This is a genomic window from Streptomyces sp. NRRL WC-3605, from assembly GCF_001509795.1.
GTDB classification, from domain to species: Bacteria; Actinomycetota; Actinomycetes; order Streptomycetales; family Streptomycetaceae; genus Streptomyces; species Streptomyces viridochromogenes.
This window is the reverse complement of the sequence record NZ_LLZN01000042.1, coordinates 110,617-168,287: the sequence shown is the minus strand read 5'-3', so window position 1 is coordinate 168,287 and position 57,671 is coordinate 110,617. Positions and strand designations below refer to the sequence as shown.

The window sequence follows — 57,671 nt, the reverse complement described above, 5'->3', positions numbered from 1 at the left end:
GGCGACCGTGAACGGCAGCGGTCCGGATGTGCAGTTGGCGAGGACCACGGCCGCCACGTCGTCGTCCATGCTCAGGGTGAGGCAGGCCAGAAACCCCGGCAGGGACCCCGTGTGCCCGACGAGCGTCCTGCCGTCCTGATGCCGGGTCTCCAGGCCGAGGCCGTACGCGTAGCCGCTCGCCACGTCCGCCGTCTCGTGCGAGGCCGCGGGCGTCCTCATCTCCCGCAGAGTCTCGGCGCTCAGGACCCGTTCGTCCCCGTGGGCCAGGAAGGCGGCGAACCGTGCCAGGTCGGCGGTCGTCGACCACAGCTGACCCGCGGGAGCCATCCTGCCCAGGTCCTCCGCCGGTTCGGGAAGCATGACATCGGCCCAGGGGTGCACGGCCCAGCCGCCCGCGTGCGGGGCCTGGGGCCGGGTGGTGGTGCGCGAGAGGCCGAGAGGTTCGAGCACCTCGCCGCTCAGGACGTCCTCCCAGGGCGCCTTGCGCAGCTTCTCGACCAGCGCGCCCAGCACGGTGTAGCCGGGGTTCGAGTAATGAAACCTGCGCCCCGTCGGATGCAGGAACGGCTGCTCACCCAGGACATCCGCGAGCTCGGGCCGCAGCGCCCCGGAGGTCCGCTCCCACCAGGGCGCGGGCGACTCGGCCGCCAGCCCGCTGCTGTGCGCCAGCAGTTGGGCGATCGTGGCCTCCCCCGCGCCGGTACCCGGCAGATGCTTCTCCAGTGGGTCACCGAGGTCGAGCAGGCCCTCGTCCCGCAGACGCAGCACGAGCACGGCCGTGAACGTCTTGGTGATCGAGCCGATCCTGTACTGCACGTTCTCGTCCGGCCCGTGCCCGTCGACGGAGGTACGCGAGCCGTGCCACACCGCCCGGCCACCCCGCACGACCGCCGCGACCAACGAGGGCGCCCGCCCTTCGGCCTGCGCCACGGAGATCCGATGCACCAACGCACGCCGCGTGGCGGGCAACAGCTCTTCCTGAGATGTCGTCATACCCCCAGTCCACCCCGCCGACCACGCATAGGTCGAGCCCATTCCGGCCCGGGCCGGGATCGGCCGCTGTGCCCGTCAGGTCTGGGCCATGTCCACGAAGCGGGAGTAGTGGCCCTGGAAGGCGACGGTGATCGTCGCCGTCGGGCCGTTACGGTGCTTGCCCACGATGATGTCGGCCTCGCCGGCGCGGGGCGACTCCTTCTCGTAGGCGTCCTCGCGGTGCAGCAGGATGACCATGTCGGCGTCCTGCTCGATGGAGCCGGACTCACGCAGGTCGGACACCATCGGCTTCTTGTCGGTGCGCTGCTCGGGACCACGGTTGAGCTGCGAGAGGGCGATGACCGGGACCTCGAGCTCCTTGGCGAGCAGCTTGAGGTTACGGGACATGTCCGAGACCTCCTGCTGACGGCTCTCGGAGCGCTTGGAGCCACCGGACTGCATCAGCTGGAGATAGTCGATGATCACGAGCTTGATGTCGTTGCGCTGCTTCAGGCGACGGCACTTCGCGCGGATCTCCATCATCGACAGGTTCGGAGAGTCGTCGATGTAGAGCGGGGCCGCCGAGACCTCGGGCATCCGCCGGGCCAGCCGGGTCCAGTCCTCGTCCGTCATCGTGCCGGAGCGCATGTGGTGGAGGGCCACGCGGGCTTCGGCCGAGAGCAGACGCATCGCGATCTCGTTGCGCCCCATCTCCAGGGAGAAGATGACGCTCGCCAGGTTGTGCTTGATGGAGGCCGCACGGGCGAAGTCGAGCGCGAGCGTGGACTTACCCATGGCCGGGCGGGCAGCGATGACGACCATCTGGCCCGGGTGGAGGCCGTTGGTGAGCGAGTCGAGGTCGGTGAATCCCGTGGGGACACCGGTCATCTCGCCGGTGCGGGAGCCGATCGCCTCGATCTCGTCGAGGGCGCCCTCCATGATGTCGCCGAGCGGCAGGTAGTCCTCGCTGGTGCGCTGCTCGGTGACGGCGTAGATCTCCGCCTGGGCGCGGTTGACGATCTCGTCGACGTCGTCGTCGGCCGCGTATCCCATCTGCGTGATGCGGGTGCCCGCCTCGACCAGACGGCGCAGGACGGCCCGCTCGTGGACGATCTCCGCGTAGTACTCGGCGTTCGCCGCCGTCGGCACCGTCTGCACGAGCGTGTGCAGATAGGCCGCACCGCCGACCTTGTTGATCTCACCGCGCTTGGTGAGCTCCGCCGCGATGGTGATCGGGTCGGCCGGCTCGCCCTTCGCATAGACGTCGAGGATCGCCTGGAAGATCGTCTCGTGTGCCGGCTTGTAGAAGTCGTGGCCCTTGATGACCTCGACCACGTCGGCGATGGCGTCCTTCGACAGCAGCATGCCGCCGAGGACGGACTGCTCGGCGTCGAGATCCTGGGGCGGGACCCGCTCGAAGGTGGCTCCTCCGCCGTCCCACTCCCCGCTGTCTCTGCCCCGGTCATGCTGCTCGTCACGGCCACGGATGCTGTCGCCGCGGCGACGGGAGGCGGGAAGACGATCACTGGGACCGCTGTCGGCCCACGGGTCGTCCAAGGGCTCGGAAATACTCACCGAGCCACCTCCTCCCGTCCGCCGAGCGGACCTCGCATGCCCTCAGTTCTACGGCACGCCTCTGACAATCGAGAGCGCCACCTCCGGTTGTGTCACGTCGGATTTCGCGGCGGTTTTCCAGCCGTCTGACGGAGTAGGCGCCGGACCACGGTAGAGGTGCGAGGGGCGTCAGCCAATCTGGTTATCCACAGGCCATGTGGACGACGGCCCAGATGCTGTGGAGAACTCCGTGAAACCTGTGCACGACACGGTGGACAGCCCTGTGAACAAGACTGCGACCTTCCCCACACCACACCCCTGACCTGCCCATTTGCCGTCCACCGGCTGTGCAGAAGAAAAAGTTTCCCGGTCGGGCCAAGTTCCCTTCGAACGGTGCGCGACGACTCACAGCACCAGACGGTCAGTAAGGGGTGCTAGGAGATTGCATCACTTACCTGTGGACGATTACATTGATGGCCATGACACAGGCCCCCGCGTCTCCCAAGGCTGCCCGCCGGCAGCACGATCGCGAGATCGTCGCCCTGGCCGTCCCAGCCTTCGGCGCACTGGTCGCCGAGCCCCTTTTCGTCATGGCCGACAGTGCGATCGTCGGCCATCTCGGCACTGCACAGCTCGCCGGACTCGGCGTCGCCTCGGCCCTCCTCATGACCGCCGTCAGCGTCTTCGTCTTTCTGGCCTACGCCACCACGGCGGCGGTCGCCCGCCGGGTCGGCGCCGGTGATCTGCCGTCGGCCATACGCCAGGGCATGGACGGCATCTGGCTCGCCCTCCTCCTGGGGGCCCTCGTCGTCGCGGTCGTCCTGCCCACTGCACCGTTCCTCGTCGACCTCTTCGGTGCCTCCGACACCGCCGCCCCGTACGCGACCACCTATCTGCGCATCTCGGCGCTCGGCATCCCCGCGATGCTGGTCGTCCTCGCCGCCACCGGAGTGCTGCGCGGACTCCAGGACACCCGTACCCCTCTCTATGTGGCCGTCGGCGGCTTCATCGCGAACGCCGTGCTCAATGTCGGCCTCGTCTACGGCGCCGACCTCGGCATCGCTGGTTCGGCCTGGGGTACCGTCCTGGCGCAGTGCGGGATGGCCGCCGTCTACCTCCTGGTCGTCATTCGCGGAGCCCGTGCACACGGGGCCTCCCTGCGCCCGGACACGGCAGGCATCCGCGCCTCCGCCCAGGCCGGCGTGCCCCTGCTGGTCCGCACGCTGTCGCTGCGGGCCATCCTGATGATCGCGACGGCCGTCGCCGCCCGGCTGGGAGACGCCGATGTCGCGGCCCACCAGATCATCCTGTCCCTGTGGAGCCTGCTCGCCTTCGCGCTCGACGCCATCGCCATTGCGGGGCAGGCGATCATCGGGCGGTACCTCGGTGCCGACGACGCCGAAGGCGCCCGGGCCGTATGCCGCCGCATGGTCGAGTGGGGGATCGCCTCCGGCATCGGCCTCGGACTGCTCGTGGTGGCCGCCCGCCCGCTGTTCCTGCCCTTGTTCACCAGTGACGGCGCCGTCCAGGACACCGCGCTGCCCGCACTGCTCATGGTGGCGCTCTCCCAGCCGATCTGCGGCGTGGTCTTCGTCCTGGACGGTGTCCTGATGGGAGCCGGCGACGGCCCTTATCTCGCCTGGGCGATGGTGGCCACGCTGGCCGTGTTCGCCCCCGTGGCTCTGCTGATCCCCGTCATCGGCGGCGGCCTGACCGGAATCTGGGCAGCGATGACGCTGATGATGACGGTCCGGATGCTGACGCTCTGGCTGCGGGCTCGCTCCGGCCGCTGGATCGTCACGGGAGCGACGCGCTGACGGTTTCACGTGAAACGACGTGTTTCTCGAACCCCCGGCGTCCCAGCTGAGCCGCGAGGGGCAAGGCATGACGAAGGCCGACGCACGAAGAAGGGGCCGCACCCTGCTGGGTGCGGCCCCCTCCCTCAGCTCATCAAGCCGAGTGCGGCGATCAGGCCGCGACGACCTCGACGCTGACCTTGGCGGCCACCTCGGGGTGCAGACGCACGGACGTCTCGTGGGCGCCCAGGGTCTTGATCGGCGTGCCGAGCTCGATGCGGCGCTTGTCGACCTCGGGGCCACCGGCAGCCTTGATCGCCGAAGCGACGTCGGCCGGGGTGACGGAGCCGAAGAGCCGACCGGCGTCGCCGGAGCGGACGGCCAGGCGGACCTTGACACCCTCGAGCTGGGCCTTCACAGCGTTGGCCTGCTCGATGGTCTGGATCTCGTGGATCTTGCGAGCACGACGGATCTGCTCGACGTCCTTCTCGCCACCCTTGGTCCAGCGGATAGCGAACTTCCGCGGGATCAGGTAGTTGCGAGCGTAACCGTCCTTGACGTCGACGACGTCGCCCGCGGCACCGAGGCCGGAGACCTCGTGGGTGAGGATGATCTTCATGTTTCGGTCACCCTTCCCTTATCGCGCGGTGGACGTGTAGGGCAGCAGCGCCATCTCACGGCTGTTCTTCACGGCCGTGGCGACGTCACGCTGGTGCTGCGTGCAGTTGCCGGTCACGCGGCGGGCACGGATCTTGCCGCGGTCGGAAATGAACTTCCGCAGCATGTTCGTGTCCTTGTAGTCCACGTACGTGACCTTGTCCTTGCAGAAAGCGCAGACCTTCTTCTTCGGCTTGCGCACAGGCGGCTTCGCCATGGTGTATCTCCTGTGTGATCAAGAAGTGTGGGGTACGGCCCACCCCTGGACCCGAAGGTCTAGAAGGGGGGCTCGTCCGAGTAGCCGCCGCCACCGCCGCTGCCGCCGGAGTTTCCACCCCAGCCGCCGCCGCCCTGGTTGCCACCGGCGGGAGCGCCGGTCGCCCACGGGTCGTCGGCGGGAGCGCCGCCGCCCTGCTGGCCGCCGCCGGAGCCACCGCCCCAACCGCCGCCGGCCTGACCGCCGCCACCGCCGCCGCCGTAACCGCCCTGGCCACCGCGAGCGCCACCGGAGGTCTTGGTGACCTTGGCCGTGGCGTTGCGCAGGCTGGCGCCGACTTCCTCGACGTCCAGTTCGTAGACCGTGCGCTTGACACCCTCACGGTCCTCATAGGACCGCTGCTTCAGCCGGCCCTGCACGATGACGCGCATGCCTCGCTGGAGCGACTCGGCGACGTTCTCCGCCGCCTGACGCCAGACCGAGCAGGTGAGGAAGAGGCTCTCGCCGTCCTTCCACTCGTTCGTCTGACGGTCGAAGGTGCGGGGGGTGGACGCGACACGGAACTTCGCGACCGCCGCACCGGACGGGGTGAAGCGCAGCTCGGGGTCGTCGACAAGATTGCCGACCACCGTGATGACGGTCTCGCCTGCCATGGGGGAACCTCTCGGCGGGTTTGCTCTGGCTGCTTGCTACTCGAATCCCGAAATCAGCTGAGCGGAGCTCAGTGGGTCTCGGGGCGGAGGACCTTGGTCCGGAGGACCGACTCGTTCAGGTTCATCTGGCGGTCGAGCTCCTTGACGACCGCAGGCTCGGCCTGCAGGTCGATGACCGAGTAGATGCCCTCGGGCTTCTTCTTGATCTCGTACGAGAGACGACGACGGCCCCAGGTGTCGACCTTCTCGACCTTGCCGTTGCCCTCACGGACGACGGAGAGGAAGTTCTCGATCAGGGGGGCGACAGCGCGCTCCTCCAGATCGGGGTCGAGGATGACCATCACCTCGTAGTGACGCATGTGGAACCCACCTCCTTTGGACTCAGCGGCCACGGTCGTTCCGTGGCAGGAGGGTCGTGATGCGTACGCAACGGTATCGGCCGCCACTGACAATCGGGGGTGACCTTGCGGTTCTCCCGAGGCCGGGCAGACACCGGTGCAGACGGTACACACTACCTGCACACCTGCTTCCGGTTGAAATCCGGCCGCCGTCGCCCACAATCTGTACACATCGGGTGTGTATGGCGCTACGATGCGCCGCTTTTCGCAGGAGGTGCCCTATGGCACAGGCATTGCGACCCAACACCGCCGGAGGCCTCTTCGCCACGGACGGAAAGGCCCATCCCCTCCAGGACGCCCTGCTCGTGGTGACCCTGGTGCTCGGCATCACGTCCTTCGTCACGGCCCAGTTCCACAACCTGCACCTGCTCAGCTCCTGGACCGGCCTGATCGGCATCGCCGCCGGTGCCTACGGCCAATGGATCTCGGTGACGACCCGCGAGCGCTTCGGCCTGATCGTGGGCCTCGGGCTGTCGGGAGTCGGCTTCTTCCTCGGCATGGCACACGGCGGGCTCTTCGGCGGCGTCTGACACGCCTGCGACCGCCCTCGTCGAACCGGTGGCCGGGACGCCGGCCACCGGACATCGGCACAACACCGCATAGAACACCCACGACCGCCCCGGAGGCGCCCAGCGCCGGTGCGGAGCTTTCGTACGCCCGGTCGAGGCGCTCCCCGGGCGCAGTAGGCTTCGGCGCTAGAGCCGGAGCCCCTGTTCCCATGGGGACACACCAGCCCGAGGAGCGCCCCGAATGAGCCTGACCCTGAGGACGATCAGTCGCGAGCAGCATCTGGCGTACATCCAGAGCCTGCCGTCGGCGAGCCACATGCAGGTCCCGGCCTGGGCTGACGTCAAGGCGGAGTGGCGCTCGGAGAGCCTCGGCTGGTTCGACCGGAGCGGCGAGCTGGTCGGCGCGGGTCTCGTCCTCTACCGCCAGCTGCCCAAGATCAAGCGCTACCTCGCCTATCTGCCCGAGGGTCCGGTCATCAACTGGTTCTCGCCGAACCTGACCGAGTGGCTGGAGCCGATGCTCGCGCACCTGAAGCAGCAGGGCGCCTTCTCCGTGAAGATGGGCCCGCCGGTGATCATCCGGCGCTGGGAGGCGGGCTCCATCAAGCAGGGCATCCAGAACCCGGACGTGAAGCGCCTGCGCGACATCGAGGCCGACTTCATCGAGCCGCGCGCCTTCGAGGTCGCCGACAAGCTGCGCCGTATGGGCTGGCAGCAGGGCGAGGACGGCGGGGCCGGCTTCGGCGACGTACAGCCCCGCTATGTCTTCCAGGTGCCGCTGGCCAACCGCTCGCTGGAAGAGGTCCACAAGAACTTCAACCAGCTCTGGCGGCGCAACATCAAGAAGGCCGAGAAGGCCGGCGTCGAGGTCGTCCAGGGCGGTTACCAGGACCTGGAGGAGTGGCAGCGCCTGTACGAGATCACGGCCGTGCGCGACCACTTCCGCCCGCGCCCCCTGTCCTACTTCCAGCGCATGTGGACGGCCCTCAACTCCGAGGACCCCAACCGCATGCGGCTGTACTTCGCGCGGCACAACGGGGTGAACCTGTCCGCGGCGACGATGCTCATCGTCGGCGGCCACGTCTGGTACTCCTACGGCGCCTCCGACAACATCGGCCGCGAGGTCCGGCCCTCGAACGCGATGCAGTGGCGGATGCTGCGCGACGCCTACGCGCTCGGCGCCACCGTCTACGACCTGCGCGGCATCTCCGACTCGCTGGACGAGACCGATCACCTCTTCGGCCTGATCCAGTTCAAGGTCGGCACCGGCGGTCAGGCCGCCGAGTACCTCGGCGAGTGGGATTTCCCGCTGAACAAGCTGCTGCACAAGGCGCTCGACATCTACATGTCGCGTCGCTGACCCCGCGCGCCCAGCTTCGATACCGTCAATAGCTGCACCGTCGATAGCTTCCACACCTCTGATACACCGCAGCCACGAGAAAGGTTCCAGGTCCGGCCATGGCGCTCACGCTCTACGTCGACACCGCGCGCTGGCGGGCGCACCACAAGCACGTGCAGGAGCAGTTCCCGGGCCTCGTACCGGTCTGCAAGGGCAACGGCTACGGGTTCGGGCACGAGCGGCTGGCGGAGGAGGCCACCCGGCTGGGCTCCGACATCCTCGCGGTCGGCACGACGTACGAGGCCGCGCGCATCAAGGACTGGTTCGGCGGCGACCTGCTGGTCCTGACCCCGTACCGCCGCGGTGAGGAGCCGGTGCCGCTGCCGGACCGGGTCATCCGCTCGGTGTCGTCGGTGGACGGCGTGTACGGCCTCGTGGGTGCCCGCGTCGTCATCGAGGTGATGTCCTCGATGAAGCGGCACGGAGTGAGCGAGCACGAGCTGTCCCAGCTGCACGCCGCCATAGAGAACGTCCGGCTGGAGGGCTTCGCCATCCACCTGCCGCTCGACCGCACGGACGGCTCGGACGCCGTCGAGGAGGTCATCGGCTGGATGGACCGGCTTCGGGCGGCCCGGCTGCCGCTGCACACGATGTTCGTGAGCCACCTCAAGGCCGACGAACTGGCGCGCCTGCAGCAGCAGTTCCCGCAGACCCGCTTCCGCGCCCGGATCGGGACGCGGCTGTGGCTGGGGGATCACGACGCCACCGAGTACCGCGGCGCGGTCCTGGACGTCACGCGTGTCTCCAAGGGTGACCGTTTCGGCTACCGCCAGCAGAAGACGGCCTCCGACGGCTTCCTGGTGGTCGTGGCGGGCGGCACGTCGCACGGTGTGGGCCTGGAGGCGCCGAAGGCGCTGCACGGCGTCATGCCGCGCGCCAAGGGTGTCGCACGCGCCGGCCTCGCCACGGTGAACCGGAACCTCTCGCCCTTCGTATGGGGCGGCAAGCAGCGCTGGTTCGCGGAGCCCCCGCACATGCAGGTGTCGATCCTCTTCGTGCCGTCGGACGCGCCGGAGCCGAAGGTCGGTGACGAGCTGGTCGCCCATCTGCGGCACACCACCACGCAGTTCGACCGCATCGTGGACCGCTGACCCGGCCGTTCCCCGAGGAAGCGACGAAAGGCCGTACACGGATTCCACCGTGTACGGCCTTCTGCGTAGGGCCCTCCGCCCGCTGTTCGCTCAGAGCGAACCGTCGACGGCCTCCCGGTCGCGCCAAGCCACCTGCGGGCCTTCCTCGTCATGGGCTGCGTGGCGCGGCGGGTGAGCCGCCGCTCCGTACACGTGCACGTCCTCCGCCCGGTCGAGGACACCGCCCGAGGGGTCGTCCTCGCCGCCCTGGCGCACCGGGTCTCGCTCCGGCATGAGGATGTCCCGCACGACGACGGCGACCAGGTACAGCGTGCCCAGCAGATGCAGGCCGATGGCCCAGTGGTAGCCGTCGGTCGGCAGGCCCTTGTGGGCGTCTCCGCTGGTCGTGTAGGCGAGGTACATCCAGATGCCGAGGAAGTACGCCACCTCGCACGCCTGCCAGATGAGGATGTCCCGCCACCTGGGCCGGGCCAGCGCGGCCAGGGGCACCAGCCACAGGACGTACTGCGGCGAGTAGACCTTGTTGGTGAGGATGAACGCCGCCACGATCAGGAAGGCCAGCTGGGCGAAGCGCGGCCGGCGCGGCGCGGTGAGCGTGAGCACCGCGACGCCGGCGCAGCACAGCAGCATCAGCAGCGTGGCGAAGGTGTTGACGGTGTCGGTGCTCAGCGGGTCCGTGGAGTTCTGCGCCAGGATCAGCCAGAAGGAACCGAAGTCGACGGCCCTGTCATGACTGAACCGGTAGAACTGCGACCACCCGTCCCACGCGAGCAGCATCACCGGGAGATTGACCACCAGCCAGGCGAGCGCGGTGCCGCCCAGCGCCCGCCCGAAGTCCCGCCAGCGGGCCGCGCGCCAGCACAGCACGAACAGCGCTCCGAGCAGGAAGACGGGGTACAGCTTGGCGGCCGTGGCCAGGCCCAGCAGGATCCCGAAGGCGAGCGAGCGGCCACGCGACCACATCAGCATCGCCGCGGCCGTCAGGGCGACGGCCAGCAGATCCCAGTTGATGGTCGCGGTCAGCGCGAACGCGGGAGCAAGGGCGACGAGCAGGCCGTCCCAGGGACGCCGCCGGTGGGTCCGGGTCACACAGACGGCGATGACCGCGGCGCAGACCATCAGCATCCCGGCGTTGACCATCCAGTACCACTGCTCCTGGTCCTGGATGCTGCCGCTGTCCGAGGTGAGCCAGGACGCGACCTCCATGAAGACGCCGGTCAGCACCGGGTACTCCAGGTACTGCATGTCGCCGGGCAGCTTGTCGAAGTACGGCACCAGACCGTCGGCGAAACCCCGCCCCTGGTACAGGTGCGGGATGTCCGAGTAGCAGGCGTGCGTGTACTGGGAGCTGGCACCGAAGAACCAGGCCCCGTTGTAGCAGGGCGCCTTCTGGACCAGGCCGAGAGCGAACATGCCGATGGCGACCAGCGCGATGATCCGTACCGGTGTCCACCAGGACGTCCCGAGCAGGGCGCGCCTCCCGATCGGGCCGCCGATCAGCTCACTGCCATGCGCGGCGACCTTGTCCTCCCGGGTCGGCCGCACCTGATCCGGCTCATGCGCGCTCATGGGCGTCGTCTCTGCACTGGGCATGGGGCACATCCTGCCGCACGCGTCGGAGAACAGCGTCGGGAAGCCGTACCGCGGCCGGTGACTGTTTCACGTGAAACCGACGTTTCACGTGAAACAGGGATCAGCAGAAGCTGCTCACCTTCGAAGCCGCAGCACGGGGCAGCCACCTCGGTTCAAGCACCGTCCGTACGGCCCCTGCGGGGGCATCAGAGGACCGAAGGCCGGTGGCCGGCACCCGAACCCTCGGGTGCCGGCCACCGGCCTTCTCATCGCGGTAGAGCCCTTCGGCCCTCGGTCAGCCCCCTGGCTGGCCGAAGATGCCTCCAGCGCCGTTGTTGCCGCCGCCGTTGTTGTTACCTCCGCCACCGTCATCGGTTTCGGTCGCGGTGGCTGTCGGCGAGGTGGTCACACCCCCGTCGGAGCCACCGTTCTGCCCACCGCTGTCTTCCTCGCACCGCCAGTCGAACGGGTTGCAGGTCTCCGTGGGAGGCGGCGTCAGCGACGGCGTCTCGGTCGGGGTCGGCGTCTCGGACGGGGTCGCCTCCTCCGTCTCCGTGGGCGTGGGCGTCACGGACGGCGAGGGCGTGTCGTTGATGATCTCGCCGATGGGCTCGGCCTCGGGGAAGGGCTCCGGCGTGCCGTAGCTCTTCATGGCCTCGGCCATGTAGTCCCTCCAGACCTGCGCCGGGATGTCACCACCGTGGATGGAGGAGACGCCACCGGTGCCGTTCATGGAGAGAAGCCTGCCCTTGTCCGGATCCGTCCGGAACAGCGTCACGGCCGTCGACAGCTCGCGGGTGTAGCCGACGAACCACGCCGACTTGTTCTCGTCGGTCGTACCCGTCTTGCCGGCCACCGGGAACCCGATGTCCGCGACCTTCTTACCGGTGCCGTTCTTGACCACGTTCTCCAGGACGTCCGTCACGTTGTTCGCGATGTTCGCGTCCATGGCGGTTTCCTTCTCAGGGCGCTCGAAGCCCTTGAGCGGCTCACCGTCCTTGATCACCTTGACCACGGAGTACGGCTCGTAGTGGATGCCCGAGTTGGCGAAGCTCCCGTACGCGTCCGCCATCCGGATCGCGCTCGGGGTCGAGGTACCGAGCGAGAACGACACGTTCGTGATGTTGGCCTTGTCGAAGGAGCTGGCCGGGATGCCCATGTCCTGGGCGAGTTCCTGCGTGTTGGCCAGGCCGACGTCGATGCCCAGCTGGGCGAACGGGCTGTTGATCGACTGCTCCATGGCCTTGCGGAGCGTGACCATGCCCCAGGCCTTGGTGCCCTCGTTCTTCTGACGGAACGGCTTGTCGCCGTCCGGAATCGGGTCGCCGTTCCTGTCCTTGATGACGAGGAGGTCGTTGCCGTTGTACCGGGCCATCGGCGACAGGGGCTCACCGTCGGTCTCGTATGTCCCGTACTTCATCGCGGCCGCCAGCACGATCGGCTTCCAGGTCGATCCGACCGGTACACCCAGGGTGTTGGCGTTGTTGGAGTAGTGACCCTTGTTGTAGCCCGCGCCACCATAGACGGCGACGATCGCTCCGGTCTTCGGGTCGACCGACGCGCCACCGAACTGGACGTGCTTGTCCTTCTCGCGCTTCTTGGGGTCGAGGAAGCTCTTCTCCGTCTTGTCGACGGCGGCTGCCAGCTCGTTGACCTTCTCCTTGTTGAAGGTCGTGTAGATGCGGTAGCCGCCCTTCTCCAGATCCTCGGGGGACAGACCCGCCTTCTTGGCCACGTACTCCTTGGCCAGGTCGATGAGGTAGCCCGTCTGACCGGAGAGGTTGGAGCTCTGCTTCTTGAGCTTCGGGAAGGCACCGACCTTGGCCCGCTCGGCCGGGGTCATGCGCCCCACTTCGACCATGCGGCCCTGGATCCACGACCAGCGGTCCTTGACCCGCTTGGTGTTCGCCTTCTCCGTGGCATTGGCGCCCACACCGCCGTCGGGGTTGTAGAAGTTCGGACCCTTCAGGACCGAGGCGAGGAAGATGCTCTGCGACGGCGTGAGCTTCTTGGCGTCGACGCCGAAGTACGCCTGGGCCGCCGCCTGGATGCCGTAGGCGTTGCGGCCGTAGTAGGCGGTGTTGAGGTAGCCGGCGAGGATGTCGTCCTTCGACATCTTCTGGTTGACCTTGATGGAGATGAACAGCTCTTTGAACTTCCGGGAGAGCGTCTGCTCCTGGCTCAGGTACGTGTTCTTCACGTACTGCTGGGTGATGGTCGAACCACCCTGCGTCTCGCCACCCTTGGCCATGTTGAACAGCGCGCGGCCGATACCGGCCGGGTCGATGCCCTTGTCGTCGTAGAAGGACGCGTTCTCGGCGGAGACCACCGCGTCCTTGATCTCCGCCGGGATCTCCGCGTTGCTCACCAGCTGGCGGTTCGTCTGTCCACCGGTCGCGGCCATCTGCTTGCCGTTCGACCAGTAGAAGACGTTGTTCTGGGCCATGGCGGTGTCCTGGGCCTTCGGGATGCCCACCATGGCGTATCCGATGCCCGCGGCCGCGACCAGACCTCCCATGAAGGTGAGGAAGAGGCCCGTCACGAGCTTCCAGGACGGCATCCAGCGCGCGGCCCCGTACTTGCCGGCACGCGGATAGTCGATGAACCGCTTCTCCGCGGGCGGTTCCGAACGTCCTCTCCCCTGAGCCGCGCGGCGGCCCCCCCTTGCCGGTTCGGCCGCCCTGCGGCGGCTTCCATTGCCTCTCTGGGCCGCGCGTCGCGCCTCGGCGCGGCCGCCGTACAGACGGTCCTCGCCTCCTGATCCGGTGGCACCCGACCCGTACGGGTCGGAAGGAGATCCGGTGGCGCCTCGCGGTGCCGCACGGCGGCCGGTGGACGAGCCGGACTGGCCGCGTCGGGCCGCGGCACGTCCGCCTCCCTGCGGCTGCGGCGGTTTGCGACGGTGCTCGCTCATCGAACGACTACTCCTCGGGCAGGCGCACCCCTGGGCGCCTGGCAACGGCGGCTGGTTTCCGGTCCCCCCGACATACGGATGTGAGCGGTTTCGCATTCACCCGTACTGCACCAAGGACGACGACGTCCTCTGGCGTCACTTGGTTCCCGGTGCTGTGCATGGCGCACAGACTACGCACCGTCAAAGTCCTCGCGAGCCCGAACTTCACCCCAAATCAGGCAAGTCGCTCGACACAAGCCGGTGATGTGATCCCGTTCACCATCTCTCCACTTGTCGCTTCCGAGAGGCCGTTCTATCGTGCTGATGTATCGAGTCGATACATCAGCGAGAGATAAGGCGAGGAGGCGAGCGGATGAGCCGGCGTTCCGGGATCCTCGAGTTCGCCGTTCTCGGACTGCTCCGCGAGTCCCCCATGCACGGCTATGAGCTGCGCAAACGACTCAATACGTCACTCGGTGTGTTCCGCGCCTTCAGTTACGGCACGCTCTACCCCTGCCTCAAGACGCTGGTCGCCAACGGCTGGTTGATCGAGGAGCCGGGGAGCACGACCGAGGACGCCCTCGCCGCACCACTCGCGGGGCGTCGCGCCAAAATCGTCTACCGGTTGACGGCGGAAGGTAAGGAGCACTTCGAGGAGCTGCTCTCGCAGACCGGCCCCGACGCGTACGAGGACGAGCATTTCGCTGCCCGATTCGCCTTCTTCGGACGCACCCCGCAGGACGTACGCATGCGCGTACTGGAGGGCCGCCGCAGCCGGCTGGAGGAGCGTCTGGAGAAGATGAGCGCCTCCTTGGCTCGCACCCGGGAGCGCCTCGACGACTACACGCTTGAGCTCCAGCGCCACGGGATGGAGTCCGTGGAGCGCGAAGTGCGCTGGCTGAACGAGCTCATCGAGAGCGAGCGGGCCGGGCGGGACCTCAAAGGTGCCGCCTCCGGGGAGCCCGACTCGCCGGACACCACTCATGGAACGCCGGGCGGCCTGCCCCGGCCGGGAGACACCTCCCGACCGGATACGCCCGACGACACCGCCACGTGAGATCCACTCAGGACCTCACTCGTACACACAGGGAGCAACCGGAATGGGTTCGGTTCGCGTAGCCGTCGTCGGCGTGGGCAACTGCGCCGCGTCGCTGGTTCAGGGAGTCGAGTACTACAAGGACGCCGACCCGGCGTCCAAGGTCCCCGGCCTGATGCACGTGCAGTTCGGCGAATACCACGTCCGCGACGTCGAGTTCGTCGCCGCGTTCGACGTCGACGCGAAGAAGGTCGGCCTCGACCTCGCGGACGCCATCGGCGCCAGCGAGAACAACACGATCAAGATCTGCGACGTGCCCAACACGGGCGTGACCGTCCAGCGCGGCCACACCCTCGACGGTCTCGGCAAGTACTACCGAGAGACCATCGAGGAGTCCGCCGAGGAGCCGGTCGACGTCGTCCAGGTCCTCAAGGACAAGCAGGTCGACGTCCTGGTCTGCTACCTGCCCGTGGGTTCCGAGGACGCGGCGAAGTTCTACGCGCAGTGCGCCATCGACGCCAAGGTCGCCTTCGTCAACGCCCTCCCGGTCTTCATCGCCGGCACCAAGGAGTGGGCGGACAAGTTCACCGAGGCGGGCGTCCCGATCGTCGGTGACGACATCAAGTCCCAGGTCGGCGCCACCATCACGCACCGCGTCATGGCGAAGCTGTTCGAGGACCGCGGTGTCATCCTGGACCGCACGATGCAGCTGAACGTCGGCGGCAACATGGACTTCAAGAACATGCTCGAGCGTGACCGCCTCGAGTCGAAGAAGATCTCGAAGACCCAGGCCGTCACCTCGCAGATCCCCGACCGCGAGCTCGGCGAGAAGAACGTCCACATCGGCCCGTCCGACTACGTGGCCTGGCTGGACGACCGCAAGTGGGCCTACGTCCGCCTCGAGGGCCGTGCCTTCGGTGACGTTCCGCTGAACCTGGAGTACAAGCTCGAGGTCTGGGACTCCCCGAACTCCGCCGGTGTCATCATCGACGCCCTGCGCGCCGCGAAGATCGCCAAGGACCGCGGTATCGGCGGCCCGATCCTGTCGGCGTCGAGCTACTTCATGAAGTCCCCGCCGGTCCAGTACTTCGACGACCAGGCCCGGGAGAACGTCGAGAAGTTCATCAAGGGCGAGGTCGAGCGCTAAGCACGACGGCACCCCGTCCCCCGGCCCGGACAACGGTCCGCCGGTGAGACATGGCGGCACCGCGCCCCGAGCGCGCGGTGCCGCACCAGTACGCTCCTGCCAGAGCTGCCGAGGGTCCCTGGGTCGTCCCGGGGGCCCTCGCCGTATGTGAGGCTGTGCCCCATGTCCGTCGTACGTGATCTGCGGGTCCTCTGGCGCTTCCGGGACTTCCGGCGCCTGCTCGCCGTGCGCCTGTTCTCACAGGGCGCCGACGGCGTCTACCAGACCGCCCTCGCCACGTACGTCGTCTTCTCACCGGAGAAGCAGAGCTCCGCCGGCGCGATCGCCGCCGCGATGGCGGTGCTGCTGCTGCCGTACTCCCTGGTGGGCCCCTTCTCCGGTGTCCTGCTGGACCGCTGGCGCCGCCGCCAGGTGCTGCTGTACGGCAGCGTGCTGCGCACCATGCTGGCGTCGGCCACGGCGGTGCTCATCGTCGCCGACGTGCCCGACTGGCTCTTCTACGTCTCCGCCCTGTGCGTCACCGCGGTCAACCGGTTCGTGCTGTCCGGGCTGTCCGCCGCGCTGCCCCGGGTGGTGGACGGCGAGCGGCTCGTCGTCGCCAACTCCCTGTCCCCGACCGCCGGGACGCTCGCCGCGACCATGGGGGCCGGTCTCGCCTTCGTCGTCCGGCTGGTAGTCTGGGACTCGGACGCCGCCGTGGTGCTCTTCGGGGCCGCCCTGTATCTGTGCGCGGGTCTGGCCTCCCTGCGGATGGCTCCGCAACTTCTGGGACCCGATCCCGAGTTGGTGCGGCCACGCCTCGCGGCGGCCCTGTCCGGCACCGCGCGCGACCTGGGGGCCGCTGTACGCCATCTCACCTCCCCGCCGCGCCGGGAGGCCGCCTGGGCGCTGCTGGCGATGACCCTGATGCGCTTCTGCTACGGCGCCCTGCTGGTCATGCTGCTGATGCTGTGCCGGTACGCCTTCACCTCGGACACGGAGGACGGACTCGCTCTGCTGGGTGTGGCGTTGGGCCTGTCCGGCGCCGGCTTCTTCACGGCGGCCGTGGTGACGCCGGCCGCCGCGGGCCGTCTCGGGCCGGGGCGCTGGATCGCCGTGTGCGCGGGGGTGGCCGCCGTCCTGGTGCCGGTTCTCGGGTTGCCCTTCGCTACGGTTCCCATGCTGGTGGCGGCCTTCGTCCTGGGCGTGACGACGCAGGGCGCGAAGATCTCCACGGACACCGTGGTGCAGTCCTCGGTCGACGACGGCTTCCGGGGCCGGACCTTCTCCGTCTACGACGTCCTGTTCAACGTCGCGTTCGTCGGAGCCGCGGCGGTGGCCGCCCTGATCCTGCCTCCCGACGGCCGCTCGGCTCCGCTCATTGTCACGGTCGCCGTTATCTACACGGCGGTTGCGGTTGCTATGGCCCAGTTTGAGAGGCGCTCCGTGTCACGGCAATGACACAGTGCCACTCCTGGGTGGGGAAGTGTCAGTGGGGACCGGTAACTTACGTGCGTCTTACATCGCGCATAGCTCGCGATCAGCACCCATGTTCTAGGGGGACCCCCAAGTGTCGACTCCGCCGCCCCAGGGCAATCCATTCGCCCAGGGCCAGAACCCGTACGCCCAGGCTCCGCAGGGCCAGGCTCCGTACCCTCAGCAGCCGGGCGCTCCGGGCGTCCCCCCGCAGGGCGCCGCTCCGTACGCCCCCGTCCCGCCGGAGCAGCCCCGTCGCAAGGTCAGCTTCAAGACGGTCAAGAACATCCTTGTGGGCATCGGCATCGTCACGGCCATCGTCGTCGGCTACATAACGAGCCTGGACGACGCGGACCAGGCGAAGGTGGGCGACTGCCTGAAGTCCGCCTCCTCCTCGAGTGACGAGATGGAGGTCGTCGACTGCACGTCCACGGAGGCCGAGGCCAAGGTCCTGAAGAAGATCGACGGCACCTACACCTCGTTCACCGCCGAGACGGAGTGCCGCAAGGTCAGCGGCGCGACGAGCTTCTACGCGCAGACCGGCGACGGCGACAACTTCCTGCTGTGCCTGAAGGACGCCTGATCTGAGCTTCTGCTCTGAGTCTGTGTTCTGAGCTTCCACACTGAGGGGCGATGTTTCACGTGAAACATCGCCCCTCGGTGTGTCCGCGGCTGTGTTTCACGTGAAACACAGCCTCTCCCGACCTCAGTCCTGCGCGGCGGACCTCAGCCCTGCGCAGCCCACCATTCCTTGAGTGCCGCCACCGCCGCGTCATGCTCCATCGGCCCGTTCTCCAGCCGAAGCTCCAGCAGGTGCTGGTACGCCTTGCCGATGACCGGGCCCGGTCCGACGCCGAGGATCTCCATGATCTGGTTGCCGTCGAGGTCCGGGCGGATGGCGTCGAGCTCCTCCTGCTCCTGGAGCTGGGCGATGCGCTCCTCCAGGCCGTCGTAGGCGCGGGACAGCGCGGCCGCCTTGCGCTTGTTGCGCGTCGTGCAGTCCGAGCGGGTCAGCTTGTGCAGGCGCTCGAGCAGCGGGCCGGCGTCCCGGACATAGCGGCGCACCGCCGAGTCCGTCCACTCTCCGGTGCCGTAGCCGTGGAAGCGGAGGTGGAGCTCGACGAGGCGCGAGACGTCCTTCACGAGCTCGTTGGAGTACTTCAGCGCCGTCATGCGCTTCTTCGTCATCTTCGCGCCGACCACCTCGTGGTGGTGGAACGAGACGCGGCCGTCCTTCTCGAAGCGGCGCGTCCGCGGCTTGCCGATGTCGTGCAGCAGCGCCGACAGTCGCAGGGCCAGGTCCGGACCGTTCTCCTCGAGGTCCATCGCCTGCTCCAGCACGATCAGTGTGTGCTCGTAGACGTCCTTGTGCCGGTGGTGCTCGTCGCTCTCCAGCCGCAGGGCCGGGAGCTCGGGCAGGACGTGTCCGGCCAGCCCGGTGTCGACCAGCAGCGTCAGGCCCTTGCGGGGGTGGTCGGAGAGGATCAGCTTGTTCAGCTCGTCCCGCACCCGCTCCGCGGAGACGATCTCGATGCGCCCGGCCATGTCCGTCATGGCCGCCACGACCTCGGGCGCCACCTCGAAGTCCAGCTGGGCCGCGAAGCGCGCCGCTCGCATCATGCGCAGCGGATCGTCCGAGAACGACTCCTCTGGCGTACCGGGCGTCCGGAGGACCCGCTCGGCGAGATCCTCGAGCCCTCCGTGCGGGTCGACGAACTCCTTCTCGGGGAGGACGACGGCCATCGCGTTCACGGTGAAGTCACGGCGGACGAGATCCTGCTCGATGGAGTCGCCGTACGACACCTCGGGCTTGCGCGAGGTGCGGTCGTACGCCTCCGAGCGGTACGTCGTCACCTCGATCTGGTAGCCGTCCTTCTGCGCCCCGACCGTGCCGAACGCGATCCCGACCTCCCACACCGCGTCCGCCCACGGACGCACGATCTTCAGCACGTCGTCGGGACGGGCGTCGGTCGTGAAGTCGAGGTCGTTGCCGAGCCGGCCGAGCAGCGCGTCCCGTACCGATCCGCCGACCAGGGCGAGGGAGAACCCGGCCTCCTGGAAACGGCGGGCGAGATCGTCGGCGACGGGCGCGACCCGCAGCAGTTCACTGACCGCGCGGTGCTGCGCCTCGCTCAGGGCGCTGGGCTTGTCTTCGTTGGCGTTCGGCACAACAGAAGAGGGTACGTGGCCCCGGCGGCCGCCCGCTCCCTGCGTGACGCGCCCCCGCGAGCGCGGACACCTCCATCGATACGAGCACAAGATCTGCTCTTGCCCCGTACGGAAGCCCTCCCCTTTATACGGGAACATAAGGGGCAGGACGGATGCCTGAAGCGATCTTGCTGGGGGAGACCGTGGCACTTCCCCACAGCGCGCATCGTTACCATGCCTGGACGCACATTCCGACGACCACTGACGACGACTAGGGACGGACGAGCGCGTGGCCGAGGCGGCAGACTTCCAGGGGACCAGTCCCTCACCTGCCCGCCGGTGGCTGCGGCGCACCGGGGCACTGCTCGCCGGCGCGCCCCTGCTGGCCGGTGTGCTCCAGCTGCCCGCCTCCCCGGCCGCGCAGGCGGCAGCACAGGCCTCCCCGAGTGCCGTGTCGGGCCCCGGCTCGGTCGATGTGGCTGTGGATTCCCTCACCCCCGGCGTCCCCGGGGAGGGCGACACCGTCACGGTCACGGGCACGGTGACCAACAAGGGGAAGCGGACGGTCACCGACGCCCAGGTGGATCTGCGTCTGGGCCGGCCGGTGAACACCCGCTCCGCCATCGACACGATCTCCCGCCGCACCACCTTCCAGCCCGGCCTCGACGGCGACCCGGTGGGCGGGAAGTACGTGAAGGAGTTCGCCAAGCTGGCTCCGGGCATCTCCCAGCGCTTCAGCATCGCGGTACCGGTCGACAAGCTGAACCTCGACCGGGACGGCGTGTACCAGTTCTCCGTCTCCCTGTCCGGTGAGACGTCGGCCCAGCCCTGGCCGCAGGTACTCGGCATCCAGCGCACGTTCCTGCCGTGGCAGCCCGACGGGGCCGAGACCAAGACCCGGACGACCGTCCTGTGGCCGCTGATCTCGACGTCGGACATGACGGCCGAGACCGGCTCGGACGAGTCGCAGACCCCCGTCTTCCACGACGACGACCTCGCCAAGGAGATCGCCCCCGGCGGCCGCCTCCAGCAGATGGTGGCGCTCGGCAAGGAACTCGACGTCACCTGGGTGATCGACCCCGACCTGCTCGCCTCCGTGGACGCGATGACGGAGCGCTACAGCGTCGAGGGCGAGGGCGACACGACGACGCCGGGCACCCACCAGGGCGTCGCCAAGCAGTGGCTGTCCGACCTGCAGGACGCGGTCCAGGACAAGGAGGTCGTGGCGCTGCCCTTCGCCGACCCCGACCTGGCCTCCTTGGCCCACAACGGCACGAGCGTCACCGGGTCCCTGAACCACTTCAAGGAGGCGACCGACGTCGCCGGGGACACCGTCGAGTCGATCCTCCATGTGGAACCGGCCACCGACTTCGCCTGGCCCGTCGAGGGTGCCGTGGACCCGTCGATCGTCAAGGTGGCCACCTCCGCCGGCGCGGACAAGGTGATCGCCCGCAGCGACAGCCTGGCGGAGGACAACAGCCTCCCGTACACCCCCTCCGCCGCCCGCCCGATCGGCGGCGGCACCAGCGCCGTCGTCGCGGACGCCCGTCTGTCGACGCTGTTCCAGGGCAATCTGACCCGGGCGTCGACCTCGACGCTCGCAGTGCAGCGGTTCCTCGCGCAGAGCCTGACCCTGAACCTGCAGACGAGCAAGCAGCGCAACATCGTCGTCGCCCCGCAGCGCATGCCGACCGCGAGCCAGGCGCAGACCATGGCCGAGGCCGTGCGGGCTCTGCAGGGCGGCTCCTGGTCACAGGCGCAGGACCTGACGGCGGCCGCCTCGGCCAAGCCGGACCCGTCCGCCACCACACGCGTCCCGGCGGCCTCCAAGTACCCCTCCGCCCTGCGCAAGCAGGAGCTGCCCCGGGGTGCCTTCGCGCAGATCGCCACCACCCAGGACAAGCTCGACCGGTTCAAGGTCATCCTCACCAACCAGTCGCGGGTCGTGACCCCCTTCGGGCGGGCCATGAACCGGACGATGTCGACGTCGTGGCGCGGCCGTGCGGGCGCGGCGGCGGACTTCCGCAACGGTGTGGAGGCGTACGTCGACTCCCTCGCCGGCCAGGTCACGCTGATCGACAAGTCCGAGACCAAGCTGTCCGGCCGCAGCGCCACGATCCCGGTGACGGTGAAGAACAACCTGGTGCAGGGGGTCGACCACCTGGTGCTGCGGCTCAGGTCGACCGCCCCGAGGCGTCTCGAGATCGGTGGCGAGGAGTACGAGGAGCAGCAGGTCGCCGTGTCCGGCGGCCACAGCCAGACGGTGAAGTTCACGGCCTCGGCCCAGGCGAACGGCAAGGCGACCGTGATCGCCCAGCTGTACACCGAGGACGGCCAGGCGTACGGCGACCCCGTCAAGTTCGACGTGAAGGTCACCGAGTTCACGGCCACCGTGATGCTGGTCATCGGCGGCGGCTTCCTGCTCCTCGTCCTCGCCGGATTCCGTATGTACACGCAGCGCAAGCGCGCGGCTGCGCGGGCGGCCGAGGAGGACGGTCCCGAGCAGACGAACGATTCCGAGGACGATCCGGAGAACCCGGAAGGCCCTGCGGAACGTCTCACGGACGAGGGACCGGCCGAGGAGGGGTCGGGCGCCGAAGCCCGGGCAGGCGCCTCCGAGCAGCCGAGTGACCCGACCCCGGACACCGCAGCGGAAAGCGCCGACCCGTCCGGCACGGGTGAGAGAGTGGACCGTTGAGCGAAGTCGTGGCCGGTGGGCCCGGGACGATGAGGTGGGGTAGCCATGAACGCGCCGTACGACGGTGACCGCGGCCAGGCCGCGGGCAGCTCGGGGCACCCCGAGGGCCCGCCGCCCGAGGGCCAGGTACCGCCGCAGCACCCGGCGGACATGTACCTCCAGGACGCCTACGACCAGGACCCCTACCAGGGGCAGGACATCACCGCCCAGGACCCGGTCGCCGAGGCGCTGTACGACCGTGCCGCGCACCCGCCGCCCCCGCCGGGCGCCTACCAGCCCCAGCAGCCCCTCTACTCGCAGCCGCCGCAGTCGCCGTACGCCCCCGACCCGACCGTGTGGGCGCAGACTCCGGCGCCCGAGCCGGAGGGCCCGACCCAGTACCTGCCGTACGGGGACGACCCCCGGACGACCCAGTACGTCGGCGTCGACGACCTCGTCTCACACTCGGCGGAGGAGCGTCCGCAGCACGACGCCTTCGCGCACCTCTTCCGGGACCAGCAGCAGGGCGGCGGTCAGCAGCAGTACCAGTCGACGTCGGTCCCCGGCCCGTCTTCCGCGCCCGCCCCAGGCCCGCAGCCCCCAGGTCCGCAGCAGGCGGCCGCACCGGTCGCCGCGCCCGAGAGCGACGAGCCGGCGCCCGCTCCGGCCCCGGCGCCCGTGGCGAAGAAGGGCGGCAAGGTCGGCGGTCTGCTGAAGTCCAGCGCCGTCATGGCGGCCGGCACGATGGTGTCCCGCCTCACCGGGTTCGTCCGGTCGATGCTGATCGTCTCGGCCCTCGGCCTCGGTCTGCTCGGCGACTCCTTCCAGGTCGCCTACCAGCTGCCCACGATGATCTACATCCTGACCGTCGGCGGTGGCCTCAACTCCGTCTTCGTGCCGCAGCTGGTGCGCGCCATGAAGGACGACGAGGACGGCGGCGAGTCCTACGCGAACCGTCTGCTGACCCTCGTCATGGTCGCGCTGGCCGCCCTCACGGCGCTCGCGATGTTCGCGGCGCCCTACCTGGTCAGCGCCCTGTCGACCGAGGTCGCCAACGACCCCGCCGCCAACGAGGTGGCCGTCACCTTCACGCGCTACTTCCTGCCCTCGATCTTCTTCATGGGCGTCCACGTCGTGATGGGCCAGATCCTCAACGCCCGCGGCCGTTTCGGCGCGATGATGTGGACCCCGGTCCTGAACAACATCGTCATCATCGTGACGCTGGGCATGTTCATCTGGGTGTACGGCACCTCGGAGCGCTCCGGGATGTCCGTCACGAGCATCCCGCCGGAGGGGCAGCGGCTCCTCGGCGTCGGCATCCTGCTCGGCCTGGTCGTCCAGTCCCTCGCCATGATCCCGTACCTGCGGGAGACGGGCTTCCGGATGCGGCTGCGCTTCGACTGGCGGGGTCACGGCCTCGGCAAGGCCGCCATGCTCGCCAAGTGGACGATCCTGTTCGTCCTCGCCAACCAGGCCGGCGCCCTCGTCGTCACCCAGCTGTCCACCGCGGCCGGCATCGCGTCGGGTGACGAGGGCACCGGCTTCGCCGCCTACGCCAACGCCCAGCTGATCTGGGGTCTGCCGCAGGCCATCATCACCGTCTCCCTGATGGCCGCCCTGCTGCCCCGGATCTCCCGCTCGGCCGCCGAGAACGACGCCGGCGCGGTCCGCGACGACATCTCGCAGGGCCTGCGCACCACCGCGGTGGCGATCGTGCCGCTCGCCTTCGGCTTCGTGGCGCTCGGCATCCCCATGTGCACCCTGATGTTCGGCTCGTCCGGCACCAGCCAGGCCACCAACATGGGCTACATGCTGATGGCCTTCGGCCTCGGTCTGATCCCCTACTCGGTGCAGTACGTCGTCCTGCGCGCCTTCTACGCGTACGAGGACACCCGTACCCCCTTCTACAACACGGTCATCGTGGCGGCCGGCAACGCGGCGGCCTCCGGGCTCTGCTACTTCCTCCTGCCCGCCCGCTGGGCCGTGGTGGGCATGGCGGCCTCCTACGGCCTGGCGTACGCGATCGGCGTCGGGGTGGCCTGGCGACGGCTGCGCGCGAAGCTGGGCGGCGATCTGGACGGCGCCCGCGTGACGCGGACCTACGCGCGGCTCTGCATCGCGTCGGTCCCGGCCGCGCTGGTGAGCGGAGCGGCCTGCTACGGCATCAGCCAGGTCCTCGGCCAGGGCGCCGCCGGTTCGCTCGCCGCCCTCCTGGCCGGTGGGGCCGTGCTGCTCGGCGTCTTCTTCGTGGCCGCCCGCCGGATGCGCATCGAGGAACTGAACTCGCTCGTCGGCATGGTCCGCGGGCGCCTGGGTCGCTGAGGTGGGGGTAGGCGCACAACCATCGTCCGTCATCGTGTGTCGTGCATAGCGGCGGACTGTGGGCACAATTGGTTCGGCGTCGGACGGCGCGCACGAGGTGTGGCGGCGCGCATTGAATGGGGAGGCGGGAACGACGGTGGCGGAACGGAGCACGGCTGCCGTCGACGTGGCAGACAACAGCGGTGACGAGCCGCTGACCGCTCAGGCGGACGAGTCGTCCACGGCCGACGGGGTGGCCACGAATCGGGAGCGGGGCACGGACATCGACGAGGCACAGGGGAGTGGCGGGACGGAGGGTCCCGGGAAGGCCTCGGCGCCCGAGCTGCACAGCGGTCACAAGCTCGCCGAACGCTACCGCCTGGAGGAGTGCGTCACCCGTCTGGACGGTTTCAGCAGCTGGCGTGCCGTCGACGAGAAACTGCGCCGCGCCGTCGGCGTCCACATCCTGCCCGCGGATCACGCGCGTGCGCGCGCCGTGCTGGCCGCGGCCCGCTCCTCCGCGCTGCTCGGCGATCCCCGCTTCGTCCAGGTCCTCGACGCCGTCGAGGAGGACGACGTCGTCTACGTCGTCCACGAATGGCTCCCCGACGCCACCGAACTGACGACCCTCCTCGCCGCCGGCCCGCTGGAGGTGTACGACGCCTACCAGATGGTCACGCAGGTGTCCGCCGCCATGGCCGCCGCGCACCGCGAGGGTCTGGCCCATCTACGCCTCAACCCGAACGCCGTGCTGCGTGCCTCCACCGGGCAGTGGCGCATCCGCGGCCTCGCGGTGAACGCCGCCCTGCGGGGCATCAGCTCCGACACCCCGCAGCGCGCGGACACGGAGGCAATCGGCGCCCTGCTGTACGCCTCGCTGACCCAGCGCTGGCCCTACGAGAGCGACGCCTACGGCCTGTCCGGGCTGCCCAAGGACGTCGGGCTGATCGCCCCGGACCAGGTGCGGGCCGGCGTCCACCGCGGGCTGTCCGAGCTCGCCATGCGCGCACTGGCCAACGACGGCGCCACCGCCTCCCGCCACGAGGCCGCCTGCACCACTCCGGAGGAACTGGTGAAGGCCATCGGCGAGATGCCCCGCATCCGCCCGCCGGAGCCCGCGTTCACCGCCCCGCCGGACTACCAGCGCACGACCTACCAGCAGGGCACCTATGGCCGCCCGGCGCCCCGTCCCGGCGCCACACAGCCCGTGGCCGCCCCGCCGCCCCCGTTGCAGAGCCGCACCGGCAAGGCCCTCAAGTGGGCTGTCTCTGCCCTCCTGATCGCCGCGCTGGGCCTCGGGAGCTGGCAGCTCGCCGATGCCCTCATGGACCGGGGCAAGCAGTCCGACGACCCCAACCAGACGCAGACGAACGACGGCGGCGAGAAGAACGGCGGCAAGAACAAGCCGACCAAGCCGCTCAAGATCACGGGCTCCAGGGAGTACGTGGCCGAGGGCGACGCACAGCACCCCAACGACGTCGGTCTGACGTATGACAACGACGCGTCGACGGGATGGCGGACCAACAGCTACAAGGACGGTCCGAAGATAGTGATCAAGCCTGGCGTGGGCATCGTCTACGACCTCGGCTCCAAGCAGGAGGTCTCGGCCGCCACGCTGTCCCTCCGGTACGGCGGCGATCACACCACACTCCAGCTCTACGCCACCGACACGCTCGACTCGTCCACGCCGCTGAGCTCGATGAAGAAGCTGGGGCAGGCGACGACGAGCGGCCTTTCCGCCAAGGTGAGCGTCGACAAGCCGGTGAAGACCCGCTACGTGCTGGTGTGGCTGACCGCGATGCCGTACTCCGGGACCGACTCCGCCAACTACAGTCAGCCTGGATACAAGCAGGCCATCACCGAAGTGAAGTTCGCCGGCTGACTGCGTCCCAGGGGAGGGGGTCCGCGTGACAGATCGCACCGCTCACGGCGACGCGAGCGATCAGGACCTCCTCGCCCTGCACGTGGCCGGCGATCCCGACGCCTTCGGCGAGATCGTGCGGCGCCACCGCGACCGTCTCTGGGCGGTGGCCCTGCGCACGCTCGGGGACCGCGAGGAGGCCGCCGACGCCGTCCAGGACGCCCTCGTCTCCGCCTACCGGGCCGCCCACACCTTCCGGGGCCAGTCGGCCGTCACCACCTGGCTGCACCGGATCACGGTGAACGCCTGCCTGGACCGCGCCCGCAAGGCCGCCTCCCGGAAGACCTCTCCCGTCGACGACACCGAGCGCCTCGAGCAGCTCCTGGAGCCGCACGAGTCGGCCTCGGCGCCCGCCGAGCGCAACGATCTGCACCGGCAACTGCTGGAAGCGCTCGGCACGCTGCCACCCGACCAGCGGGCGGCTCTCGTCCTGGTGGACATGCAGGGCTACCCGGTCGCGGAGGCGGCCCGGGTCCTGGACGTCCCCACCGGCACCGTGAAGAGCCGCTGCGCGAGAGGCAGAGCCCGGCTGCTGCCGCTTCTCACGCATCTACGGCCCGAGCGCGCGGTCAAGGATTCCGGCGACAGGCGGAACCGGACGCAGGGGACATCCGTCCCACCGGCAGCGGGTCCACGTGCCGCGGGTCAGGACACGGAACCACGCGACAACGGTCCGAGTGATTCAGCGGCAGTGAAGGGCGGAGGTGGGCGAGCGTGACATCCACGACGGGCAAGGCCGGGCACCCGGACGTCACCGAGATCTCCGACCTCACCGAGGGCCTGCTCTCTCCGTCCCGGGCCGCCGACGTACAGCGGCACCTGGAGGACTGCGAGCTGTGCGCAGACGTCTACGACTCGCTGGAGGAGATCCGGGGGCTGCTGGGTTCGGTACCGGTCCCCTCGCGGATGCCTGACGACGTCGCCGACCGTATCGACGCCGCCTTGGCGGCAGAGTCGCGGGCGCGCTCCTCGACGCCGGGTGATTCCAGCACGCCGGCTCTGGACGAGGACGATCGCGCCTCCACCGGCTCCCATGTTTCACGTGAAACATCGCCCGCGGCCGACCGGCCCGCGGGACGCGCGCGTCCGTCTACCACCGGTCCTGGCCGCAAGGGCCAGAAGAAGAAGAGGACAGGGAACCGCAGGGTGGCCCTGGGGGCGGCCTTCACAGCCGTCGGACTGGGTCTCGGGTCCGTGCTTCTGGTCTTCGCGGTGAACGGCGGCGGGTCCAGCCCCACGGCCGAAGGGGATCAGACGGCGTCCGACACGTTCTCCGCAGCGAAGCTGGAGAGCAAGGTCGCCGACCTCCTCGAGAAGAGCGCGCCGGCCGCACCGTCCTCGCGCGGTCCCAAGCGCAGCATGGGTGTGGAGGGCGGCGCCGACACCGCGAGGCCGAAGATCCTGCGCGAGGTCGACGTTCCGGACTGTGTCCAGAAGGGGATCGGCCGCGACGAGAGTGCGCTCGCCGCCGAGGAAGGCGTCTATCAGGGCAAGGACGCCCTGCTCGTCGTCTTGCCGGACGCCTCCGACATCGCCCGGGTCACCGCCTATCTGATGGACGCGACCTGTGTGAAGCACGCGACGGCGAACCCGGCCAAGATCCTTCTGACGAAGTCCTACGCGCGTTCCTGAGGACCGCGCGATTGGTTGTCCTCCGGCGTGGCAACCCGTAGAGGGGGCATCACCGTGTGCCCTGACACAGCGGGAATGCGCGCCCCTTAGGATCCGTTGGGTGGGGTGAGAGCTCCGAAAGGGGCTCCCACCGGTCCGACGAGGTATTCCAGAGACGAGGAATCAAGCCGTGAGCGACGTCCGAAACGTGATCATCATCGGCTCCGGGCCCGCCGGCTACACGGCGGCGCTCTACACCGCGCGCGCGTCGCTGAAGCCGCTGGTGTTCGAGGGCGCCGTCACCGCCGGTGGTGCGCTCATGAACACCACCGAGGTGGAGAACTTCCCCGGCTTCCAGGACGGCATCATGGGCCCCGAGCTCATGGACAACATGCGCGCCCAGGCCGAGCGCTTCGGTGCCGAGCTGATCCCGGACGACGTCGTCAACGTCGATCTGACCGGTGAGATCAAGACCGTCACGGACACCGCCGGCACCGTGCACCGCGCGAAGGCCGTCATCGTCACCACCGGCTCGCAGCACCGCAAGCTCGGTCTGCCGAACGAGGACGCGCTGTCGGGCCGCGGCGTCTCCTGGTGTGCCACCTGTGACGGGTTCTTCTTCAAGGACCAGGACATCGCCGTCATCGGTGGTGGCGACACCGCGATGGAGGAGGCGACCTTCCTCTCGCGCTTCGCCAACTCGGTGACGATCGTGCACCGCCGTGACACCCTGCGCGCTTCCAAGGCCATGCAGGACCGCGCCTTCGCCGACCCGAAGATCAAGTTCGTCTGGGACAGCGAAGTGGCCGAGGTCCAGGGCGAGCAGAAGCTCTCCGGCCTCAAGCTGCGCAACGTCAAGACGGGCGAGCTCTCCGACCTGGCGGTCACCGGCCTGTTCATCGCGATCGGCCACGACCCGCGCACGGAGCTGTTCAAGGGCCAGCTGGAGCTCGACGAGGAGGGCTACCTCAAGGTCGACGCCCCCTCGACGCGTACCAACGTGACCGGTGTCTTCGCCGCCGGTGACGTCGTGGATCACACCTACCGCCAGGCCATCACCGCCGCCGGCACCGGTTGTTCCGCCGCTCTGGACGCCGAGCGCTTCCTCGCCGCCCTGGCGGACGAAGAGAACGCCGAGCCCGAGAAGACCGCAGTCTGAACCCCACCCGCCCCACTTAGTTAAGGAGCCCGCAGTGGCCGGCACCCTGAAGAACGTGACCGACGAGACCTTCGAGCAGGACGTCCTCAAGAGCGACAAGCCCGTCCTGGTGGACTTCTGGGCCGCCTGGTGCGGTCCGTGCCGCCAGATCGCTCCGTCCCTCGAGGCGATCGCCGCCGAGCACGGCGACAAGATCGAGATCGTCAAGCTGAACATCGACGAGAACCCGGGTACGGCCGCCAAGTACGGCGTCATGTCCATCCCGACGCTGAACGTCTACCACAACGGCGAGGTCGCCAAGACCATCGTCGGTGCGAAGCCGAAGGCCGCGATCGTCCGCGACCTCGAGGACTTCATCGCTGAGTGATGTTTCACGTGAAACACGAATGGGCCAACCCCCTCGGGTTGGCCCATTTTCGTGCCGCGTAGCTCGCCGGTCGGCGGTGTCTAGAGCGGCCTCAACGCCGGTTCCTTCTGCACGGCCCCCAGGAGCCGGTCGAGCGCCATCTCGACGTCTTCCTTCCAGGACAGGGTCGTCCTCAGCTCCAGCCGCAGGCGGGGCGTCGTGGGGTGCGGGCGGACCGTCTTGAACCCCACGGCCAGGAGATGATCCGCGGGCAGCACGCACGCGGGTTCCTTCCACCGTGTGTCCCCGAACGCCTCGATCGCCTTGAACCCGCGCCGCAACAGATCCTTCGCGACCGTCTGGACCATGACCCGGCCCAGTCCCTGCCCCTGGTAGCCGGGCAGGATGAACGCGGTCATCAGCTGCACCGCGTCCGGGGACACCGGGCTCGTGGGGAACGCGGTCGAGCGGGGGACGTACGCCGGAGGCGCGTACAGCACGTGCCCCACGGGCACCTCGTCGACGTACACAACGCGGCCGCAGGAGCCCCAGTCCAGCAGGACGGCCGAGATCCAGGCTTCCTTCTCCAGAGCGGCAGTGCCCGCCTTTACCGCTGCCTCACCGCTGACGGGGTCGAGCTCCCAGAAGACGCATGACCGGCAACGCTTGGGAAGGTCCGGGAGGTTGTCCAGCGTGAGCGGTACGAGCCGACGCCCCATGAAGCCTGTTCCTCGCTTCCTTCGCCCGCGGCATCGCGGGCGGCTGCCAAGGCGCTCCGCTCCTTGAGCAGGCTGCCGACGAAGCCGCCGACCGCCCCCAGGCTCAGGGCCGCGCTCACCAATCCGGTGCGGCTCACCGTTCGCATGGACCCCGCCTCCCCTTAGAGGTCTTGCCCAGTGGATGCGCCATACCCGAACGCATCGTATCCACGATGAGATTCCATCGATACCGCATAAAAGCAAAGTGCGGGCCGTGTTCCGGTACACACCGGACACGACCCGCACTCACGACCGAGGAACCCGGTCAGAGGCTCCTCAGAGACTGGTCATAGTCGCTCGAGACTCAGCTCTCGGCGTCCTCGGCGTCATCACCGAGCAGGCTCTTCTGGAGCGCGAGCTTCTCCCCCGGAGCCAGCGTGCTGAGGATCCGCTCCAGGTCCTCGGGGGAGGCGAACTCGACGGTGATCTTGCCCTTCTTCTGCCCCAGCTCGACCTTCACCCGCGTCTCGAAGCGATCCGAGAGCCGAGTGGCGAGGTCGGACAGCGCCGGCGAGGGCACCGAGCCGGCCCGCGGCCCCTTGGAGCGCGGCGCTTTCTGAGGGCGCGACCCCATCAGCGTCACGATCTCCTCGACGGAACGGACCGAGAGCCCTTCGGCCACCACCCGGTAGGCGAGCCGTTCCTGCTCCTCCGGGTCGTCGACCGAGAGCAGGGCCCGGGCGTGCCCGGCGGAGAGGACTCCGGCCGCCACTCGGTTCTGGACCTTGGGGGACAGCTTCAGCAGACGCAGGGTGTTGGAGACCTGGGGGCGGGACCGGCCGATGCGGTCCGCCAGCTGGTCGTGCGTGCAGTTGAAGTCCTTCAGCAGCTGGTCGTAGGCCGCTGCCTCTTCGATCGGGTTCAGCTGCGCCCGGTGCAGGTTCTCCAGGAGGGCGTCCAGGAGAAGCTTCTCGTCGTCCGTGGCCCGCACGATCGCCGGGATCGCTTCGAGGCCGGCCTCGCGGCAGGCACGCCACCGCCGCTCGCCCATGATGAGCTCGTAGCGGGACGGCGCGAGCTGACGTACGACGATCGGCTGGAGAAGGCCGACCTCCTGGATGGAGGTGACGAGCTCCTGCAGAGCGTCCTCGTCGAAGATCTCCCGCGGCTGCCGGGGGTTCGGCGTGATCTCGTCGAGGGGGATCTCCGCGAAGTGGGCGCCCATCGGAGCCGAGGGAGCCTCGACAGCGTTGTTCGCCGGCGGCTCCTCTGTTTCACGTGAAACAGGCGGCAGGGTCGCCACCTTGGCCGCGGCCACTCCGCGGTCGCTCAGCGCCGGGGCAGCCGCCGTAGACGTACCGGCAATGCCGCCCAGCGCCGGTGGGGGCACGGTCTTCTCCGTCGGTGCAGCAGGGATCAGTGCGCCGAGACCACGGCCCAACCCCCTCCGTCGCTCGCTCACTGGATCCCCTCCACCATGTTCGGGTTGCTCTGGGCTCCGATATGGGCCTGCGTCGGGTCGTAGTTCACACCGACGCCCCTCAGAGCGATTTCTCGTGCCGCCTCAAGATAAGACAGGGCACCGCTCGATCCTGGATCGTAGGTCAGGACCGTCTGCCCATAGCTCGGCGCCTCGGAGATGCGGACCGAGCGGGGAATGCTCGTTCGGAGCACCTCTTCGCCGAAGTGGCTGCGCACCTCGTCCGCGACCTGCGACGCCAGCCTGGTGCGGCCGTCGTACATGGTGAGCAGGATCGTGGAGACATGCAGGGCGGGGTTGAGATGTCCCCGCACCAGGTCGACGTTCCGCAGGAGCTGCCCCAGGCCCTCCAGCGCGTAGTACTCGCACTGGATCGGGATGAGAACTTCCTGTCCCGCCACCAGCGCGTTGACCGTCAGCAGGCCGAGCGACGGCGGGCAGTCGATGAGGATGTAGTCCAGCGGCTGCTCATACGCCTGGATGGCCCGCTCCAGCCGGCTCTCCCGCGCCACCAGCGAGACCAGCTCGATCTCCGCACCAGCGAGATCGATCGTGGCCGGGGCGCAGAAGAGGCCTTCGACGTCGGGGACCGGCTGGACGACTTCCGCCAGCGGCTTGCTCTCCACCAGTACGTCGTAGATCGAGGGGACCTCGGCGTGATGATCGATTCCCAGAGCCGTGGATGCGTTGCCCTGCGGGTCGAGGTCGATGACCAGTACACGGCCACCATGCAGAGCCAGAGACGCGGCAAGGTTGACCGTGGTGGTCGTCTTGCCTACGCCGCCCTTCTGGTTGGCGACGACCATGACACGGGTCTGCTCGGGCCGTGGCAGGCCCTCGCCGGCGCGGCCCAGAGCTTCCACCGCCAATTGGGCAGCACGACCGATGGGAGTGTCGTCCATCGGGGGCGGTGTTTCACGTGAAACATCCTCCCCCATCGACTCGGTACGGGGACCGGGGACCGGATCGGTCATCGGTCCCGCGATGTTGGCGTCGGACCGCAAGGATTCACTCTCCTCGACTTCAGGCTCGCAATGAACAGAGCCTCCCATGTCTTCGGGGTCGTGAACCAGTGAGGCCTGGTGTTCTGTGGAGAAATCCACCTCTGTGGACAACTCCGTGCCCCTCGCGGGGGACGGATTGCTGTCAGGAACACCCTCTCCTAGAGAACCGAGAGGCTTCCGATCTCGAGGTTCGGCAGCAGCGCGGCCGCGGCTGATGATGCCGTGCAACAGTGAGCGACGTTTCACGTGAAACACGATGCACAGCAGCCGAGGCCGAACTGTCGCGACACTCCGGCATGGGTAGGTTTGCCAGCTTGTGTGGAGTACGTCTGGTCGTCGGGACGGATCAGCGGCGCCGGCGCGTGCGCCCCGTCCTGGCCGCCTTGGCACGCTTGGCCGCGAAACGCACGCCGCCCGGGCTCTCCCCGACCTCGACCCGGACGACTGTGGACAGCGGATCTACGACGCCCTCACCCACATGGAGGATGGACGTGCCCACCGCACCGAGCTTGCTCAACGCGGTGGCCGCACTCTTCAGCTCTTCCTCGGCGGTGTCCCCCTTGAGGGCCAGCATCTCGCCGTAGGGACGCAGCAGAGGGATTCCCCAGGTCGCCAGCCGGTCCAGCGGGGCCACGGCACGCGCGGTGACGACATGGACCGGCTGCAGCGTCCCCATGACCTCTTCGGCGCGCCCGCGCACGACGGTCACGTGGTCCAGTCCCAGCAGCTCCACGACCTCCGTCAGAAAGGTCGTACGCCGCAGCAGCGGCTCCAGCAGAGTGATCTTCAGGTCCTCCCGGACCAGGGCCAGGGGGATACCGGGCAGACCGGCCCCCGAGCCCACGTCGCACACCGTGACGTTCTCGGGTACGACCTCGGAGAGCACCGCGCAGTTCAGGAGATGCCGCTCCCAGAGACGAGGCACCTCCCGTGGCCCGATCAGGCCACGCTGCACACCCGCCTCGGCGAGCAGCTCGGCATAGCGGACCGCATCCGCGAAGCGATCGCCGAACACCTCACGTGCCTGCTCGGGCGCGGGGGGAAGCTCCGCTGCCTCCGTCACGGGGACCGTCCTTCCGTACGGCGCGGCGCACCGGGCGCCTGCACCAGAACCACGAGAACTATCGCTGACAAAGTTCGGCCCCGCCTGCGGGCAGACGGGGCCGGAGAACGTAAGGCCGATCAGGCGGGCAGAACGACGACGAACCGCTGCGGCTCCTCGCCCTCGGACTCGCTGCGCAGCCCCGCCGACTTGACCGCGTCGTGCACGACCTTGCGCTCGAACGGCGTCATCGGCTTCAGCTTGACCGGCTCGCCGGTGCTCCTGACCTCGGCGGCGGCCTTGGCACCCAGCTCGGAGAGCTCGGCACGCTTCTGGGCGCGGTAGCCCGCGATGTCCAGCATCAGCCGGCTGCGATCCCCGGTCTCCCGGTGCACGGCGAGACGCGTCAGCTCCTGCAGCGCCTCCAGCACCTCGCCGTCGCGCCCGACCAGCTTCTGCAGGTCGCGGCCGCCGGCGTCGCTGATGATCGACACAGCGGCGCGGTCGGCTTCGACGTCCATGTCGATGTCGCCGTCGAGATCGGCGATGTCCAGCAGACCCTCGAGGTAGTCCGCCGCGATCTCGCCCTCCTGCTCCAGGCGGGTCAGGGTGTCTGCACCCTCGGCGGCGGCGGAGGTGGTGCCTTCCGTCACGGGATGGGCTCCTTCTTACTTCTTGGACGGGGACTTGGGGCGCTGCGGACCGCCCTTGCGCTGCCCGGACTGGGCCTTGCTGCGACCCTGTCCTGCGGGCTTCGGCGCGGGCTTCTTGGCCGCCTCGGGCTTGTCGTCCTCGGACGCGTCGGCCTTCTGCAGGGACGTCGGCTCGTCGGCGTGCTTGGCGGCCGACTGGCGCTGCGACTTGCTCTGCCGCTTCGGCTGCTGACGCCGTGGAGCACCGCCGGCCGGGGTGCCGTCCTCGGTCACGGTGGCGACGGCGCCCTCGCTCTTGAGCACGGTGCCGTCGGGCTGCGCGGCGAGGCTCGCCTTGGACAGACTGTTGATGAACTTGCGCTCGTACTCGTTGCGGTCGCGGCCCTTGGCCACGATGGCCTTGATGATGGCCTTCTCGCCGCGCCCGCGGACCTTGCCGTGCTGCGTGACGCGCTTGGTGAGGCGCTCCAGGTAGGCGGCCTGGGCCTTGGAACCCGGGGTCGGGTTGTTGTGGATGACGTACATCTGCTGGCCCATGGTCCACACGTTGGTGGTCAGCCAGTAGACGAGGACACCGACCGGGAAGTTGATGCCGAAGACGGCGAACATGACCGGGAAGATGTACATGAGCATCTTCTGCTGCTGCATGAACGGCGTCTTCACCGTGGTGTCGACGTTCTTCGTCATCAGCTGGCGCTGCGTGTAGAACTGCGACGCCGACATCAGGACGATCATGATCGCGGTGACGACCCGGACGTCCGTCAGCGTGGCGCCGAGCTGGGCGACCTTGTCGGCGCTGTCCGTGAACTTCGCGGCGAGCGGGGCACCGAAGATGTGTGCCTTACGGGCGCTCTCGAGCAGCTGATCGTCGATGACGCCGATCGTCTTGCCCGTGGCGATGCCGTTGAGCACGTGGTACAGGGCGAAGAAGAACGGCGACTGCGCCAGGATGGGAAGGCACGAGGAGAGCGGGTTGGTGCCCGTCTCCTTGTACAGCTTCATCATCTCTTCGGACTGACGCTGCTTGTCGTTCTTGTAGCGCTCCTGGATCTTCTTCATCTCGGGCTGGAGCGTCTGCATGGCCCGGGTCGCCTTGATCTGCTTCACAAAGAGCGGGATCAGGCAGATACGGATCAGGATCACCAGGGACACGATGGACAGGCCCCAGGCCCACCCCGTGTCGGGGCCGAAGATGGCGCCGTACACCGAGTGGAACTGGACGATGACCCATGAGACGGGTGTCGTGATGAAGCTGAAGAGGCTGGCAATCGTGTCCACTAATCATGCTCCTTGGGCATGGGGCGAGGTCTCTGCGGCCGGGCTCGAAGGAACATTCTCTTCAATGGCCGTTTCGGCGGCGGAGGGCCCGCCCTTGCGTGCGCGCCATGCGTTGCGCAGCAGTTCGTGCCACCGCGGACGCTTGCGCGGCGGGACATGGTCCACACCGCCCAGTGACCACGGGTTGCATCGCAGGATGCGCCAGGCGGTGAGCGCCGTGCCCTTGATCGCACCGTGCCGGTCGATGGCCGTGTACCCGTAGTGGGAGCACGACGGGTAGTACTTGCACACCGGACCCAGCAGTGGACTGATCGTCCACTGGTACAGCTTGATCAGAGCCAGCAGTGGGTACTTCATCGCGCGCCCCCTCCCAGGAGCCGCTGCAGAGCGGCGTCCAGGTCTCGGGCCAGCTGTGCATGGTCGGCGTCACCCGAACCGGGTAGCGCTCGTACGACTACCAGGCTACCGGGGGGCAGCTGGTCGACTCGATCGCGCATGAGATGGCGAAGCCTGCGCTTCACCTTGTTCCGCACGACTGCACCACCCACGGCCTTGCTCACGACGAAACCCGCACGCGTCGGGGGAGCGCTCTCCCCAGGCGCATGCGGGTCCGTGGCACCGCTACGAAGATGGACGACGAGGTGCGGGCGTCCTGCCCGGCGCCCTCGTCGTACCGCGGTCGCGAAGTCCTCGCGCCGCCTCAGCCGGTTCTCGGTGGGCAGCACGACGGCATGACCTGACCGGGATCAGGCGGACAGACGGGCGCGACCCTTGCTACGGCGGGACGCGAGGATCGCGCGGCCGGCACGGGTGCGCATACGCAGCCGGAAGCCGTGGGTCTTCGCGCGACGACGGTTGTTCGGCTGGAAGGTGCGCTTGCTCACTCGGGGGCTCCAGTAATAAATCGGTGGTGGCGGGTGCCGTCCTGGCTGTCACCGTGCGCCCACGAGTAGCTCGCAGTTACGCCCGAGTGCACCGCTATCCGGTCACCTGACGTGACCTGTGCCCATCGGAGGCAGGCGGCAGCAGCCATCGACAACTCGACCTGGTTACGGTACGCGCGGCTACGCCATCCGGTCAAACCAGCCGCGACTGGGGGACACTATCCACAGGCTGGGGACAACGACTTGAACCGTACCCGTCGCGCTGACTACCGTGACGGAACTCCGATTCGTTCCCTTGTCCCCCCAGATTCTGACTCCACCCGATTGAATCCCGACCCGTCCCACAATCACACGTTCGTGGGACCTGTGAGAGAGCGTGCCCTGTGGCTGACGTACCTGCCGATCTTGCCGCAGTGTGGCCACGAGTACTCGAGCAGCTCCTCGGTGAGGGCCGCGGGCAGGGTGTGGAGGCGAAGGACGAGCACTGGATCCGGCGCTGCCAGCCCCTCGCGCTGGTCGCCGACACCGCACTGCTCGCCGTACCGAACGAATTCGCGAAGGGCGTACTGGAGGGCCGGCTGGCCCCGGTCGTCAGCGAGACCCTGACCCGTGAGTGCGGACGCCCGATCCGCATCGCGATCACCGTCGACGACTCGGCGGGCGAGCCCCCGGCCCCGGCCCCTCCGTCGCCCCAGCCCCAGGCCCAGCCCCGCTACGAGGAACCGGAGCTCCCGTCGTACGAGGGCTACGGCCGGCACCGCGCCGACGACCACATGTCCGACCCGCTGCCGACCGCGCGCCCGGCCTACCCCGGCGAGTACCAGCGCTCGGAGCCCGCGCCGGGCAGCTGGCCGCGCCCGTCCCAGGACGACTACGGCTGGCAGCAGCAGCGCCTCGGCTTCCCCGAGCGCGACCCGTACGCCTCGCCGCAGGAGTCGTACGGCCAGGACTCCTACGGGCAGGACGCCTACGGCTCCTCGTCGCAGGACTACCGTCCCCAGCCGGTGGACCGGCCGTCGTACGAGGGGAAGCGCTCCGACCGCGACCAGCGCCGCTCCGACTACGAGCAGCAGCGCCCGGACTACGACAAGCCGCGGCCCGAGTACGAGCAGCAGCGCCCGGAGTACGACCAGCGGCCGGACTACGACCAGCCGCGTTCGGATTACGACCGCGGGCCGCGCCGCGAGCTGCCCGATCCGCCGCCCGGCTCCGGTCATGTGCACCGGGGCGGGCCGGTCGGCTCGAACCTTCCGGCGTCCGGCGCCCCCGGTCCGCTCGCCGCGCAGCCCGCGCCGGCGTCCGGCCCCGGTGAGCCCACCGCGCGGCTGAACCCGAAGTACCTCTTCGACACGTTCGTCATCGGCGCGTCCAACCGCTTCGCGCACGCGGCCGCGGTGGCCGTCGCCGAGGCGCCCGCGAAGGCGTACAACCCCCTCTTCATCTATGGGGAGTCGGGGCTCGGCAAGACGCACCTGCTGCACGCGATCGGGCACTACGCGCGCAGCCTCTACCCCGGCACGCGCGTGCGGTACGTGAGCTCGGAGGAGTTCACGAACGAGTTCATCAACTCGATCCGCGACGGCAAGGGCGACAGCTTCCGCAAGCGGTACCGCGAGATGGACATCCTGCTCGTCGACGACATCCAGTTCCTCGCGGACAAGGAGTCGACGCAGGAGGAGTTCTTCCACACCTTCAACACCCTGCACAACGCGAACAAGCAGATCGTGCTCTCCAGCGACCGGCCGCCCAAGCAGCTGGTCACCCTGGAGGACCGGCTGCGCAACCGCTTCGAGTGGGGTCTGATCACGGACGTGCAGCCGCCCGAACTGGAGACGCGTATCGCGATCCTGCGCAAGAAGGCGGTCCAGGAGCAGCTCAACGCCCCGCCGGAGGTGCTGGAGTTCATCGCCTCCCGCATCTCGCGCAACATCCGCGAGCTGGAGGGCGCGCTGATCCGGGTGACGGCGTTCGCGTCGCTCAACCGGCAGCCTGTCGACCTGGGGCTGACGGAGATCGTGCTGAAGGACCTGATCCCCGGTGGCGAGGACTCGGCACCGGAGATCACCTCCACGGCGATCATGGGCGCCACCGCCGACTACTTCGGCCTCACGGTCGAGGACCTGTGCGGCACCTCGCGCGGGCGGGCACTCGTCACGGCCCGCCAGATCGCCATGTACCTGTGCCGTGAGCTGACGGACCTGTCGCTGCCGAAGATCGGCGCGCTGTTCGGCGGGCGCGACCACACCACGGTGATGCACGCCGACCGCAAGATCCGCAATCTGATGGCCGAGCGGCGCTCCATCTACAACCAGGTCACCGAGCTCACCAACCGCATCAAGAACGGCTGACGGACCACCTGCCGCCGGCCCGTCCGTGGCCGGCCGCACACCGCCGAGGGCGCCTCCGGATCTCTCCGGAGGCGCCCTTCGTCATGCCCGGGGACGGGCCGGGGACGGGCCGGCAAGTGGTCGGGGACGGCGCGCGACGCCGGCCCGCGGCGCTTCCCGACACCGTCCGCAGCACCCCCCGAAACCGTCCAGGGCGCCTCCCGAGACCGCCCGCGGCGCTTCCGACACCGTCCGCGGCACCTCCCGCGGCATCGTCCGCCCCGCGTCTCGCGACAGCGCTTGTTCGATTAACTGCCGGGTTACGGTCTTCCTCCACAGATTCGGCGACTTTCTCGCGTCCACACCCTGGGGACCGGGAAGTTGTCCAGACTGTGTCCACAGGCGGGTCTGTTGAAGGACCATCAGACCAGGTCAACCGGTTGTGGATTCGTGGACGAGCGCTCTCCACAGACTGTGGACGACGCGGAGATCCACAGCCTGTGCACGAAGTTGTCCACGGGCGACCCACAGGCTGGAGCCGGTTGTCCCCAGTGATTCCCAGCTTCTCCACACCGCTGTCCACTGTTCGGCAACGCGACGCGGCTCCTCACCGAGGCGAGTGAAAGGCGTCACACGAAGGTGCCGGGTTGCCCTGTGGGAAAGGCGGGTAAAGCTGGGGACGGCGCTGGGGAGAAGTCGCCCTGTCCTGTGCACGGGGTGTGCAGAACTTTCCGTTCTCCACAGAAACGGCCGGTTGTCCACGGCCTCCACCCACAGCCCCGGTGGACAAAATCTCGGCCCTGAGCTGGGCAAACGAGGTTATCCACGGTATCCACAGGCCCTACTACTACTCCCAACTAGAGAGAGCTGGGAATTCGTTTCGAAGAGGGGCCTGTGCACAACTCGCTGTCCGGCTCCCGGCTGCCCCACGTCACGACTTGACCCCGAGAGGCACCTACTGTCAGTGGGGTGCGTCAGACTGTTCCCGGTGTCCTTCCCCTCACTGGGGCCGACGACACCGAGACAGACGACGAAGCCAGGCAGGCCGAGAAGCGCCGGCAACAGCAGGAGGCGGCAACAGTGAAGATCCGGGTGGAACGCGACGTACTCGCGGAGGCCGTGGCCTGGGCGGCGCGCAGCCTCCCGGCCCGTCCGCCGGCGCCTGTCCTCGCCGGCCTCCTCCTGAAGGCCGAGGACGGTCAGCTGAGCCTGTCCAGCTTCGACTACGAGGTCTCCGCCCGGGTGGGTGTCGAGGCCGAGGTCGAGGAGGAGGGCACCGTCCTGGTGTCCGGCCGTCTCCTCGCCGACATCTGCCGCGCACTCCCCAACCGGCCGGTGGAGATTTCCACAGACGGTGTACGGGCGACCGTGGTCTGCGGCTCTTCGCGCTTCACCCTCCACACCCTGCCGGTGGAGGAGTACCCGGCGCTGCCGCAGATGCCCACCGCCACCGGCACCGTCCCCGGTGAGGTCTTCGCCTCCGCCGCAGCCCAGGTCGCCATCGCGGCCGGCCGCGACGACACGCTGCCCGTCCTCACCGGTGTCCGCATCGAGATCGAGGGCGACACCGTCACCCTGGCCTCCACCGACCGCTACCGCTTCGCGGTCCGCGAGTTCCTGTGGAAGCCGGAGAACCCGGAGGCCTCGGCGGTCGCCCTGGTGCCCGCCAAGACCCTCCTGGACACCGCCAAGGCGCTCACCAGCGGTGACAGCGTCACCCTGGCGCTCTCCGGCTCCGGTGCGGGCGAGGGCCTGATCGGTTTCGAGGGCGCCGGGCGCCGGACGACGACCCGTCTGCTCGAGGGCGACCTCCCGAAGTACCGCACGCTGTTCCCGACGGAGTTCAACTCGGTCGCCGTGATCGAGACGGCGCCGTTCGTCGAGGCCGTCAAGCGCGTGGCCCTGGTCGCCGAGCGGAACACGCCGGTGCGGCTCAGCTTCGAGCAGGGCGTGCTCATCCTGGAGGCCGGCTCCAGCGACGACGCACAGGCTGTGGAAAGGGTCGACGCCCAGCTGGAGGGCGACGACATCTCGATCGCCTTCAACCCGACCTTCCTGCTGGACGGCCTGAGCGCGATCGACTCCCCGGTGGCGCAGCTGTCGTTCACCACGTCCACCAAGCCCGCGCTGCTCAGCGGCAAGCCGGCCCTGGACGCGGAGGCGGACGAGGCCTACAAGTACCTGATCATGCCGGTGCGCCTGAGCGGCTGAGCCGCCGGCGGTCACCGCGGTTTGTCTCGGTTGTCCACAGGTCGGGGACGAAAGCCGCCCGGCCTGTGGGGAATCCCCAGGTGAGGGTGTACGTATGAGCGCGTATGCCCACAGCTGTGCGCGGACGTCCGGGTTTAGGGTCGACCCGGGCACGAAGGTGCCTGACACGCCACAGCAACCGAAGGAACACAACTGATGGAGCTCGGTCTCGTCGGCCTCGGCAAGATGGGCGGCAACATGCGCGAGCGGATCCGCCGCGCAGGCCACACCGTCGTCGGATACGACCGCAACGCTGACCTCGCGGACGTCCACAGCCTGGAAGAGCTTGTGGGCAAGCTTTCCGGCCCACGCGTGGTCTGGGTGATGGTCCCGGCGGGCGCGGCGACCCAGTCGACCATCGACGAGCTGGCCGAGCTGCTGGAGCCCGGCGACGTCGTGGTGGACGGCGGCAACTCCCGCTGGACGGACGACGAGAAGCACGCCGAGCAGCTGGCGGCCAAGGGCATAGGTTTCGTCGACTGCGGTGTCTCCGGCGGGGTCTGGGGCCTGGAGAACGGCTACGCGCTGATGTACGGCGGCTCCGAGGAGGACGTCGCCAAGGTGCAGCCGATCTTCGACGCCCTGAAGCCGGAGGGCGACTTCGGCTCGGTGCACGCCGGCAAGGTCGGCGCGGGCCACTTCGCGAAGATGGTCCACAACGGCATCGAGTACGCCATGATGCAGGCCTACGCCGAGGGCTGGGAGCTGCTGGAGAAGGTCGACTCCGTGACCGACGTCCGGGAGGTCTTCCGCTCCTGGCAGGAGGGCACGGTCATCCGCTCCTGGCTGCTGGACCTCGCGGTGAACGCCCTCGACGAGGACGAGCACCTGGAGGGCCTGCGGGGTTACGCACAGGACTCCGGCGAGGGACGCTGGACTGTGGAAGCCGCGATCGACCACGCCGTGCCGCTGCCCGCGATCACGGCCTCGCTGTTCGCGCGCTTCGCCTCGCGGCAGGACGACTCGCCGCAGATGAAGATGATCGCCGCCCTGCGGAACCAGTTCGGCGGGCACGCGGTCGAGAAGAAGTAGCCCGCACCAGAAGGAGCCCGCACACCGGCCGCGGCGGCGGCCGGAGGCGGTCCGCCGTCCGGGGTGGCCGATCTGGCACCCTGGACAACCCCGGTTGTCCACAGCTGGGGACGGTTGAACCACACGTTGGGGGAGGTCGGCGAACGACCATGCACGTCACGCATCTTTCGCTGGCCGACTTCCGCTCGTACGCCCGGGTCGAGGTCCCGCTCGACCCGGGCGTCACCGCGTTCGTCGGCCCCAACGGGCAGGGCAAGACGAACCTCGTCGAGGCCGTCGGCTATCTCGCCACCCTCGGCAGCCACCGCGTCTCCTCCGACGCCCCGCTGGTGCGCATGGGCGCCGACCGCGCCATCGTCCGCGCCCAGGTACGGCAGGGCGAGCGCACCCAGCTGGTCGAGCTGGAGCTGAACCCGGGGAAGGCCAACCGCGCCCGCATCAATAGATCGTCGCAGGTCAGACCGCGTGACGTGCTCGGCATCGTGCGGACCGTGCTGTTCGCCCCGGAGGACCTCGCGCTGGTCAAGGGCGACCCCGGCGAGCGGCGGCGGTTCCTCGACGAGCTGATCACCGCCCGCTCCCCGCGCATGGCGGGCGTGCGCTCCGACTACGAGCGCGTGCTCAAGCAGCGCAACACCCTGCTGAAGTCGGCCGCGCTGGCCCGCCGGCACGGCGGCCGGTCCATGGACCTGTCCACCCTCGACGTCTGGGACCAGCACCTCGCGCGCGCGGGCGCGGAGCTGCTCGCCCAGCGCCTCGACCTGATCGCCGCGATCCAGCCGCTGGCCGACAAGGCGTACGAGCAGCTGGCCCCCGGCGGCGGTCCGGTCGCCCTGGACTACAAGCCGTCGGCGCCCGGTGAGGCGCACACCCGCGACGACCTGTTCGAGCAGTTGACGGCGGCGCTCGCCGAGGCCCGCAAGCAGGAGATCGAACGCGGCGTCACCCTCGTCGGCCCGCACCGCGACGACCTGCTGCTCAGGCTCGGCCAGCTGCCCGCCAAGGGGTACGCCTCGCACGGCGAGTCCTGGTCGTACGCGCTGGCTCTGCGCCTGGCCTCCTACGACCTGCTGCGCGCCGAGGGCAACGAGCCGGTGCTGGTCCTGGACGACGTCTTCGCGGAGCTGGACAGCCGGCGCCGTGAGCGCCTGGCCGAGCTGGTCGCGCCCGGCGAGCAGGTCCTGGTGACCGCCGCGGTCGACGACGACGTACCGCACGTCCTGGCGGGGGCGCGGTACACCGTGTCCGAGGGGACGGTGGAGCGCGTATGAGCGAGCAGCCGTCCGAGAACCCTCCCGCCGGCTCCTCCGGGGAGGCCGCCAGGACCCCCGAGCCCTCCGGGGTCGACCTCGCGCGCGTGGCGCTGCGCGCGGCGAAGGAGCAGGCACGCGCGCGGGGGGACGCGGCACACCAGAAGAAGCAGGCCCGGCGCGGTGGCGGTCTGCGCTCCGGCGCGCGGGCCGACGGACGCGACCCCCTGGCGCTCGGCGCGGCCATCAACCGCCTGATCAACGAACGCGGTTGGGAGACGCCGGCGGCCGTGGGCGGTGTGATGGGCCGCTGGCCGGAGATCGTCGGCGAGGACGTCGCCAAGCACTGCGTACCGGAGCGGTACGACGAGGACGAGCGGGTCCTGGTCGTGCGCTGCGACTCCACGGCCTGGGCGACCAACCTGCGGCTGCTCGCGCCGACGCTGGTGGCCCGGCTCAACGAGGACCTGGGCCACGGGTCGGTCCGGCAGATCAAGGTGCAGGGCCCGGGTGGCCCCGCCCGCCGCTACGGCCCGCTGCGCGCCCCCGGCAGCACGGGTCCGGGCGACACGTACGGCTGAGCGCGTTCGGCAGCGGTTCCGGGCGCTGTCCCCACCGCCCCGCCCCGGCCGAAAAGGCGCCCGAAACAGCCGTCACGGGCGTCCCCGCGGCCTCTCCGGGCTCAGGTGACAGACATCACATCATTGCCTCTGTGGAGCCTCGAAACGACGTCCGCGAGCCGTTCGTCGTACAACCGCACGCGGTTGCGAATCCTGAGGTGACTCCGAAGTAGCCAAGGGTTGACGGCTCGAAGCGCTGAGTGCCGCTGTGAGCCTCTTGGAGCCCCCTTCCGCATATCGGGAGTCCTCCGAGCCGGGTTCAGGGCGGCACATGCGGACTCAGGTACCGCCAAACCCCCATCACTGTCAGCGCTACCGGTAGACTGGAAGACAATCCCGCCCCAGTCGTGGGGACCGTCCGGGACACGCTGAGCAACGCTGATCAAGGCTTACCAACGCAACATGCCGCAGCCGCTCCGGCAACCCGCCGACGAGCTTGGCTCGTGCTGTGCCAGAAAGGGCGCTTCGTGGCCGATTCCGGCAACCCCAACGAGAACATTCCGTCCACCGACGCCGGCGCCGACGGCGCGGGCGCTTCGTCGAGCGGTGAGGTCACCTCCTCCTACGACGCCAGCGCCATCACCGTCCTCGAGGGCCTGGACGCGGTTCGCAAGCGACCCGGTATGTACATCGGTTCGACCGGCGAGCGCGGACTGCACCACCTCGTGCAGGAGGTCGTCGACAACTCCGTCGACGAGGCCCTGGCCGGTCACGCGGACACGATCGACGTGACGATCCTTCCCGACGGCGGCGTCCGCGTCGTCGACAACGGCCGCGGCATCCCGGTGGGCATCGTCCCGTCCGAGGGCAAGCCGGCCGTCGAGGTCGTCCTGACCGTTCTGCACGCGGGCGGCAAGTTCGGCGGCGGTGGCTACGCGGTCTCCGGCGGTCTGCACGGCGTCGGCGTGTCCGTCGTGAACGCCCTGTCCACCAAGGTCGCCGTCGAGGTCAAGACCGACGGCTACCGCTGGACGCAGGACTACAAGCTCGGCGTCCCGACCGCCCCGCTCGCCAAGCACGAGGCGACGGAGGAGCACGGCACCTCGGTCACCTTCTGGGCCGACCCGGACATCTTCGAGACCACCGAGTACTCCTTCGAGACGCTCTCGCGGCGCTTCCAGGAGATGGCGTTCCTCAACAAGGGCCTGCGCATCCGGCTCACCGACGAGCGCGAGTCGGCGAAGGCGACCTCCGGCGCGGACGAGGCGGGCGCCGACGAGAAGGCCGAGGTCAAGTCGGTCGACTACCACTACGAGGGCGGCATCGTCGACTTCGTGAAGTACCTCAACTCCCGCAAGGGGGACGTGGTGCACCCCACCGTCATCGACCTGGAGGCCGAGGACAAGGACAAGCTCCTGTCCCTCGAGGTCGCGATGCAGTGGAACAGCAGCTACACCGAGGGCGTCTACTCCTTCGCCAACATCATCCACACGCACGAGGGCGGTACCCACGAAGAGGGCTTCCGCGCCGCGCTGACCTCGCTGATCAACAAGTACGCGCGCGACAAGAAGCTGCTGCGCGACAAGGACGACAACCTCACGGGCGACGACATCCGCGAGGGTCTGACGGCGATCATCTCGGTCAAGCTGAGCGAGCCTCAGTTCGAGGGCCAGACCAAGACGAAGCTCGGCAACACCGAGGTGAAGACCTTCGTCCAGAAGGTCGTCTACGAGCACCTGGCGGACTGGCTCGACCGCAACCCGAACGAGGCCGCGGACATCATCCGCAAGGGCATCCAGGCCGCGACCGCGCGCGTGGCCGCCCGCAAGGCGCGCGACCTGACCCGCCGCAAGGGGCTGCTGGAGACCGCGTCCCTGCCGGGCAAGCTCTCCGACTGCCAGTCGAACGACCCCACCAAGTGCGAGATCTTCATCGTCGAGGGCGACTCCGCCGGCGGCTCGGCCAAGTCCGGCCGCAACCCCGAGTACCAGGCGATCCTCCCGATCCGCGGCAAGATCCTCAACGTCGAGAAGGCGCGGATCGACAAGATCCTGCAGAACCAGGAGATCCAGGCGCTGATCTCGGCCTTCGGCACGGGTGTGCACGAGGACTTCGACATCGAGAAGCTGCGCTATCACAAGATCATCCTGATGGCGGACGCCGACGTCGACGGCCAGCACATCAACACCCTGCTGCTGACGTTCCTGTTCCGCTTCATGCGTCCGCTGGTCGAGGCCGGGCACGTCTTCCTGTCGCGTCCGCCGCTCTACAAGATCAAGTGGGGCCGGGACGAGGTGGAGTACGCCTACTCCGACCGCGAGCGCGACGCGCTGATCGAGATGGGCCGCCAGCGCGGCAAGCGCATCAAGGAGGACTCGATCCAGCGCTTCAAGGGTCTCGGTGAGATGAACGCCGAGGAGCTGCGCGTGACGACGATGGACCAGGAGCACCGCGTCCTCGGCCAGGTCACGCTCGACGACGCCGCCCAGGCCGACGACCTGTTCTCGGTCCTGATGGGCGAGGACGTCGAGGCGCGCCGCCAGTTCATCCAGCGCAACGCCAAGGACGTCCGCTTCCTCGACATCTGAGTCGGTCTCAGCTGACCGCACCAGGAAGGATCTTCACCAGCAATGGCCGACGAGAACACTCCCGTCACTCCTGAAGAGGGCGGCGTCATCGCCCAGCGTGTCGAGCCCGTCGGGCTCGAGACGGAGATGCAGCGCTCGTACCTCGACTACGCGATGTCCGTCATCGTCTCGCGTGCGCTGCCCGACGTCCGGGACGGCCTCAAGCCCGTCCACCGCCGCGTCCTGTACGCCATGTACGACGGCGGCTACCGCCCCGAGCGCGGCTTCTACAAGTGCGCGCGCGTCGTCGGCGACGTCATGGGCAACTACCACCCCCACGGCGACTCCTCGATCTACGACGCCCTGGTGCGTCTCGCCCAGTCGTGGTCGATGCGCATGCCGCTCGTCGACTCCAACGGCAACTTCGGCTCTCCGGGCAACGACCCGGCGGCGGCCATGCGCTATACCGAGTGCAAGATGGCGCCGCTGTCGATGGAGATGGTCCGTGACATCGACGAGGAGACCGTCGACTTCACGGACAACTACGACGGCCGCTCCCAGGAGCCGACGGTCCTGCCGTCCCGCTTCCCGAACCTGCTGATCAACGGCTCGGCCGGTATCGCGGTCGGCATGGCGACCAACATCCCGCCGCACAACCTGCGCGAGGTCGCCGCCGGCGCCCAGTGGTACCTGGAGAACCCCGAGGCCTCGCACGAGGAGCTGCTGGACGCGCTCATCGAGCGCATCAAGGGCCCCGACTTCCCGACCGGCGCCCTCGTCGTCGGCCGCAAGGGCATCGAGGAGGCGTACCGCACGGGCCGCGGCTCCATCACGATGCGCGCGGTCGTCGAGGTCGAGGAGATCCAGAACCGCCAGTGCCTGGTGGTCACGGAGCTGCCCTACCAGGTCAACCCCGACAACCTCGCGCAGAAGATCGCCGACCTGGTGAAGGACGGCAAGATCGGCGGTATCGCCGACGTCCGCGACGAGACGTCGTCCCGTACGGGCCAGCGCCTGGTGATCGTCCTCAAGCGGGACGCGGTCGCCAAGGTCGTCCTGAACAACCTGTACAAGCACACGGACCTGCAGACGAACTTCGGCGCCAACATGCTGGCGCTCGTCGACGGCGTCCCGCGCACGCTCTCCCTGGACGCGTTCATCCGCCACTGGGTGACGCACCAGATCGAGGTCATCGTCCGTCGTACGCGCTTCCGGCTGCGCAAGGCCGAGGAGCGGGCGCACATCCTGCGCGGCCTGCTGAAGGCCCTGGACGCCATCGACGAGGTCATCGCGCTCATCCGGCGCAGCGACACCGTCGAGATCGCGCGCGGCGGCCTGATGGAGCTCCTGGAGATCGACGAGATCCAGGCCAACGCCATCCTCGAGATGCAGCTGCGCCGGCTGGCCGCCCTGGAGCGCCAGAAGATCGTCCAGGAGCACGACGAGCTCCAGGCGAAGATCACCGAGTACAACGCGATCCTGGCCTCCCCGGTCCGCCAGCGCGGCATCGTGAGCGAGGAGCTCGCCGCGATCGTCGAGAAGTACGGCGACGACCGCAAGACCATGCTGGTGCCCTACGACGGCGACATGTCCATCGAGGACCTCATCGCCGAAGAGGACATCGTGGTCACCGTCAGCCGGGGCGGCTACGTCAAGCGCACCAAGACGGACGACTACCGGGCGCAGAAGCGCGGCGGCAAGGGCGTGCGCGGCACGAAGCTGAAGGAAGACGACATCGTCGACCACTTCTTCGTCTCGACCACGCACCACTGGCTGCTCTTCTTCACGAACAAGGGCCGTGTCTACCGGGCCAAGGCGTACGAGCTGCCGGACGCCGGCCGGGACGCGCGCGGGCAGCACGTGGCGAACCTGCTGGCCTTCCAGCCGGACGAGGCCATCGCCGAGATCCTCGCGATCCGCGACTACGAGGCGGCGCCGTACCTGGTGCTGGCCACCAAGGCGGGCCTGGTCAAGAAGACGCCTCTGAAGGATTACGATTCGCCGCGCTCCGGCGGTGTCATCGCGATCAACCTTCGCGCGATGGAGGACGGTTCCGACGACGAACTGATCGGTGCCGAACTGGTCTCGCCCGACGACGATCTGCTTCTGATCAGCAAGAAGGCCCAGTCGATCAGGTTCACCGCTACGGACGAGTCACTGCGGCCCATGGGCCGTGCCACCTCGGGTGTCAAGGGCATGAGCTTCCGCGAGGGGGACGAGCTCCTCTCGATGAATGTTGTTCGAACCGGTACGTTCGTGTTCACTGCCACCGACGGCGGGTACGCGAAGCGGACCGCGGTCGACGAGTACCGCGTCCAGGGTCGCGGCGGCCTCGGCATCAAGGCCGCCAAGATCGTCGAGGACCGCGGTTCCCTCGTCGGCGCGCTGGTGGTCGAGGAGACCGACGAGATCCTCGCCATCACGCTCGGCGGCGGTGTGATTCGTACGCGAGTCAACGAGGTCAGGGAGACGGGCCGTGACACCATGGGCGTCCAACTGATCAACCTGGGCAAGCGCGACGCCGTCGTAGGTATCGCACGCAACGCCGAGGCGGGACGCGAGGCGGAGGAGGTCGACGGCGACGTGGCCGTCGACGAGACCGCCGAGGGGGTCGCGACCACCGGCATGGACGAGGGTGACGCGCCCTCTGCCGAGTAGCACGAGGAGTGAGTCATCGTGAGCGGAGCCACGGGCACCGGATCGTCCGGTATCCCGGCCGGTTCTCCGGCCGGTTCGGAGACGGGCGGCGGCGGTCGTGGCTCCGCCGCGCAGGCGGCGGACACCCACACCACGCAGCTGAAGGCGATCAAGTCGTCGCCGGCGAAGGGCACGTCCACGCCCGACGCGACTGGATCCCAGGGGGGAACCGTGACGGACACCTACGCGGCCGGTGGGGGCCCGGCCGCTCCGGGGGGCGCCCAGCAGCAGGCGTCGCCCCTGCCGGGTGAGCGCCAGCCCCAGCAGGCCGGCGGTCCGTACCACCCGCCGCAGGCCTACCAGACGGCCGGCGGCGGCACCCCGGCGGGCGCGGTCCGCAAGCCGCGCACCGGGGCGCCTACGACCCCGCGCACCCGCAAGGCCCGGCTGCGGGTCGCCAAGGCGGACCCGTGGTCGGTGATGAAGGTCAGCTTCCTGCTGTCCATCGCGCTGGGCATCTGCACGATCGTCGCGGCCGCGGTGTTGTGGATGGTCATGGACGCCATGGGCGTCTTCTCCACGGTCGGCGGCACGATCTCCGAGGCCACCGGCTCGAACGAGTCGAACGGCTTCGACCTGCAGTCCTTCCTGTCGCTGCCGAACGTCCTGCTGTTCACGTCGATCATCGCGGTCATCGACGTCGTCCTCGCGACGGCGCTGGCGACCCTCGGCGCGTTCATCTACAACCTCTCCGCGGGCTTCGTGGGCGGCGTCGAGCTGACCCTTGCCGAGGACGAGTGAGGGACGACTGAGGCAGGGTCCCGGCCCTGCCCCGCGCCCCTCCGGGAACCGATTTTGGGACTGCCCGTGTCGTGCGCTAATGTTCAGGAGTCAGCGCGCGGGAGACACACCGCAGAGCGCGGCGGGGCTATAGCTCAGTTGGTTAGAGCGCATCCCTGATAAGGATGAGGCCACAGGTTCAAATCCTGTTAGCCCCACCAGCGAGAAGACCCCCGGTCCACACGGACCGGGGGTCTTCTGCGTTCCGGCCGGCGTCGGCCGGGAAGCGCTTCCGGTCCGCCGGGTGGGAGGCCGTTGTCAGTGGTGGGTGGGAGGGTGGCGGGGTGATCGTCGAACGGGCCTATGCGCATGTCACCGAGGGTGAGGCGGCCGAGGGGCGGTGGCCGTGGTCGGTGCCGTGCGTGCGGCAGCTCGTGGAGGAGGGACTGCGGTTCTCCGCGCCTGTCACGTTCCTGGTGGGGGAGAACGGCTCCGGGAAGTCCACGCTGGTCGAGGCGCTGGCGGAGGGGTTCGGCCTGGATTCCTGGGGCGGGTCCGCGGGCTACCGGTACGCCAGTGCCCGCGAGCCCTCGGAGCTGGGCGCGCGGGTGCGGTTCGAGGCGACGGCGGCCGGGCGGCGCATGCTGCGCGGGTCTCGGACGCGCCGCAGGGGCTTCTTCCTGCGGGCGGAGACGGCGCTGGACGCGCTGGGCCGGGAGCAGACGACGGGAAGGATCTCGGGGTCCGTGGACGAGATGAGCCACGGAGAAGGCTTTCTGATGGCCTTCCGCGAGCGTTTCGAGGGGCCCGGGCTGTACGTCATGGACGAACCCGAGGCCGCGCTGTCGTTCGCTTCCTGTCTTCAACTCGTGGGGCTGCTGCATCACCTGGGGCGTTCCGGTGCGCAGATCGTCTGCGCGACGCACTCACCGGTGCTCACGGCGCTACCGGGCGCCGAGATCATCGAGGTGGGTGACCACGGAATGCGTCCCGCCGGCTGGCGGGATCTGGAGCTCGTCGACCACTGGCGTCGCTATCTCAATGACCCCTGGGCCTATCTACGGCACATCGTCGAAGCGGAGTGACGTCCCGCCGTAGCGGAGGGCGTCGTTCTGCGTCGTCGGCGTTCACTGCTGCGTGCTGCGTCTGCGTGTACTGCTGTTACCGCGTTACGTCCGTACTGCGGAGGCTGTCGCTCGGGCGGGCCCGAGGGGTCAGCGTTGGTGGGGCACCAGGGGCTGGAGGGCCGGGGAGGCCGCTGTGGCGCACTCCTGGGTCGCCGGGACCGATGCGGCCGCTTCCGTGTCCGAGAGCGGACGGTGCCGGCAGCTGGGGGTCTTTCCATGGGCCTCCGCCCGGATGCGCTGCTTCATCGTCGGAGGCAGGGCCCTGGCGTAGGACCAGGCCCAGTGGGGCGGCGCCGGCACCGCGAGCTCCGCGCTGCGCTCGCTGTCGTCGCGTCCGGTGTTGCGGGAGGAGGTCTCGGTCTGCGGCGAGGCCGCGGCCGCGGTGTTCGAGACGAAGCCGAGCGCCGTGAACAGCGCGAGGAAGGCGGTGACGATGGCGGTCCACAGGTTCATGACCTTGTTCCTGGTCATGGCCCCTCACTTTCAGGTTGGGCGATTTGCGTACTTTCCTCATGATGTGGATGTGGGCCGCGAAGTCATGGACCGACGCCCGTGGCGCGTCGATCTTCAGATGAACAGCACTCGAATGGGCGCAAGAGCCGCGAAGACAGGCAAAAGTTGCATTTCGCGGCAAAGTCACCCAGCGTCCGGAGGTGATCACTCTCCGGTCCGGAGGCGGTTCGTCCCCATCTACTGGGGTGTGCCGGGCGGCAGTTGAGCCACCACGCAGGTCACCGATCGGTATCGGCCGGTGTGTATAGTCGGGCGCCAGAGGTCCCCTACGTCAAGGAAAGACGAGGTCGCGCGGTGAAGAAGCTTCTCCTGGTCGCACTGGCCGCCATCGGCGGGCTCCTCGTGTACCGCCAGATCCAGGCGGATCGCGCCGAGCAGGATCTGTGGACGGAGGCGACTGACTCCGTGCCCACGGGTTCGTGAGCCGTCACGACGGATTCGACACAGACCCCGGCCGCCCACGCGGCCGGGGTTTCGTGTGTTCGGAGCAACGCACGGCCACCGTTCCTCGAGTTGCGGAAGCCGGCGCAAGCGTTTAGACGCCTCTGTTTCGGACGGGCGTGCGGAATGCGGGGGTGCCGGAGCACCGGGCTGGGCAGGATGGGCGACGGTCCGGTAGCGGCGACGAGGGGTGGCGCGGGATGGGGCGGCGTACGGGGGCACGGCAGGGGGCGCGTCCGGTGCGCCACGCGGGCCGTGCGCGGTCGGCCGCCGTGGGGACGCTGCTGCTGTGCACGACGGCCGCGCTGCCGGTGCCCTCGGCGCTCGCCGCCGGGGCACCGGGACCGTACGGCTTCGCCCCCGACGCCGCGAGCGTCACCGGCGCGCCCGCGACCGCCGGTGCGAAGCGCCTCTCCGCCGGGACGACGTACCGCAGCTCGCTGCCCGGCGACGCGGCCGTGCACTACTCCCTCGAACTCGACGCCACCACCGACACCTACGTCTCCGCCACGGCGGCCCCCGCCCCCGGCGGCACGGTCTCCGCGGGCGAGGGCATCAAGGTGACCGTGCGGGACGCCGCCGGCCGCTCCTGCTCCCTCGACACCGAGACCTTCGGCGTCGTCCGCAGCGCCCGCCCGATCGCCGCCTGGGGCGCCCGGGAGATCTCCGCCGACCGGCCCCGCTGCAAGACGGCGGGCACCTATGACGTGCTCGTCGAGCGCGTCGGTACGCCCGTGTCGGCGCCGGAGGACTGGGACCTGGAGCTGTTCGTCGTCTCCGAGCCGGCGTTGCGCGAGCCCGTCGCCGCCGAGGTGCCGGAGGCCTGGAACTCGCGGACCCCGGCGCCCGCCTCCGGTGAGCCCGTCACGCGCGAGGGCGGCTCGGGCTTCGCCTCGGCGGTGCCCGTCGGCCCGGGCGTGTGGGGCGCGGGCATCGAGCCCGGCGGCACGCTCTTCTACAAGGTGCCGGTCGCATGGGGCGGGCAGCTCGCCGCGACCGCCGAATTGGCCGCCGAGGACGGCCGGGGCGGCTATACGACCGGCGCGCTGAGCCTCACCCTCTACAACCCCGCGCGCGGGTTCGTCGACGACGTGAGCGCCAACTACGCCGGCCGCCGGGAGTCCGCCGCACTGCCGCCCCTGCCCCCGGTCGCCTACGAGAACCGGTACGCGGGACCGGACCGGCTCAGTGCCATGCGGTTCGCCGGTTCGTACTACCTGGTCGTGCACCTCGCGTCCGAGGTGGCCGACAAGTTCGGGGACGGGCCCTTCGACATGGCCCTGCGGGTGCGGGTGGACGGCTCGGAGAAGGCCGCGCCCGACTATGCGGGGGAGCCCAGGCCGGACGGCCTCTTCGAGGCCGAGCCGGTGGACCCGGTCCTGAGCGGGGTCACCGGGGGACCGGCCGCGGGCGGCACGGGGGGCGGAAGCGGGCGCGGGGACACCGCGATGACCGTGCTGGCAGTGAGCGGCATCGGTACGGGGACGGCGCTGCTGGCGGTGCTCGGGGTGTGGCGGGTGGTCGCGCGCCGGAGGCTCGGCAGCCCGTAGAAGCGCCCGGAGGAAGGTGGGAGGGCGGTGCCCACTGATCGGCGGTGGGCGTGACCGGCGGTGCGCGTGATCGGCGGTGCGCGCCGGGTCAGATGCGGCTGAGCGCCCAGAACCCCACGGCGTAGCAGGCCAGCGCCAGCAGCAGGAGCGGGATGGCCACCTTGGCGGGGGGACCGGGCCGGCGCACGGCACGGTGACCGGCGCGCGGGCGGGACGGTGCGCCGGGTGGCGGCGACTGTGCGCCGGGCGGCGGCGAAAAGGGAACCTGCGGGCTCTGGGCGGTGTATGAGGCAGTAGAGGCATCGACGCGGTGATACGGCGCCGGTGCTGGCGAAGGAGTGGGCGTCGGGGGCTCCGCGGGGGCCGGGGGCCCGTACGGGTACTGCGGGACGGGGGATCGATGGGCGGCGAGATCGCGGGTGCGGTCGTACGGCGGTGGGGGCGCCGTGGCGCCGGCGGTGGACGCGGTGCTGTCGGGCGGGGGCAGCGGGAAGCTGCCGGTGTCCGACATGGTGGGCAGCCGGTGGCCGGACGGCGAGGAGTCAGGGGGCGTGCGGGTGCCCTGCTGCGGCGCCTCGGGGCGGTGTGGGGGCGGTGCGGGCGAGGCGGACGGCACCGGGGGTGCCACGGCCGGCGGGGCCGGTATGGAGGGCACGGGTGGCAAGGGCATGGGGTGAGGCGGCACGGACGGCGGCTGATCCCCGGTCAGGGAAGCGGACGAGTCGGCTCCGGCCGTCCCTGCCCTGTCCGCCCGCAGGGCGGTGGACGTGGTCCCCGTTCCGTCGATGACTCCGGGCGCACGCGTCTGGGGTCCCTCCGGGCCGAATCCCGAGGGCAGCGGCCCGAGTTGGTCGAATATCTCGATCAGCTCGTCGTCGGGGCCGGGTTCGGGCAGGAGCTCGGCGGCCGACGCGAGGGCCTTGCGCGCGCCCGTGGCGGTGCGGAACCGCGCGTGCGGATCGGGCTGGAGCAGCGTCGCCACGATCTGCCACAGCGGCTCGGGAATGCCTTTGGGCGGGCCGGGTGTGCCGTGCTCGGTGAAGTACTGCACGAGCGCCTTGGCGTCGGGCTTGGCGCCCTCCAGCAGATACAGGGCGACCAGGCCCACGGCGAACAGGTCCGCCGGGAAGTCCGGGTCGGAGCCGAGGAGTTGCTCGGGGGCAAGGTAACCGGGCGTTCCCACCACGAGGTTGGTCTCGGTCAGCCGTGCCTCGCCCAGTCGCATGGCGATGCCGAAGTCGGACAGCCGCAGCCGCGGCCGGGCCGTACCGGTGGCCTCCAGAAGCACGTTGGCGGGCTTGATGTCCCGGTGGACCACGCCTTCGGCGTGCACGGCCGCCAGGCCCGACAGCAGCTGGTCGAGCAGCGTGCACACGAACGGCGGCGGCAGGGGTCCGTAGTCCCCGACGAGGTGGACGAGCGATCCGCCGCCCACCAGGTCCATGGTGAACAGGACCTTGTCGTCGTCCGCGGCCCAGCTGGCCGGGGCGAGCACATGGGGGTGGTCGATCCGCAGGGCCTGCTCCCGGACGAACCGCAGCAGCGAGTGCGCGTCGCTCTGCTGGAGCACCTTGGCCGCCACGTACCGGCGGCGGCGGTGGTCCCAGGCACGCCAGACGGCACCGACGCCTCCGCGCCCGATCGGGTCGACCAGTTCGTACCGGCCGGCGAAGACCTCACCCATGGCTGTGCGTCGCTCCTCCCCCTGTGGTCGTCCCCCTTGCCTCCCCCGCGACGGGCGATACGACTCCTCCTTGCCCGCCCCCCCGTGGTGCGCGGTGATCGGAAGCACCGGTGGGCCGGCGTCCGCTCAGCCGGCGGCCCGGTCGCCGACCCCCTTCGACGACCGGGCCCGGGGCTCAGCTCAGCTCTGGTGCGACTGGTAGTGCGCGACCGCGTCGGACGTCCGGCCGGCGCCGTACACCCGGAGGAACTCTGCCAGTTCCGGGTGGGTCACGGCGAGACTGTCGGCGGCCTCGATGATGTCCCCCGCTGCCGCGACCGAGCGCAGCAGTGACTGGATCTCGCGGACCACCCGCTTCACGGTGGGCGCACCCGAACTGCCCGTCGTCTGCGTGGTGTTGCTGAGCACCGAGCCCCCCTGTGACTTCTTGATCTCCTCCATGCGCTCGGTGGCCTCGGCCGCGCTCACGCTTCCGTCCGCCACCTGCCCCGCCAAGTCCTGCAGCAGCTGCACCCGCTGGACCACGGCGGGATTGCCGATCTTCGCCCGCTGGCCGCTCATCAGCTGCGACAGCATCGGCGCGGACAGTCCCAGAACCCCCGCGAGACGAGCCTGGTTGAGACCAAGATCGTCGATGAGCCTACGGAAGAGCGTCCCCAGCGGCTCCCCGTACCAGTTCCGCTGCAGATCCCGCGCTCTTGCGGTGGCTTCCTGCTGTGCGGCGTCCATTGCGTCTCCCCATCGCTTCCCCAAAACCGCGGTTCGCTGTAGCGAACCACGTCGAGCATCTTACGGAGAGTGGTTGTGCATCGGGACCCCCCATCTTTTTTGCGAGATACGGGGCGCGACCCGGTAGTCTGGTCTGCGGCAGCCGCCGGGACGTGCTCGTTCCGGTCGGATGCTCCTCTTCCGGGGCCTTAGCTCAGTTGGTAGAGCGCTGTCTTTGCATGGCAGATGTCAGGGGTTCGACTCCCCTAGGCTCCACTCTCCGGACCGGCCGGCACCCTCGCGGGTGCTGGCCGGTTTCGTCTGTCCGACCACCTTTCTCCCGCACTCACGGCCGTGACGTGTGTCACCGGCGAGCGGCACGTGGTGACGTTGCGCATATTTGCGCAAACATTCTCGGTGCCCTCGGCCCGGGTGAGGAAGTCCTCGGCCGACGCCTGCCGAAACCCTTGTAGGACGTCCGAACCCCCGTGTGAGCTGGTCTTCAGGTGATCAGGTAATCAGAAGGGTGCATTCCGTTAGGGGAGCTTGTGTGGAGCTCGCGCGCACAAGTCGTTGCAAACGTCATCGTGGGCGGAGGTGTGAACACAGCTGCCTCACGGCTTCGAGCGGAGGCCGATGACGCTCGAAGACAGCCGATCTTCGGCGGCAGCCGATGTTCCACGTGAAACGCCGCCAGGGGGCGGGAGACCTCAAGTCTCCCGCCCCCTGGCGGCGTTGGAACGAGCCGATCGAAACGAGCCGAAGTGACCGACGCTCAGGTCACTTGCCCTCGTCGCGCCGGGCGGCCTCCTCGGCTTCCTTGGCCTGGACCTCGGGGTCGAGCGCGCTCTGGTCCGTGCCGTCGACCGATGCCAGACGGCCGGACTCCGGCACCTCCGTCGCGGCGGGCGGCTCGACGAGCCAGTCCGGGTTCGCCTGCTTGTCCCACCACTTCCAGGCGGCGAAGGCACCACCCGCGAGAAGACCGACGACGGCCAGGGCCTTCGCCAGACGGCCGGCCTTGGCACGCCGCTGGTGCTTGCGCACCAGCTTCTGCACGTCCTTCGGCGAGACCTGACCGCGCAGCGCGGCCAGTGCGGCGACCCCACGGGCGGCTGCTTCCTCCTTGACGGGTCCGGCCGCGGCCACCGCCTGCTCGAGCTTGGGCCGGGAGTATTCGGCGGCCTGCAGAGCCGCCTTGCGGGTGCGGAGCGCCGCCTCCTGGGCGGCCAGGTCGACCTTCGATGGCACATGGGCGCGTGCCTGCTCCAGGCGCGGGGCGACGTGGACGCCGTACTGGGCGCGGGCCTGCTCGGTGGCCTGCGACACCTTGGGCGCGAGCCGTACGCGTGCCTCGTGTGCGTAGTGGGCGGCCCTGTCCTTGGCGGTGTCGGCGTAGGGCGCCACCACTTCCGCGGCGTGCAGCACGCTGTCCTTCGCCGAGCCGGTCGCGGCGCGCACGCTGTCGATGCGGGTCACGGGTTCCTCCTCCTCGGTGGCGTACGGTAATTCGACTTTCCACCCTTTTACGGATCATGCCTCCCGGAACGCGGCGGGGCATGTAGGGGCGGGCATTCGGGTGCCGGTGAAAGTGATCGATTGGAATAAAGGATCAATATGGGGCAACGGTGGCTTGTCGTCGACAATGCCACGGTTCGCCGTGTCGCGCCCCCGCCACGGGGGTACTCGACGCG

The 57,671-nt window shown here is 69.2% G+C and carries 48 protein-coding genes and 2 tRNA genes (1 of these 50 running past the window's edge); 28 read left to right on the top strand and 22 right to left on the bottom strand.

The annotated features are described in order from the left end of the window. Nucleotides 1–993, bottom strand: the 5' portion of a protein-coding gene (locus ADL34_RS09780; RefSeq protein ID WP_062665890.1) for a serine hydrolase domain-containing protein. The gene continues 399 nt to the left of window position 1, outside the view; only the first 993 of its 1,392 coding nucleotides appear in the window; the start codon lies at nt 991–993; its stop codon lies beyond the left edge, outside the window. A 75-nt stretch (nt 994–1,068) separates the two neighbouring features. Continuing rightward, complete coding sequence (dnaB, locus tag ADL34_RS09775; protein ID WP_062665891.1) at nt 1,069–2,547, bottom strand: replicative DNA helicase; 1,479 nt, start codon at nt 2,545–2,547, stop codon at nt 1,069–1,071. Between the two features lie 458 nt (nt 2,548–3,005). Between dnaB and ADL34_RS09770 the strand changes: the two genes are divergently transcribed. Next, nucleotides 3,006–4,343 carry an MATE family efflux transporter gene (locus ADL34_RS09770; protein ID WP_062666073.1) on the top strand — a complete coding sequence of 446 codons (1,338 nt, stop codon included), beginning with the start codon at nt 3,006–3,008 and terminating at the stop codon, nt 4,341–4,343. 151 nt (nt 4,344–4,494) lie between these two features. Here the strand turns inward: ADL34_RS09770 and rplI are convergent, their stop codons facing one another. From rplI to rpsF, 4 genes are all read right to left on the bottom strand, one after another. Beyond that, nucleotides 4,495–4,941 carry a 50S ribosomal protein L9 gene (gene rplI / locus ADL34_RS09765; RefSeq protein WP_062665893.1) on the bottom strand — a complete coding sequence of 149 codons (447 nt, stop codon included), beginning with the start codon at nt 4,939–4,941 and terminating at the stop codon, nt 4,495–4,497. An 18-nt stretch (nt 4,942–4,959) separates the two neighbouring features. Further along, a complete protein-coding gene (rpsR, locus tag ADL34_RS09760; protein WP_003949403.1) occupies nt 4,960–5,196 on the bottom strand; it encodes a 30S ribosomal protein S18 in 237 nt (78 codons plus the stop codon). A 59-nt stretch (nt 5,197–5,255) separates the two neighbouring features. After that, a complete protein-coding gene (locus ADL34_RS09755) occupies nt 5,256–5,849 on the bottom strand; it encodes a single-stranded DNA-binding protein (protein ID WP_062665895.1) in 594 nt (197 codons plus the stop codon). Between the two features lie 68 nt (nt 5,850–5,917). Continuing rightward, entirely contained in the window at nt 5,918–6,208 is a 291-nt protein-coding gene (rpsF, locus tag ADL34_RS09750) for a 30S ribosomal protein S6 (RefSeq protein ID WP_005482942.1), read from the bottom strand. Between the two features lie 260 nt (nt 6,209–6,468). Between rpsF and ADL34_RS09745 the strand changes: the two genes are divergently transcribed. The 3 genes from ADL34_RS09745 to ADL34_RS09735 all read left to right on the top strand — a co-directional run bounded on the left by ADL34_RS09745 (nt 6,469) and on the right by ADL34_RS09735 (nt 9,246). Further along, complete coding sequence (locus tag ADL34_RS09745; protein ID WP_062665897.1) at nt 6,469–6,777, top strand: hypothetical protein; 309 nt, start codon at nt 6,469–6,471, stop codon at nt 6,775–6,777. A gap of 220 nt (nt 6,778–6,997) precedes the next feature. Further along, nucleotides 6,998–8,116, top strand: coding sequence for a peptidoglycan bridge formation glycyltransferase FemX (gene femX / locus ADL34_RS09740; protein ID WP_062665899.1), 1,119 nt, complete (start codon nt 6,998–7,000; stop codon nt 8,114–8,116). Nucleotides 8,117–8,214: 98 nt separating this feature from the next. Then, on the top strand, nt 8,215–9,246 hold the full coding sequence (locus ADL34_RS09735) for an alanine racemase (RefSeq protein ID WP_062665901.1): 1,032 nt from the start codon (nt 8,215–8,217) through the stop codon (nt 9,244–9,246). A 90-nt stretch (nt 9,247–9,336) separates the two neighbouring features. Here the strand turns inward: ADL34_RS09735 and ADL34_RS09730 are convergent, their stop codons facing one another. After that, the gene (locus ADL34_RS09730) at nt 9,337–10,839 is read right to left on the bottom strand and encodes a glycosyltransferase family 87 protein (protein ID WP_062665902.1); all 1,503 of its coding nucleotides are present in this window, start codon (nt 10,837–10,839) and stop codon (nt 9,337–9,339) included. 274 nt (nt 10,840–11,113) lie between these two features. Beyond that, nucleotides 11,114–13,732 (bottom strand): transglycosylase domain-containing protein, encoded by a 2,619-nt coding sequence (locus ADL34_RS09725; protein ID WP_079034053.1) that lies wholly within the window; start codon nt 13,730–13,732, stop codon nt 11,114–11,116. Nucleotides 13,733–14,084: 352 nt separating this feature from the next. Here ADL34_RS09725 and ADL34_RS09720 point away from each other — a divergent pair, with 352 nt between their 5' ends. The 4 genes from ADL34_RS09720 to ADL34_RS09705 all read left to right on the top strand — a co-directional run bounded on the left by ADL34_RS09720 (nt 14,085) and on the right by ADL34_RS09705 (nt 17,932). After that, complete coding sequence (locus ADL34_RS09720; protein WP_062665906.1) at nt 14,085–14,768, top strand: PadR family transcriptional regulator; 684 nt, start codon at nt 14,085–14,087, stop codon at nt 14,766–14,768. A 43-nt stretch (nt 14,769–14,811) separates the two neighbouring features. Continuing rightward, the gene (locus ADL34_RS09715; protein ID WP_062665908.1) at nt 14,812–15,894 is read left to right on the top strand and encodes an inositol-3-phosphate synthase; all 1,083 of its coding nucleotides are present in this window, start codon (nt 14,812–14,814) and stop codon (nt 15,892–15,894) included. A gap of 162 nt (nt 15,895–16,056) precedes the next feature. Continuing rightward, nucleotides 16,057–17,334 (top strand): MFS transporter, encoded by a 1,278-nt coding sequence (locus ADL34_RS09710; RefSeq protein ID WP_062665910.1) that lies wholly within the window; start codon nt 16,057–16,059, stop codon nt 17,332–17,334. Nucleotides 17,335–17,443: 109 nt separating this feature from the next. Then, complete coding sequence (locus ADL34_RS09705; RefSeq protein ID WP_062665912.1) at nt 17,444–17,932, top strand: LppU/SCO3897 family protein; 489 nt, start codon at nt 17,444–17,446, stop codon at nt 17,930–17,932. A 143-nt stretch (nt 17,933–18,075) separates the two neighbouring features. Here the strand turns inward: ADL34_RS09705 and ADL34_RS09700 are convergent, their stop codons facing one another. Beyond that, nucleotides 18,076–19,518 carry a CCA tRNA nucleotidyltransferase gene (locus ADL34_RS09700; RefSeq protein WP_062665915.1) on the bottom strand — a complete coding sequence of 481 codons (1,443 nt, stop codon included), beginning with the start codon at nt 19,516–19,518 and terminating at the stop codon, nt 18,076–18,078. A 268-nt stretch (nt 19,519–19,786) separates the two neighbouring features. Between ADL34_RS09700 and ADL34_RS09695 the strand changes: the two genes are divergently transcribed. From ADL34_RS09695 to trxA, 7 genes are all read left to right on the top strand, one after another. After that, the gene (locus ADL34_RS09695) at nt 19,787–22,195 is read left to right on the top strand and encodes a DUF6049 family protein (RefSeq protein WP_062665917.1); all 2,409 of its coding nucleotides are present in this window, start codon (nt 19,787–19,789) and stop codon (nt 22,193–22,195) included. A 45-nt stretch (nt 22,196–22,240) separates the two neighbouring features. Continuing rightward, the gene (gene murJ, locus ADL34_RS09690; protein ID WP_062665919.1) at nt 22,241–24,496 is read left to right on the top strand and encodes a murein biosynthesis integral membrane protein MurJ; all 2,256 of its coding nucleotides are present in this window, start codon (nt 22,241–22,243) and stop codon (nt 24,494–24,496) included. Nucleotides 24,497–24,632: 136 nt separating this feature from the next. Continuing rightward, nucleotides 24,633–26,357 (top strand): protein kinase family protein, encoded by a 1,725-nt coding sequence (locus tag ADL34_RS09685; RefSeq protein ID WP_062665921.1) that lies wholly within the window; start codon nt 24,633–24,635, stop codon nt 26,355–26,357. A 25-nt stretch (nt 26,358–26,382) separates the two neighbouring features. Continuing rightward, on the top strand, nt 26,383–27,114 hold the full coding sequence (gene sigM, locus ADL34_RS09680) for an RNA polymerase sigma factor SigM (protein WP_062665922.1): 732 nt from the start codon (nt 26,383–26,385) through the stop codon (nt 27,112–27,114). Next, on the top strand, nt 27,111–28,028 hold the full coding sequence (locus tag ADL34_RS09675) for an anti-sigma factor family protein (protein WP_062665923.1): 918 nt from the start codon (nt 27,111–27,113) through the stop codon (nt 28,026–28,028). The genes sigM and ADL34_RS09675 overlap by 4 nt, the downstream gene beginning before the upstream one ends. A gap of 169 nt (nt 28,029–28,197) precedes the next feature. Continuing rightward, on the top strand, nt 28,198–29,166 hold the full coding sequence (gene trxB, locus ADL34_RS09670) for a thioredoxin-disulfide reductase (protein WP_062665924.1): 969 nt from the start codon (nt 28,198–28,200) through the stop codon (nt 29,164–29,166). A 34-nt stretch (nt 29,167–29,200) separates the two neighbouring features. After that, nucleotides 29,201–29,533, top strand: coding sequence for a thioredoxin (trxA, locus tag ADL34_RS09665; protein ID WP_062665925.1), 333 nt, complete (start codon nt 29,201–29,203; stop codon nt 29,531–29,533). Nucleotides 29,534–29,613: 80 nt separating this feature from the next. On the opposite strand, the gene ADL34_RS09660 is transcribed toward trxA, so the two are convergent. From ADL34_RS09660 to rpmH, 9 genes are all read right to left on the bottom strand, one after another. Beyond that, nucleotides 29,614–30,231 (bottom strand): GNAT family N-acetyltransferase, encoded by a 618-nt coding sequence (locus tag ADL34_RS09660; protein WP_062665926.1) that lies wholly within the window; start codon nt 30,229–30,231, stop codon nt 29,614–29,616. A 343-nt stretch (nt 30,232–30,574) separates the two neighbouring features. After that, complete coding sequence (locus ADL34_RS09655) at nt 30,575–31,672, bottom strand: ParB/RepB/Spo0J family partition protein (RefSeq protein WP_079034054.1); 1,098 nt, start codon at nt 31,670–31,672, stop codon at nt 30,575–30,577. Next, nucleotides 31,669–32,742, bottom strand: a complete 1,074-nt coding sequence (locus tag ADL34_RS09650) for a ParA family protein (protein WP_079034062.1) — start codon at nt 32,740–32,742, stop codon at nt 31,669–31,671. The genes ADL34_RS09655 and ADL34_RS09650 overlap by 4 nt, the downstream gene beginning before the upstream one ends. Before the next feature lie 298 nt (nt 32,743–33,040). Next, entirely contained in the window at nt 33,041–33,757 is a 717-nt protein-coding gene (gene rsmG, locus ADL34_RS09645; protein WP_062665932.1) for a 16S rRNA (guanine(527)-N(7))-methyltransferase RsmG, read from the bottom strand. A gap of 119 nt (nt 33,758–33,876) precedes the next feature. Next, the gene (locus ADL34_RS09640; RefSeq protein WP_062665934.1) at nt 33,877–34,389 is read right to left on the bottom strand and encodes a protein jag; all 513 of its coding nucleotides are present in this window, start codon (nt 34,387–34,389) and stop codon (nt 33,877–33,879) included. 15 nt (nt 34,390–34,404) lie between these two features. Then, a complete protein-coding gene (gene yidC / locus ADL34_RS09635) occupies nt 34,405–35,667 on the bottom strand; it encodes a membrane protein insertase YidC (protein ID WP_062665936.1) in 1,263 nt (420 codons plus the stop codon). Between the two features lie 3 nt (nt 35,668–35,670). Continuing rightward, nucleotides 35,671–36,024: a membrane protein insertion efficiency factor YidD gene (gene yidD, locus ADL34_RS09630; protein ID WP_055621059.1), complete on the bottom strand. Its 354-nt coding sequence runs from the start codon at nt 36,022–36,024 to the stop codon at nt 35,671–35,673. After that, nucleotides 36,021–36,392, bottom strand: coding sequence for a ribonuclease P protein component (gene rnpA / locus ADL34_RS34690; protein ID WP_079033564.1), 372 nt, complete (start codon nt 36,390–36,392; stop codon nt 36,021–36,023). Before rnpA ends, yidD begins: the two co-directional genes overlap by 4 nt. A 21-nt stretch (nt 36,393–36,413) precedes the next feature. Further along, nucleotides 36,414–36,551: a 50S ribosomal protein L34 gene (rpmH, locus tag ADL34_RS09620; protein ID WP_003956500.1), complete on the bottom strand. Its 138-nt coding sequence runs from the start codon at nt 36,549–36,551 to the stop codon at nt 36,414–36,416. Between the two features lie 383 nt (nt 36,552–36,934). On the opposite strand from rpmH, the gene dnaA reads away from it, so the two are divergent. The 10 genes from dnaA (at nt 36,935) to ADL34_RS09570 (ending at nt 51,039) form a co-directional block, all read left to right on the top strand. Continuing rightward, nucleotides 36,935–38,899: a chromosomal replication initiator protein DnaA gene (dnaA, locus tag ADL34_RS09615; RefSeq protein WP_079034055.1), complete on the top strand. Its 1,965-nt coding sequence runs from the start codon at nt 36,935–36,937 to the stop codon at nt 38,897–38,899. 1,059 nt (nt 38,900–39,958) lie between these two features. After that, nucleotides 39,959–41,089, top strand: coding sequence for a DNA polymerase III subunit beta (gene dnaN, locus ADL34_RS09610; protein WP_062665940.1), 1,131 nt, complete (start codon nt 39,959–39,961; stop codon nt 41,087–41,089). Nucleotides 41,090–41,284: 195 nt separating this feature from the next. Then, nucleotides 41,285–42,160 (top strand): phosphogluconate dehydrogenase (NAD(+)-dependent, decarboxylating), encoded by an 876-nt coding sequence (gene gnd, locus ADL34_RS09605; protein WP_062665942.1) that lies wholly within the window; start codon nt 41,285–41,287, stop codon nt 42,158–42,160. Nucleotides 42,161–42,309: 149 nt separating this feature from the next. Beyond that, nucleotides 42,310–43,431, top strand: coding sequence for a DNA replication/repair protein RecF (recF, locus tag ADL34_RS09600; RefSeq protein WP_062665944.1), 1,122 nt, complete (start codon nt 42,310–42,312; stop codon nt 43,429–43,431). Beyond that, nucleotides 43,428–43,991, top strand: a complete 564-nt coding sequence (locus ADL34_RS09595) for a DUF721 domain-containing protein (RefSeq protein WP_062665946.1) — start codon at nt 43,428–43,430, stop codon at nt 43,989–43,991. Before recF ends, ADL34_RS09595 begins: the two co-directional genes overlap by 4 nt. A 506-nt stretch (nt 43,992–44,497) precedes the next feature. Beyond that, a complete protein-coding gene (gene gyrB, locus ADL34_RS09590; RefSeq protein WP_179199251.1) occupies nt 44,498–46,558 on the top strand; it encodes a DNA topoisomerase (ATP-hydrolyzing) subunit B in 2,061 nt (686 codons plus the stop codon). A 42-nt stretch (nt 46,559–46,600) separates the two neighbouring features. After that, nucleotides 46,601–49,195, top strand: coding sequence for a DNA gyrase subunit A (gene gyrA / locus ADL34_RS09585; protein ID WP_062665950.1), 2,595 nt, complete (start codon nt 46,601–46,603; stop codon nt 49,193–49,195). A gap of 18 nt (nt 49,196–49,213) precedes the next feature. Continuing rightward, a complete protein-coding gene (locus ADL34_RS09580) occupies nt 49,214–49,975 on the top strand; it encodes a DUF3566 domain-containing protein (RefSeq protein WP_062665951.1) in 762 nt (253 codons plus the stop codon). A 123-nt stretch (nt 49,976–50,098) separates the two neighbouring features. Next, nucleotides 50,099–50,175: transfer RNA gene (locus tag ADL34_RS09575), tRNA-Ile, on the top strand. A gap of 123 nt (nt 50,176–50,298) precedes the next feature. Continuing rightward, a complete protein-coding gene (locus tag ADL34_RS09570) occupies nt 50,299–51,039 on the top strand; it encodes an AAA family ATPase (RefSeq protein WP_062665954.1) in 741 nt (246 codons plus the stop codon). A gap of 129 nt (nt 51,040–51,168) precedes the next feature. Here the strand turns inward: ADL34_RS09570 and ADL34_RS09565 are convergent, their stop codons facing one another. Beyond that, nucleotides 51,169–51,552 carry a DUF6344 domain-containing protein gene (locus ADL34_RS09565; RefSeq protein WP_062665956.1) on the bottom strand — a complete coding sequence of 128 codons (384 nt, stop codon included), beginning with the start codon at nt 51,550–51,552 and terminating at the stop codon, nt 51,169–51,171. A gap of 336 nt (nt 51,553–51,888) precedes the next feature. Between ADL34_RS09565 and ADL34_RS36595 the strand changes: the two genes are divergently transcribed. Then, nucleotides 51,889–52,017, top strand: coding sequence for a DLW-39 family protein (locus ADL34_RS36595; RefSeq protein WP_003999697.1), 129 nt, complete (start codon nt 51,889–51,891; stop codon nt 52,015–52,017). Nucleotides 52,018–52,235: 218 nt separating this feature from the next. Then, on the top strand, nt 52,236–53,585 hold the full coding sequence (locus ADL34_RS09560; protein WP_062665958.1) for a hypothetical protein: 1,350 nt from the start codon (nt 52,236–52,238) through the stop codon (nt 53,583–53,585). An 88-nt stretch (nt 53,586–53,673) separates the two neighbouring features. On the opposite strand, the gene ADL34_RS09555 is transcribed toward ADL34_RS09560, so the two are convergent. Both ADL34_RS09555 and ADL34_RS09550 read right to left on the bottom strand, forming a co-directional pair. Continuing rightward, entirely contained in the window at nt 53,674–55,269 is a 1,596-nt protein-coding gene (locus tag ADL34_RS09555) for a serine/threonine-protein kinase (RefSeq protein WP_062665960.1), read from the bottom strand. Between the two features lie 180 nt (nt 55,270–55,449). Continuing rightward, a complete protein-coding gene (locus ADL34_RS09550) occupies nt 55,450–55,998 on the bottom strand; it encodes a helix-turn-helix domain-containing protein (protein WP_062665962.1) in 549 nt (182 codons plus the stop codon). Nucleotides 55,999–56,180: 182 nt separating this feature from the next. Between ADL34_RS09550 and ADL34_RS09545 the strand changes: the two genes are divergently transcribed. Then, nucleotides 56,181–56,253 (top strand) — tRNA-Ala (locus ADL34_RS09545). Nucleotides 56,254–56,757: 504 nt separating this feature from the next. Here ADL34_RS09545 and ADL34_RS09540 read toward each other — a convergent pair. After that, nucleotides 56,758–57,456, bottom strand: coding sequence for a DUF5324 family protein (locus tag ADL34_RS09540; RefSeq protein ID WP_062665964.1), 699 nt, complete (start codon nt 57,454–57,456; stop codon nt 56,758–56,760). Nucleotides 57,457–57,671: the final 215 nt, after the last annotated feature.

Bases quoted from the DNA above. Each gene is read 5' to 3' on its own strand.
- rpsF (WP_005482942.1), bottom strand. From the start codon at position 6,208: ATGCGTCACTACGAGGTGATGGTCATCCTCGACCCCGATCTGGAGGAG.
- ADL34_RS09660 (WP_062665926.1), bottom strand. From the start codon at position 30,231: ATGGGGCGTCGGCTCGTACCGCTCACGCTGGACAACCTCCCGGACCTT.
- yidD (WP_055621059.1), bottom strand. From the start codon at position 36,024: ATGAAGTACCCACTGCTGGCTCTGATCAAGCTGTACCAGTGGACGATC.
- femX (WP_062665899.1), top strand. From the start codon at position 6,998: ATGAGCCTGACCCTGAGGACGATCAGTCGCGAGCAGCATCTGGCGTAC.
- ADL34_RS09770 (WP_062666073.1), top strand. From the start codon at position 3,006: ATGACACAGGCCCCCGCGTCTCCCAAGGCTGCCCGCCGGCAGCACGAT.
- ADL34_RS09730 (WP_062665902.1), bottom strand. From the start codon at position 10,839: ATGCCCAGTGCAGAGACGACGCCCATGAGCGCGCATGAGCCGGATCAG.
- ADL34_RS09555 (WP_062665960.1), bottom strand. From the start codon at position 55,269: ATGGGTGAGGTCTTCGCCGGCCGGTACGAACTGGTCGACCCGATCGGG.
- rpsR (WP_003949403.1), bottom strand. From the start codon at position 5,196: ATGGCGAAGCCGCCTGTGCGCAAGCCGAAGAAGAAGGTCTGCGCTTTC.
- ADL34_RS09715 (WP_062665908.1), top strand. From the start codon at position 14,812: ATGGGTTCGGTTCGCGTAGCCGTCGTCGGCGTGGGCAACTGCGCCGCG.
- ADL34_RS09595 (WP_062665946.1), top strand. From the start codon at position 43,428: ATGAGCGAGCAGCCGTCCGAGAACCCTCCCGCCGGCTCCTCCGGGGAG.
- ADL34_RS09735 (WP_062665901.1), top strand. From the start codon at position 8,215: ATGGCGCTCACGCTCTACGTCGACACCGCGCGCTGGCGGGCGCACCAC.
- rplI (WP_062665893.1), bottom strand. From the start codon at position 4,941: ATGAAGATCATCCTCACCCACGAGGTCTCCGGCCTCGGTGCCGCGGGC.
- gyrA (WP_062665950.1), top strand. From the start codon at position 46,601: ATGGCCGACGAGAACACTCCCGTCACTCCTGAAGAGGGCGGCGTCATC.
- ADL34_RS09650 (WP_079034062.1), bottom strand. From the start codon at position 32,742: ATGGGAGGCTCTGTTCATTGCGAGCCTGAAGTCGAGGAGAGTGAATCC.
- ADL34_RS09565 (WP_062665956.1), bottom strand. From the start codon at position 51,552: ATGACCAGGAACAAGGTCATGAACCTGTGGACCGCCATCGTCACCGCC.
- ADL34_RS09755 (WP_062665895.1), bottom strand. From the start codon at position 5,849: ATGGCAGGCGAGACCGTCATCACGGTGGTCGGCAATCTTGTCGACGAC.
- ADL34_RS09725 (WP_079034053.1), bottom strand. From the start codon at position 13,732: ATGAGCGAGCACCGTCGCAAACCGCCGCAGCCGCAGGGAGGCGGACGT.
- ADL34_RS09720 (WP_062665906.1), top strand. From the start codon at position 14,085: ATGAGCCGGCGTTCCGGGATCCTCGAGTTCGCCGTTCTCGGACTGCTC.
- gnd (WP_062665942.1), top strand. From the start codon at position 41,285: ATGGAGCTCGGTCTCGTCGGCCTCGGCAAGATGGGCGGCAACATGCGC.
- murJ (WP_062665919.1), top strand. From the start codon at position 22,241: ATGAACGCGCCGTACGACGGTGACCGCGGCCAGGCCGCGGGCAGCTCG.
- ADL34_RS09745 (WP_062665897.1), top strand. From the start codon at position 6,469: ATGGCACAGGCATTGCGACCCAACACCGCCGGAGGCCTCTTCGCCACG.
- ADL34_RS09560 (WP_062665958.1), top strand. From the start codon at position 52,236: ATGGGGCGGCGTACGGGGGCACGGCAGGGGGCGCGTCCGGTGCGCCAC.
- ADL34_RS09550 (WP_062665962.1), bottom strand. From the start codon at position 55,998: ATGGACGCCGCACAGCAGGAAGCCACCGCAAGAGCGCGGGATCTGCAG.
- ADL34_RS09710 (WP_062665910.1), top strand. From the start codon at position 16,057: ATGTCCGTCGTACGTGATCTGCGGGTCCTCTGGCGCTTCCGGGACTTC.
- recF (WP_062665944.1), top strand. From the start codon at position 42,310: ATGCACGTCACGCATCTTTCGCTGGCCGACTTCCGCTCGTACGCCCGG.